We start from the raw sequence: 55,135 nt of genomic DNA, 5'->3' as shown, positions 1-55,135 counted from the left end.
TCGCGGCCCGCCTGACGGTCCGCCATTCGCTGAGGAGTTCGCTTTGAACACAATCCGCTCGATCTTCTTCGTGATCTGGCTCTATGGCGGCATGGCCGTGGTTGCCATTTCCTGCCTGCCGACCCTGCTCCTGCCGCGGCGCATCGCCATGACGGCCATCCGCTACTACGCGCAGTACATACGGGTCGGGCTGCGCCTTATCTGTGGGATCCGGGTTGAGTTGCGAGGCCGCGAGCACATCCAGCCGGGCGCTGCTCTCATCGCCGGAAAGCACCAGTCCATGCTGGACATCTTCATCCCCTTCATTCTCTTCTCCGACCCTGCAATCATCCTCAAGCGCGAACTTCTCTGGTATCCGGGGCTCGGCTGGTACGCGCTGAAAGCGAAGATGATCCCCATCGACCGGGCAGGCACCACGAGGACACTGAAAAAAATGATGCGCGAGGCCAAGGCCCGCCGCGACAAAGACCGTCAGATCGTCATCTATCCGGAAGGCACGCGCCAACCCGCCGGCGCCACGCTCGACTACAAATCAGCCGGCATCACCGCGCTCTACAGCCAGCTCGGCGTGCCGGTCGTGCCGCTGGCCACCAATTCCGGCCTGTGCTGGAAGCCGCGCGGCATGGTTCGGCGCTCAGGTCTCGTCGTCTATGAAGTCCTGCCCCCGGTCCCTGCCGGCCTTGGCCGCAAGGATATGTTCGCCCGCATGAAGGATGAGCTTGAGGCCGCCTCGGACCGTCTGCTCGATGAAGGTCTCGCCGCGCAGCGTCGCACCCGCGCTGATCTCAAACCAAGCGACCCGGTATAGGCGTCACCCCGGTTTTCGCGCAGCGAAAGACCGGGGCCTCAAACAACGATCAGGCTTCAGGCGCTGGCCCCCTCGGCTTCTGCCTTCTTGCGCAGATAGATCGAGTTTTTTGGCTTGGAGAAGACGCGCTCAACCATCGGCTCAAAGAAGTCGAGCGTCTCACTCTCGTATTCGGGATCAAACGCGGCCTGATCATATTTGTGGCAGAACTCGGCGCAGCGCTGGAAGTGCGGGTTGTCCCGGAACTGGTCGCGCATATTCTTGTCCAGACCGAGATGCTCGAAGAAGTAATAGCCCTGGAAAACACCGTGATTGGCGACCATCCAGAGGTTTTCTTCTGACACGAAGGGTTTGAGGATCGCAGCCGCCACGTCCGGGTGGTTCATGCTGCCCAGCGTATCGCCGATATCATGGAGCAGGGCGCAGACGACATATTCCTCATCCCGCCCATCGCGGTGGGCTCGGGTCGCGGTCTGCAGTGAATGCTCCAGCCGGTCGACCGGGAAGCCGCCATAGTCACCGTCGAGCAGGCGGAGATGGTCGAGAACGCGCTTGGCGAGGCCCTTGTTGAAGATACGCGAATGCTCGGAGATGATCTCCCAGTCTTCCTTCGTGCCTTCCATCATTTCGCGAAACTGGGCCTGTCCGCCCGCGCCGTGTCCGTCTGCCATGTCGTCTCTCCCTGTCTTTTCTGCGCGCAGGATACGCCTTGTACGGCGAACGTCAAAGCCTTCACGCCCCGGCAAGCTCAGACAGTCGCGGTGCTGGCTTTAATGCGGTAGAAAAGCCCTTTGCCAGCCGACGAGGTCAAACCGCATGACAAAACCGAGCGATGCCACCCTCAAAGAGGCCTGCGACACGCTGATGGCACGGGACCCGGCCTTCAAGGCGGCCTTCGCGGTGACCGGCCTGCCCGACTGGCGCTACAGCCCGCCCGGCTACCACACCATTGCCCGCATGATTGCTTTCCAGCAGATCACGACAAAGGCAGCCGCCTCCATCTGGGGGCGTGTCGAGGCGGAGCTTGGAGACATCACGCCCGCCTCCATGCTGGCCGCCAGTGAAGACACGCTGCGCGGCTGCGGTCTCTCGCGCCCGAAGATCCGGCATCTCAAATCCATTGCTGAAGCGGTCCAGACAGGCACGCTGGACCTTGAACGTGTCTACCATGCCGACATCGATGAGGCGCGCACCGAACTCCTCGCCGTCAAAGGCATCGGTCCATGGACCGCCGACCTCTTCCTTCTCTATTGCGGCCGGCTCGATGCGTTTCCGATCGCAGATGTCGGCCTGATGGAGGCCTACCGCCAGCTCAGCGGCCACGAGGACCGCTACGCCTCAAAGGCCTTCACCGAACTTGCCGAATCATGGCGGCCGTGGCGCGGCGTCGCCGCCCATCTTCTCTGGGGCTGGATCAATGCCGCGCGCGCAAAAGCCTATTCAGCAAGCGGCGGCGGGGACGCATGACCTGCAGCATTTACAACAGGACCGGGCAAAATTGCGCATTGACGCTGGCCAAAGGGCGAAACTGTCATAAACTCGTAGTCGGGAATCAGTAATTCTCCCGTCACAACCGATGGAGGCGCGTGTTCACTGACATCCAGTCAGCCGCTACAAAGGGACAGGAAGGAGGCCGCAGTGCCTGAAGTCCTGACGAACCCACCAAATGGGCGGCCCGCTCTTGTATTGAACGCCGACTTCCGGCCACTTTCCTATTATCCGCTCTCGCTCTGGCCCTGGCAGGATGTGGTAAAGGCGGTCTTCCTCGATCGCGTGGATATCATCGCCGAATACGACACCGTGGTGCGCAGCCCGAGCTTCGAGATGCGCCTGCCGTCAGTTATCGCGCTGCGCGAATTCGTCCGCCAGGACCGCTCACCCGCCTTTACCCGGTTCAACGTTTTTCTGCGCGACAGCTTCCAGTGCGTCTATTGCGGCGCTGGCAATGAGCTGACCTTTGATCACGTCGTCCCGCGATCGCGCGGTGGCCGGACCAGCTGGACAAACATCGTCGCCGCCTGCTCGCCCTGCAATCTGAAAAAGGGCGGCCGCATGCCCAAGGATGCGGGCATGGTGCCGCATCGAAAACCTGTCCGCCCCACGAACTACCAGCTTCAGGAAATCGGCCGTCGTTTCCCGCCAAACCATCTTCACGCCACCTGGATGGATTACCTTTACTGGGATGTCGAACTCGAAGCCTGACCGGGCGCGCAACCAACAAGAAAAGCCCCGCAGCTTTCAGACTGCGGGGCTTTGGTCTTTTTGCAGACACCTGATTAGTAGTTCAGGCTATCCTTTTCGAGCTTATCGATATCCTGCGCGGCATCTTCACCGGCTTCTTCGATCTGCTCTTCTTCGTATTCAGTCAGACCATCGACATCGACGTCGGGATTGCTGACCTCATTGATATCGCTGTAACGCGTGGCCGCATCGTCGCGGTTGGCCGCTTCTGGGCCGCCCATGCCGTCATCGGTGGTAGCTTCGGCCTCGACGTCGGTCTCGACATCCATTTCGACATCTTTCTCGTCTTTCAGTGCATCGACTTCATCTGAATAGAGATCGGCATCGGCTTCGGCCGCTTCCTTGTTCTCATAGTAATTGCCGCCCTGACCGAAATCCTCATTCGTCTCGGTCTTGGTCTCGACATCCAGCTCGGTTTGAGTGTCCGTCTCGGCATCCAGGGCCGGCGTATCTATTTCGACGTCAGTTCCGGTTTCCAGATCAGAGTCGGCGATCGCGTCTTCTTCGCTTTCGTAATACTCGCCGCCCATGCCATCATCCACACCAGGCTGGGTATCGAGCTCGGAATCGCCGTCCCAACTCGGGGTGGTGGCGCTCGGCGTTTCCGTCTCGAGCATGGTGTCCATCTCGGTTCCACCTTCGATCTGCACGTCCGGGACATCGGTCGTGATCTCGGCTTCGGTCTGCGCGTTCACGTCTGCGTCTGCGGCCTGCGCAATTGCAGGTGTCGCCATCAGGGCAATAGCTGCGGTAGCTGTGAGCAATGTGCGTTTCATAGCGGTTTCCTTTTCAGCATTCTGCTTGGACCTGAACAACGGACACGCTAAACCGCCGTTCCGTCCCCGAGGTTAATTCGCGTCCAGCTTTGAAAGCTGCAGCTCCAGAAGCTTGATCTCGCAGCACCAGGCCGGAAAGCGCGACGGATCCCGGAGACCGAACCACCCCCTGCAGATCGCCGCCCAGCTTTCCTGGACCGCTTCGGTCGCCTCATTCCTCATCAGCAGCAGCCGCCGCGCCGTCAGCATAAGCCGGGGCTGCCAGCGCGCAGCCAGCCGCTCACCTGGCCGGTTTATCCGGGCCCGTTTTCAACTTGTTCTATAAGGATAGTCGCGCCAGACTGGTAAAAGGTTCAAATGCGATTTGCCGCGCCCGATCTGGAAGACTTCACCATGACACTCCCCCGCCTGCGCGGGCGGAATGCGAAAATTCTGGCGACGATCGGTCCAAAAAGCTCCAGCCCGAAATCGATCCGCCTCCTCGCCGAAGCCGGCGCCGATCTCTTCCGCCTGAATTTCAGCCATGGAGATCATGAGACCCACGCCGCGACTTTCCATGCCATCAGGGCCACAGAAGCAGCGATGGGCCGACCGCTCGCAATCCTTGCAGACCTGCAGGGCCCGAAAATTCGCGTTGGCGCGTTTCCGGGCGGCGAACTGAAGCTCTCTTATGGTCAGAACTACAAGCTTATCGGCGATGAAACGACCGACCAGAAGGACACCATTCCTGTCCCCCATCCGGAAATCCTCACCGAACTGGAAGAAGGTGACGAGATCCTATGCGACGACGGCAAGGTTCTTCTCACCGTCAGCGAGGCAGGAGACCACCCACGCGTCACGCCCGCCTTTCACGCGACGCTTTCTGACCGCAAGGGCTTCACCGTTCGCGGCAAGACCCTGCCGCTGAAAGCCATGACCGACAAGGACCGCGAAGACCTCGCCTTCGCGCTCGATCTTGGCGTCGATCTGGTCGCGCTGAGCTTCGTTCAGTCCGTAGAGGATGTGAAAGAGGCGAAGGCCGCGATCGGCGCACGCGCACCGCTTATTTCCAAGATCGAAAAACCCGGCGCCCTCGATGATCTCGACGCGATCATCCGCGCTTCGGACGGCGTCATGATTGCGCGCGGCGACCTTGGCGTCGAATTCCCGCTCGAACAGGTCCCGATCATCCAGCGGCGCATCGTCCGCGAGGCGCGGGAGGTGGGCCGCCCCGTCATTGTCGCGACGCAGATGCTGGAATCGATGATCGAGAACGCCGCCCCGACACGCGCAGAGGCAGGCGATGTCGCGACCGCCATCTATCAGGGTGTCGATGCCGTCATGCTGTCCGCCGAAACCGCCGTCGGCCGCCATCCGCCCACCGCCGTCGCCATCATGGACCGGATCATAAAGGCGACAGAGGAAGCGGCCGATTATCGCGACTCTCTGCGCCAGTTCATGGGCGACCGCGATGATGAGCGCGTCATCGACATTGTCGCCCGCGCCGCCCAGTCTCTTGCCTTCGCGGTCAAGGCCGAGGCGCTCGCGCTCCGCACAGGCTCTGCCCGCCGCCTGGCACAGTTTGCCAAGCATCGCGGGCGCTATTTCATTCTCTACGGCTCAGCGGACGACGCGCGCCTTCGCCGCGCCCAGCTCCTCTGGGGCGTGCATCCCATCCATGTCAAAAACATCGAGGAAAACGACTGGCCGCGCACCCTGATGGATGCGGCAGGTCTCGAAGGCGCTGTGGCCTACGCCGCCTGGAAAGGCGGCGGCGACGACACCGCATGGGAAATGGGGATTAGGCGGTAGAGAAGAAAGTCCGCTCCAACGGAAAACGCCCGGCCATCTCTGCCCGGGCGTTTCTAATTCTTAAGCTATCAAGACCGCCTAGACGTCGAGCAGCATACGCTCTGGATCTTCCAGCGCTTCTTTCACGCGAACAAGGAATGTCACTGCTTCCTTGCCGTCGACGATGCGGTGGTCATAGGAGAGCGCCAGATACATCATCGGGCGGATCTCGACCTTGCCGTCGATAGCGACAGGGCGCTGCTCGATCCGGTGCATGCCAAGCACGCCAGACTGCGGAGGGTTGAGGATCGGCGTCGACATCAGCGAGCCATAAACCCCGCCATTGGTGACGGTGAAGGTGCCGCCCTGCATGTCCCCGATCGTCAGGTCGCCGTCGCGGGCCTTGCGGGCGAGATTGCCCAGCTCACGCTCGATCCCGGCAATCGACAGCTCGTCACAGTCACGGATGACCGGAACAACCAGGCCTTTTTCGGTGCCGACAGCCATGCCGATATCATAGTAATTCTTGTAGATGATATCGCTGCCGTCGATCTCTGCATTGACCGCTGGGATCTCCTGCAAGGCCGACACGATGGCCTTGGTGAAGAAGCCCATGAAGCCGAGCTTCACGTCATGCTTCTCGGCAAAGCTCTCTTTGTACTTCGAGCGCAGCGCCATCACGGCCGACATGTCCACATCGTTGAACGTGGTCAGCATGGCGGCTGTGTCCTGCGCCTCTTTCAGGCGGCGGGCAATCGTCTGGCGAAGACGGGTCATTTTTACGCGTTCTTCGCGTGGACCGATCTCACGCTGTGCGCTTGGCGCCTTCGGCTTGCTCTCGGCTTTCGGGGCTTGCGCAGCCTTGTTGACGAAGTCGACCGCATCAGCCTTGGTTGCGCGGCCATCACGGCCAGAGCCTGGAATGTCCTGCGGATTGACGCCGCCTTCGCTCGCCACACGGCGCACGGATGGCGAAACTGGACGATCTTCCTGACCGGAAGCCGACTGGCCTGTTTCTGCAGGCGTCTGCGTCGTGGAGGCGCCTTCTGTCACGCGCGCTTCCTTTTCCACAGTCCCGCCAGAGGCCTGACCGGACGAGGCAGACGCACTGCCGCCAGCACCGCCGCTGATCCGCGCGATCACCGATCCCGGCGTCACCGTATCGCCCGGCGACACGAGCAGTTCGGCAATCGTTCCATCAGCGGATGCGGGCACTTCGAGCGCGACCTTGTCTGTCTCGATCTCGGCGATCATTTCGTCCTTGGAGACCGTGTCGCCAACCTTTTTCAGGAACTCGCCCATGGTGCCTTCGGTGACGCTTTCACCCATTGGCGGCACGGTCACATCGGTGAGGTCACCGCCGCCGGACCCACCATCAGAGCCGCCTGCATCCTGCTGAGGTGCAGTGTCGTGCTCACCGGTCTCTTCGGCGCTTTCATCCTTGGCGGCTTCCGGCGCGCTCTTTTCAGAGGCAGGCGCAGGCGCTTCACCGCTTCCACTCCCGAGGCGGCCCAGCACGGCGCCGATCTCGACCGTATCGCCTTCATTGGCGACGATCTCGCTCAGCGTGCCATCTGCCGTAGCGGCAACTTCAACTGAAACCTTGTCGGTTTCGAGCTCGACCAGAACCTCGTCCTTGGAGACCTTGTCGCCAGCTTTTTTGAGCCATTGGCCAACTGTGGCCTCCGTCACGCTCTCTCCGAGCTGAGGGACTACGATATCAGTCATATGCTTCCGTTTCCGTTAGGGGTCATGCGGAGACGATGCTGTCTTCCACCGGCTGGTCGCCCAGCGCGGCTGCGATGAGAGCATCCTTCTCCTTGTTGTGTTGGGCAAGCAGGCCAGTTGCGGTCGCCGCCGACGGCGGACGGCCTGCATATTTCGGGCGTGGATGTTTGGCGCCGACCTGATTGCACGCCCATTCGATCTCGTCGCGCATGAAGGTCCAGCCGCCCATGTTCCGGGGCTCTTCCTGGCACCAGACCATCTCGGCCTGCGGGAAGCGCTTCAGTTCCTGCATCAGTGACTTGCGCGGCACAGGATAGAATTGCTCGACCCGCAGCAGGTAGACGTCGTCGTCTCCCCGCTCTTCACGCGCCTCGAAGAGGTCGTAATAGACCTTGCCGGAGCACATGACGACGCGGCGGATCTTGTCATCGCTGGTCAGCTTCACCTTGCCTTCGCGGCCCGGCGTCTCTGCATCGTCCCAGAGGACGCGGTGGAAGGAGGATTTCGTGTTGAAATCGTCCAGCGTAGACGTCGCCAGCTTGTGACGCAGAAGTGATTTCGGCGTCATGATGATCAGTGGCTTGCGGAAATCGCGGTGGATCTGACGGCGCAGGGCGTGGAAATAGTTCGCTGGCGTGGTGATGTTCACCACCTGCATATTGTCTTCCGCGCACATCTGCAGGAAGCGCTCAAGGCGGGCAGAGCTGTGCTCCGGCCCCTGACCTTCATAGCCATGCGGCAGCAGACAGACGAGCCCGCTCATCCGCAGCCATTTGCGTTCTGCCGATGAGATGAACTGGTCAAAGAAGACCTGCGCCCCGTTCGAGAAGTCGCCAAACTGCGCCTCCCAGAGAACGAGGCAATTGGGATCGGCCAGAGAGTAGCCATACTCATAACCAAGCACCGCTTCCTCGGAGAGAAGCGAGTCGATCACTTCATAATGGCCCTGGCCTTCAGCGATATTGTTGAGCGGCGTGTAGCGCGCCCCGCTTTGCTGGTCGACGAAGTGGCTGTGGCGCTGGGAGAAAGTCCCGCGACCGGAATCCTGCCCCGAGAGGCGGACCGGAAAGCCTTCTTCCAGCAGCGTCGCAAAGGCCAGATGTTCAGCCGTCGCCCAGTCGAGACCCTCGCCATTGTCGATCGCCTGACGGCGGGCATCGATCACGCGGCGCAGCGTCTTGTGAACGTCCACATTGCTCGGAACCGCCGTGATCGTCTCGCCGATTTCCTTCAGCTTCTTGACCGCAACGCCTGTTTTGCCGCGACGCTCATCATCTTCCGGCAGACCAAGACCCGACCACTCACCATCCAGCCAGTCGGCCTTGGTGGCTTCAAATTCTTTGCCTTGATCAAACGCCTTGTCGAGGAAGTCCTCGAAATCCTTGATCTGCTGCTTGACCACGCCCTCTTCGACAAGACCTTCGCTGACCAGGCGCTTTGTATAGATTTCGCGCGTGGATTCATGGCCTTTGATATTGGTGTACATGACCGGCTGGGTGAACATCGGCTCGTCACCCTCATTGTGGCCAAACCGGCGATAGCAGAACATGTCGATGACGACGTCCTTGCCAAATTTCTGCCGGTACTCGGTCGCCACTTTGGCGACATAGGTCACAGCCTCAGGGTCATCGCCATTCACATGAAAGATCGGCGCCTGAACCATCAGCGCGACGTCCGACGGATATGGCGATGAGCGCGAATACATCGGGCTCGTCGTGAAACCGATCTGGTTGTTGACGATGAAATGGATCGTGCCGCCCGTGCGATAGCCTGCAAGGCCAGACAGTGCGAAACATTCCGCCACCACGCCCTGGCCGGCAAAGGCCGCATCGCCATGAAGCAGGAGAGGCAGCTTGCGCGAACGATCGAGCTCGCCGGTCTCGTCGGCTTCCATTGCCTGTTTGGCGCGGGTCCGGCCAAGCACGACCGGGTTGACCGCCTCAAGGTGGGACGGGTTGGCGTTCATGGTGAGGTGAACTTCATTGCCATCGAAGACGCGGTCGGAAGACGCGCCGAGATGATATTTCACATCGCCGGACCCGAAGCCTTCAGCCGCCTGTGTCGAGCCGCCCTGAAACTCATGGAAGATCTTTTCATATGGCTTGCCCATCACGGCCGCCAGCATGTTGAGGCGTCCGCGGTGCGGCATGCCAACAACGATCTCGTTCACGCCGAGGGCGCCGCCGCGCTTGATGATCTGCTCCAGCGCAGGCACAGCTGCCTCGCCGCCATCAAGACCAAAACGCTTGGTGCCGGGATAGCGCCGATGCAGAAATCGCTCGAATGTTTCGGCTTCGATCAGCTTGGCAAGGATTGCCTTCTTGCCTTCCGGCGTAAACGCAACGCCCTTGTCCGGGCCCTCGATACGCTCCTGCAGCCAGGCTTTCTCCTCAGGCGAAGATATGTGCTGGAATTCGATCCCGATGGTCGAGCAATAGGTCCGTCGCAGGATTTCGACCATTTCCGGAATGGTCGCATAGTCGAGACCAAGATAGCCGTCGATATAGACCTTGCGGCCCATATCCGCGTCCGTGAAGCCGTAATTCTCCGGCTCCAGCTCGGGATGTTCGACATCGTTCTCGATTGCCAGCGGATCCAGATTCGCCGCCAGATGACCGCGCACCCGATAGGCGCGGATCATCATCAGCGCCCGGATGGAATCCTTGACGGCATTGGCAATATCGTCCGCGCTCGCCGCCGGTTTGCCGGCCGCGATTTTTTCCTTCAGCTTCGGCTCAAGCTGCGCCCAGTTGCCGTCAAACGCGGCAACCTGGTCGGCATCCGCCGGCTTGGGCCAGCGGTCGCGCTTCCAGCTTGCCCCGTCCGCATTACGCGTTGCGGCTTCGTCGCCGTCACCAAGCTCCGCGAAGAAATCGCGCCAGCTTTCGGGCACCGAATTGGGATCGCGCGCATACGCGGCCTGCATCTTTTCGATCCAGACCGCGCTGCCGCCATAAAGAAAGGCGGTCTCCAGCATCGCGCTGTTACCCGCGCTCCGCTTGCCCGTAACCGGGGAGCCGTCATCTGCCATGGTCTGTACCGTCCTGTTATTTTTATCGGACGGCCCGGCGGGGTCGTATCATTGGCCTCGTCTGGCCGCCATGCGGACACTTAGTGTCTGCGACTAACCTTTCAAAACTTCTACCATGGTATCGCCGAGTCGCGCAGGGCTCGGGCTCACCTTGATGCCAGCTTCTTCCATCGCTGAAATCTTGGACGGCGCATCGCCTTTGCCGCCCGAAACGATGGCGCCGGCATGGCCCATTGTGCGGCCCGGAGGCGCCGTGCGGCCAGCGATAAAGCCAACCATCGGCTTTTTGCGGCCCTTCTTGGCTTCGTCGATCAGGAATTGCGCAGCTTCTTCTTCGGCAGAGCCGCCGATTTCACCGATCATGATGATCGACTTGGTCTCGTCGTCGGCCAGGAACAGCTCCAGCACGTCGATGAAGTTGGTGCCGTTGACCGGGTCGCCGCCAATGCCGACAGCCGTCGTCTGGCCAAGCCCGGCCTGGCTGGTCTGGAACACGGCCTCATAGGTCAGCGTGCCCGAACGCGACACAACGCCGACAGAGCCCTTCTGGAAGATTTTGCCTGGCATGATGCCGATCTTGCACTGCTCTGGCGTCAGGACGCCCGGGCAGTTTGGACCGATCAGGCGGGAGTTGGACTTCTCCAGCTTCGCCTTGACGCGCACCATGTCCATGACCGGCACACCTTCGGTGATGCAGGTGATGAGCTCGATGCCGGCATCGATGGCTTCTTCGATAGCCGCCGCCGCGCCAGCTGGTGGCACATAGATGACCGATGCGTTTGCGCCGGTGGCCTCTTTGGCCTCGCCTGCGTTCGCATAGATCGGCAGCTCGGCGCCATTGTCGGCTTTCCAGCTCGTGCCAGCCTTCTTGGGGTGCGTGCCGGCAACCATCTTGGTGCCGAAATAATCAAGCGCCTGGTTGGTGTGAAACGAACCGGTATTGCCGGTCAGCCCCTGCACAATGATCTTGGTATTGGAGTCGATAAGAATGGACATGGATAGGGTCCCTGAAAACTTTGGGGCGCGCCATGAAAGGCGCGCGAGAAAACGTTAAGCTCTAGCCTTTGACCGCTTCGGTGATCTTCTTGGCTGCGTCGTCGAGATCGTCAGCCGGGATCACGTTGAGGCCTGAATTCTTGATGATGGCCTTGCCCTCATCAACATTCGTGCCTTCGAGACGAACCACCAGCGGGACCGAAAGATTGGTCTCTTTCACCGCCGCGATGACGCCTTCCGCGATGACATCACACTTCATGATGCCGCCGAAGATGTTGACCAGGATGCCTTTGACGGCCGGGTCTTTCATGATGATCTTGAAAGCAGCTGCCACCTTCTCCTTGTTGGCACCGCCGCCAACGTCACAGAAGTTCGCTGGCTCTTCGCCGTAGAGCTTGATGATGTCCATCGTCGCCATGGCAAGGCCTGCGCCGTTGACCATGCAGCCGATCGTGCCGTCGAGAGCGATATAGGCGAGGTCCCAGTCGGACGCCTCGATTTCCTTCTCGTCTTCTTCGGTCTTGTCACGCAGCTCGACAATGTCGGGATGACGGAACAGGGCGTTGCCGTCGAAAGACACCTTGGCGTCGAGAACGCGCAGATGGCCATCTTCCATGACGATCAGCGGGTTGATCTCGAGCATCGCCATGTCCTTTTCCGTGAACGCTTTATACAGCGTCGGGAAAAGCGTCATGGCGTCCTTGCGGGCATCGCCCTCAAGCTTCAGCGCGTCGGCAAGCGTTTCGCTGTCCTTGTCAGTGACACCTGCCATCGGGTCGATTGGCAGCGTCAGAATCTTTTCTGGCGTGGAATGAGCGACTTCCTCGATGTCCATGCCGCCTTCTGTCGACACGACGAAAGCAGGCTTGCCGGTTGCGCGGTCGATCAGGACAGAAAGGTAAAGCTCACGGTCGATGTCGGCGCCGTCTTCAATATAGAGGCGGTTGACCTGCTTGCCGTCCTTGTTGGTCTGCGCGGTGACAAGGTGGTTGCCGAACATCGCCTTGGCGTGATCGATCGCTTCCTGCTTGGAGAAGGCGAGGCGAACGCCGCCCTTTTCACCCGCAGCAGATTCCACAAACTTGCCCTTGCCGCGGCCGCCAGCATGGATCTGGCTCTTCACAACCCAGAGCGGGCCGGGAAGCTGGTCGACAGCCTTTTCGACCTCATCGATGGAAAGCACGGGCGCGCCGTTTGCGACGGGCGCGCCATAGGTCTTCAGAACGGCCTTGGCCTGGTATTCGTGGATGTTCATGGGGAAATTCAGCCTCTTGTAAATCGTCGGCGGGGCGGGGCATCGACAGACGCCGCCGCTCAGAAACTCGTGGCCTTATAACACTGACAGTTCATGGCGCAACCGGATGGGTCCGCTATCTGGATCAAGGCCGATCTAGTCGGTGCGGGGGTCGATTTCGCCGGTGGAAGCGGTACTTGGAAGCGCAATATTCCAAGGCTCCTGCGCATCCCGGGGAACGTCTTGCCGACGGGCGCGCCGATAGAGCATGGAAAAGGTCAGTACCGATGACATAATGGCGCTGAGAAGAAAGAGCCCGCCCTCTGTCAGAGGCAGGCGGAACGCATAGCCAGACAGCGGCGGTCCGATGACGGATCCAACTGCCCAGACAAAAAGCAGCCCCGACATCACGCGCGAAATCTGCGCGGTGTCAGACCGGTCGATCGCATGCGCGACACCGATACCATAGAAAGAGAGCGACCCTGCGCCCCAGACCGCCAGCGCGATCAGGATCCAGTTTTGAGGCAAGCCGGGAAACAGGCCCAGAACGAGCGATGCGAGGGCCGCAACCCCGCCCATCACGGCGATGACGACGCGCCGGTCGACACGGTCTGAAATCCGTCCCGCCGGCCACTGGCTGATCAGCCCGCCTGTCCAGACAGCTGCCGCAGCCATCGCTGCCGCACCCGTCGCCCCGCCTGAGGCACCGGGCAGCGCCACCCCGGCATAGAGCGGCAGAAGCGCCAGCGTCCCGCTATTGATGACGCCTGCCAGAAAGACAGAGATGACGGCCGAAGGAGCCAGGTCGAAAAGTCGCTTGAAGGCCAGCGGTTCAACGCTTGGCGAAGGCGGCTCACCGCGCCGCGTCAGGCAGATCGGGAGCAGCGACAGGCAGAGGAACATTGCGCACCAGAGGTATGGCCTGAAGTCGACCGGCGCGAGCCCCGCGACAAAGAACGGACCCGCCACCAGCGAGACCTTGGCAATCAGGTGATAGAAGCCGCTGACACTGCCCCTGTTCTTCACCGAAACCGTTGCGCCGAGCCACGCCTCGATGCTGGAGAACATCCAGGCAAAGGCCGCGCCCTGCACGATGCGCACGATGGTCCAGCTCCACGGGTCGAGCGCCAGCTGCATGATCATGACGCTCGCAGCGCAAGTGGCCGCCGCCGCCGAGAAGACCCGGATATTGCCGAACAGGATGACCGCATTGCTTGCGGTATAGGCGCCGATCATGAAGCCCAGGGCATAGGCCGCTGCAATCGCCCCGATCAGGCCGGGGCTGACGCCCAGCGTCTCAAGGCCAAGCGGGGTGACAACACTCAGGATCCCGCCGCCGAGCTGGAGAAAGGCCGCGGCCGCGATCAGGGCCCAGACATTTCGGTAATCGCTCATCGGCTGGCCGGGCTCCTTGTCCCTCTCTAAAGCGGGTCGCCTTCAGCCGGGCTTATTCCACGCCGATATCGGAGAATGCAATCTCGTTTTCACGAACGATGACACCTTGATTGTCCTTCAGCAGAAGGTTCAGCTTGCCCGCATCCCAGTCGATTTCGACAACGCCGTAATTTTCGGGCGGGAAGGCCGCGGCGACCTGGCGGCTATCCATTTCGGGGCTTTCGGTCGCAAAGGAGACGTTCAGCGACGACGCCGTCAGCTCATTGGCCCCGTAAGGCAGGACACCGGGCTCTTCATAGATAAAGCCGGTATGCCGGTCGCCCGTCAGGAAGACCACGCCGTCGGCCCCGGTGCTCTCGACAAGATCGAACAGGCGCTGACGCTCGGCCGGCAGCTTGTCCCAGCTCTCCCAGCCATGAACGGTCGGCATGACCTGGATCGATGAAACGATCAGGCGAAGGTCCGCCTCATCCTGCAGCCTGTTCTGCAGCCAGGTCCACTGCGTATTGCCCAGCATGTCCTGATAGCTGCCCTCTGGCGCAGGAATATAACGCTCCTTGCCAGCGGCATTATATTCGTCCGTCGGGGTAAGGTCGGAGCGGAAAAAGCGCGTATCCAGCACGATAACCTGTACGCGCTTGCCATCGGTCCCGAAGGTGCGGGCGTAATAGGTGCCGGGCCAGTGGCCGACATCAACATTGCCCAGCCCCCAGAACGTCTCATGGATCAGCTCTGCATACTCGCGAAAGGCAAAGTGCTTGCCGCCATCATTGGCGCCATAATCATGGTCATCCCAGGCAACCATCATCGGGAACTTCGCCCGCACGGCCTGAAACTCGGCGCGCTCGGCAAGCTCCGAAAAGCTCTCGCGCAGCTCTTCAAGCTCTGGCTGGCTGTTCACATAATCGCGCCCGTCGCGGTCGCCATAGACATTGTCGCCAATCATCAGGAAAAGATCGGCCTCTTCCTCGGCAAGCTGCGCCAGCGCCGGGCTTTCCTGCTCCTCATCATTGCACGAGGCTAGCAGGATCCGCGTCAGCGTCTGCTCCAGCGGCAGCTCCAGGCCGGCCGGGGCCTGCGGCAGGGTCGCCGGATCGATCGTCGCATAATACCGGTTCAGCGCCTCGACCGCCGATTGCGGCTCACCTTCGAAGAGGTCGGAAAAAGCCGGCTGGCCGCTCTCCGTGGCGCAGGAGACAAGCCCGAAGGCTCCAATTACGGCCAGAGAACTGAGACGCATGGACGAGACCCTTTCACTATACAAAGACGCCCGGCTGTTATGCCGGGCATCGCGTAATAGATAAAGGGCAACTCGCCTCATCAGCGAATAAGACTTGCCGGTCGCTAGCTCCACGTCCCGTGAAAGCCGAGCGGCCATGACCGGTCACCGCGCCAGATGCAGACCGGGCCATCACTGACATGTCCTGCATCGAAGACGCAGATATCCGTCGTCCCGGTCTTGAGGTTCAGAACTGGTCCGATCAACCAGCTGTCTTCTTCTGCCTCGCTTCCGGGTTTCGCCACGAACAGGAACTCCTCGACCATCCGGCCCTCACCGAATTCAAAGCTCTCCGTCTTGCCGTTCGACCAGTCATGGACGCTGACCGCCGTCATGCCGGGATGGCTTGCCGACTGACCGGTGACAAGCGCCGTCAGGCGTCGCGGTAATCCGTGCCGGCGCGGGTCAACCTGCGGGAAATCCCCATCAAGGCCCGTCTCGATCAGGCGCGCATCGCCGCTCGGCGGAATGACGATCTGTGTCAGATTGCTGGTGAAGCTCTCATCGGTGCCTTTCCAGACGCCCCTGATCTCATCGACGCCACCGCCGACCCCAAGCACTGGCTCCTTGTAGAGCGCGGCATCCAGCCGGATCGTCCCGTCGCTTTCCTCCCAGGCCGCGCCCGTATGATAGAAGGCCCGCGCCGGCCCCTGCGCCCAGCGCCGGTTCGAGAAATCATCCTTGTCGACGATGAGGAATTTGAAGCCCTCCTCGGGGCGCCACTCAAAGCCGTCCACGACAGGCGGCCGCAGCGCTTCATTGATCCAGGGTTGCACCATGATGATCAGATGCCGCTCGGTCATCGCCCAATCGTGGATGTAGGCCGCCTTGCCGATATCCAGCAGGCCGAACGAGTTCAGCCCGCCGCCCGCGCCAATCTGGTAGACGCCGACCATCGGACCATTGATGGCAAGGTTCCACACCGTCCCATCGGGCTCCCGCTTTGGATGCGCCAGAAACGGCATACCGGCCAGGTCACCGCGCCAGGCTTTCGGACCTTTCGTCTCGAGCGTCTTTGCGTCCATCGCGATCGCAGACCCTGCCTCCCAGAGCGCATAGAGCTCTCCGTCGATGACGGTGACCGACGTATTGGCGGCGTTGACGTCATCTGGCCCCGTGACGGGAAATGAAAGATCGCCTGCCGTGCCGAAGCCGGGCGCAGAGAACTTCTGCTCTGCCTGTTCGATCCGGTGCTTCACCGTCTCAACGAAACGCCCCGAATGCACCGCCTTGCCGTCCGCAATGGCGATCCGCTGGACCATGCCATCCCCGTCAAACCAGTGGCTGGCATAATCATCGCTGCCATAGAGGAAATGGGCAGGCCCATTGCGGTAAAGCGTCCCCTCAAGGCCTGCCGGCACCTTGCCATAGACAAGCCGCATCGAGGACGGCTCGAAGCCCGCCGCTGGCGCCGAAGTATATCCCAGATGCCAGTCCGGCATGTCCGACGCGCCCGGCGTTGCGGCGAAAGATGAAGGCAGACCGAACCCGAGCCCCATTACGGCGGTGCCTGCGGCGCTGGTTGCTAGAAAGTGGCGGCGGGAAAGGGTCATGGCTCTGGTCCTTGAAGGGGGCTTTTGAGGGTGGGGGCGGGCGGGCCTAGTTCAGATCGATTGTCTGAACCGCGCCCTCTTCGGTGATCTCGAATTTTGCATCATCCCAGGAGGCAGGGCCGAAGCGGCCTTTGGCATTGTTCGAGAAAGCAAATGGCTCTGTCGGCATGCCAAACGGACTGGCGTTCATGTCGCCATCATCGTCGACGTCATGGTACAGCTTGATGCCGTACTCGCCGGGCGCGAGACCCTCGAGCGTCACACTGGCGGTGGCCGCATCAACCGAAATGTTTGCGCCGTTCACGGCGTCGCCGCCGCTATATCCAGCCTCATCATAGACGCCGAGACGAATGGTGCCGGCCTGGCTCTGGATATTGTCGACCGTCACGGTCAGCGGCGCGGCCTGTGCCAGCGGGGCAATCATCAGCGCACCGAGGGCGCAGGCGATCAGGGTCTTGTGGGTCATGTCAGTCTCCATTCGTTGTCTGGTCAGAGGCGTGCCGCCTGCTGTTGGAATCGAGATGCCAGCGCCTTGGTCGGCCCGCATCGACTTGTTCACGAAGTGACGGGAATCCTTCGCCAATTGACGGGCCTGCATTTCGCGAAGCGCCAGTGACAGCCCACAAATCACTGGCGCAGCGTGGGTGTGAGGCTCAGAGGGCGAAGAAGACGTGCCATATCAGCCGACCGGGCAGCAGGGTGAACAGTCCCGCCACCAGCATGCCGCCGACGAACATGTTGGTCATGTCCTTGCGGTGGCGTTTGATGTCCCGGCGCTTTACCGCTGCGATCCCGACCGGCAAGCCAAGCAGCGTCCAGGCAGACAGCGCATGGATCGGGCTCCAGAAAGACTGGAACAGCGTCATGATGAAAAAGGAGGAGCCCGCCGTGATCGCCATGGAGATGACCCAGGCCCAGCCAAATGTCCTGTGCATCCGGAACCCCTTCGGCGCCATCATCAGATAGATGCCGATGCCGAGCGTCAGCAGCGCCGCCGCGACGTGGACCTGAATAGTAACGCCGGACTCGATCAGCGGCTTCGGATTGAACCGGAAGCGCGGGGCACGCCCAACATCGATCAGCGTCAGCGCACTCACGCCAGCATAGATCGGCAGGGCAATGGCGAACGTCCATCCTGTTCGTGACAGCTTTGGCAAGCGGGGCCGCAGGCGGGTGGCAAATGTCGTCGGGGTGGGACTGTCAGTAATGCTCATCGTCTGTCTCCAGGTCTGCATTGGTCTGGTGCGGTGTTCGTCGGAGCAGGTTTGTTTCCTGCCACCTCACAACATTGCCAGAGCACCCGGCCCTCTCGAGCCAGAATGCGTCACAGGTCTGGAATCCTTCGCGAAATGCCGTCAAAGTCATTCACGAAGCGCGGATGAAGAGGGGCCTGCAGCTTGCGCATCGCAATCGACTGGAAGAAACGCGGCCGCGAAGCCCTCCTGCTGGCGGGCATTTCGCTTTTTCTCGCTTTCGTCCGTCCCTATGGCAGCAATAGCAACGCGCCATTCCTGCTGAATTTCGGTATCTGGCTACTGTTGATCTTCTCAGGCTCCATCGTCGGAGAGCTGACGGTCGCCGCCTATTACCGCCTTCGCCCGAACGGCCCGGCATGGCTGATGATCATGATCACCTCACTTGTCACAGCCGCCGGCGTCACCTTCGTCATCTACGCGCTGACCTTCCTGACAGGCGGCTATATCCGGGTCGGCGACGGGCCGATCCACATCATCTATTTCTATGTGCTGGTGATCGCGATTGCGATGACGCTCACGGGCTACACGGTCAGCCGTGCCTTCGGGGTAGCGGGGCCTGATTTTGCGACCGAAGCAGACGACAAGGACAGCGTCAGCAAATTCCTCCACCGCCTTCCGGTCCGGTTTCACAGCGCAGATCTCTGGGCCGTCACCTCAGAGGACCATTATTGCCGCGTCTACACCTCGCTCGGCAGTGACCTCATCCTGATCCGCATCTCCGATGTCGACCGCGAACTCGCCGATGCCGACGGTCTGCGCGTCCATCGCTCCTGGTGGGTCGCCCGCAAAGGCGTCGCCCGCGCCGAGCGGACAGACGGGAAACTGAAGCTCATCCTGCACTCCGGCGAAGATGTCCCAGTCTCCCGCTCCTATCAGGCCGCGGTGAAACACGCCGGCTTCGCCAGCTAACCCTCAAACGAACGTCAAGCAGCCTCATTCCGGCCCGGAATGAAACCTATTCGTCTGTCAGCATGTTTCTTGCAGGTTGGGACCTTACATCCCGTACATAACCCCGCTGGCAGGATCGCTGGCTCATCAGACAGGACGTCGAGGAAGTAAGAATGACACAGGGCTTTTCCAAAGGGCTGATAATCGCCGGCCTCGGCCTCATCGCCGCCCTCACCCTCGTCATGGCCTTCGCGCCTGCAGGATCGATTTATCAGGGCTAAACTGACGGCGACCGTCAATCCGACACATCCGGCTGGCGTCACTCTCGACCGCAAAAGCGGTCTGAGAGCCCATCTCCCAGGATATCAACGTTCCGAACCGGTTCAGGTTTGGAGATGGACACCCAGATCGCCTGACGGCGCTCGGGCGTGACGCATCTATCGCTAGATGCGCCTAAATCTGGCGGATCTCACCAGCCTCCACCCCGCCAACCCACTTACCAACCGTCCGCCCGCCAACAACCAGCTCCGGCGCAATCTCCGCCAGTGGCACCAGCACAAAGGCCCGCTCTGTCATGCGCGGATGTGGCAGGGTGAGCCGCTCGCTTTCCAGCGAGACGCCCTCCATCCAGAGCACATCAATATCAATCAGGCGCGGGCCCCAGCGCGCGCCGGGCACCCGCCCAAGCGCGACCTCAAGGTCCTTGCAAGCAGTGAGCAGGTCGAGCGGCGCAAGACCGGTCTCCACCAACGCGCAGGCATTCACAAAATCAGGCTGGTCCTCAACGCCCCATGGCGGCGTGGCATAAAGGCTGGAGCGCGCCGTCACGCTTATCGCGCTCATCGCATCCAGCGCATCCACCGCCCGGCCGATCATCCCGGCGCTGTCGCCGAGATTGGAGCCAAAGGCCAGCGCAGACCTAGTCACGCGAAAGCTCGATCTCCACGCCGACATGATCAAGAAAATGCCGGATTGGCGCGTTGGGTTTGCGGATACAGACGCGCACTTTCGAGACCAGCGGAAACGTCTCCATCACGCCATGCCCGATCCGCTCAGCCAGCGTCTCGATCAGATTGAACGGCCCGCTGGCAGAGATGTCATGCGCAAGATCGCAAACTTTGCCGTAATCCACCGCATCACTCATTGTGTCCGATGGCGCTTCATCGCGCGCCACCAGGCATTCAATGTCGGCATAGAATTTCTGGCCGAGCCGCTTTTCTTCCGCGATAAGGCCGTGAAAGCCGTGAATGCCGAGGTTTTCGACGAAGACCCGTTCAGTGCGCCGCATGGTCTATAGTCTCCCAGAGTTCGATCGCCTGCCGATGGGCAGCAACATCATGGACCCGCAGCATATGCGCGCCCCGGCGCACCGTGTCGAGACCGATGGCGACAGACGCTGCATCCCGCTCCGCCGCAGCCTCAACACCCAGCCGCTTGCCGATAAAGGACTTGCGCGACACGCCGATCAGCACTGGCAGGCCAAGGCCCACAAGATCGCCCGTCGCCGCCAGCACCTCGAAATTCTGCTGATATGTCTTCGCAAAGCCGACACCCGGATCCAGGATGATGTGGTCACGCGAGAGGCCCTCGGCCTCACAGCGGGCAATCGCGCCCTCGAAAAAACCCAGCATGTCCGGCCCGGCCTTCAGGGCCTCATCCTTCACGCCGCGATTATAGGTCAGCACATAGGCCGCGCCCGCCTCTGCCGCCGCGCTGACGATTGCCGGATCAGACATCGCCGTCACGTCATTGACGATCACCGCGCCAGCCGCGCATGCCGCCGCTGCGACGCCCGACTTATAGGTATCGATCGAGACCGGAACCTTGCCCGGCCCCGCCAGCGCCTCGACCACCGCCACGGTCCGCGCCAGCTCATCGGCCTCGCTCACTGGCGCAGCGCCCGGCCGCGTCGACTCACCGCCTACATCCAGAATATCAGCGCCCGCCGCCACCATCGCCTCAGCATGGGCGAGCGCCGCGCCCGCCTCATCGAACTTGCCGCCATCGGAAAAGCTGTCCGGCGTCACATTGAGGATGCCCATGATTAGCGTGCGGCGGCGCGCCTCTGCCAGCAATGTCTCGCGCAGGCGCCCTCTGTCCTCGCGCGAAAGCCTCATACTTTCGGCCCACCCGGCATCACCGGCCGGTCGCGAAAGCCGCCCATGGACAGCACCCGGTCATACATGACCAGCGCCCCCGCAAGGCTTACATTGATGCAGAATTTGGTCGGGATCTTCACGACATGGTCGCAGCGCGCCAGCATCTGCGGCGACAGATCCCCCCGCTCGCGGCCGAGCACATAGGCCGCCGCTTTCGGGTGGCGAAACTCCGGCAGCTCGATCGCCTCATCGGTGAGCTCGATCCCCACCATCTGACAGCCCTTGGGCAGCGCGATGTCTTCCATCGCATTCCACTGATAGTAAGGCACGCTCTCGAATGTCTTGGACGTGTCCGCCTTGTAGGCGAGCTTCACCCGGTCCGCCGCGCCGACAGAGAACACGAAACTGGACCCGAACGCATTGGCCGTCCGCATCAGCGCGCCAAGGTTCATCGGCTTTGAGATCCCCTCAGCCCCAATCGCAAAATAACCGCGCATTGGCCTATCCCTCTCCGCCGACCGTAAACCGCCAGCCAATCAGCACCGCCAGGACCAGCACAGCCGTCACGGCCGTCGCCACCCGCGCAATCTTGATATGTCTGATCGCGGCCGGATATTCGGTGCGCAGCCATGTCGCGGCCTCACCGACGGCGTCGCCCGCGTCCAGCTTGTCCGTCCCGGCCACCGCATGCACGACCGCAAAGCGCGCCGTGCCATCTTTCAGCTCACTGAACTTTGCCTGCGCGGCCCGGCGCAGCACCAGCCCCGCCATCACGCGCATCTGCACCGCCAGCGCAAACAGGAAGGCGACCAGCACGCCTGCAATGAAAAAGCCCAGCGTCGCGCCGCTCATCTCATCGTGGCGACTTCGAACCGCCCGCCACTGGTGACCACGCCGCGCTTCATCGTCTCTGCGTTGAACACGACCTCGACCCGGCCAAGCACATCCATGCAGATCATGCCGCCATCCCCGCCCAGCAAAGTGAGGTCATCAAGCGAGCCCTCGGCTGCCTCCCGCAGGCCCTGCTTTCCATACCGCACGCGCGATGAGACATCCGCCGCCGCATTGGTGCGCAGGAAATACTCGCCCTGCCCCGTACAGCAGACCGCCACCCGCTCATCTGCCCAGAGGCCCGCGCCAATGATCGGCGTATCGCCCACCCGGCCCGGCGTCTTTCCCAAGAGGCCGCCGGTCGACGTCGCCGCCGCCAGCCGTCCATCAGTATCGAGCGCGATGACCCCGACCGTGCCATGCGCGAGCTCACCCTTTTTGACGGGGCGGCTAACCGCCGGCTTGTAATACTTCTTCGGGCTGTGGACCTTTTCCAGCTTGTGCTCGCGCGCAATCATCGCCGCACCCTTGCCTACGATCAGCACGTGCGGCGTCTTCTCCATGACGAGGCGCGCAGCCGTCACCGGTGACTTGTAGCCGCGCAGCGAGGCCACCGCCCCGGCATTGCGCGTGCGCCCATCCATGATGGCGGCGTCCAGTTCCCATTGTCCGATGGCATTGGGCGAAGACCCGCGCCCGGCAATGTGATGCCCGCACTCTTCCAGCGCCGCGACCAGCGTGTGCACCACGTCCAGCGCCTTGTCGCCGCGCGCCAGACGCTTTTCGCCCTCGCGCAACAGTTCGGCCATATGCGTCTCTGCCGCCGCATGGTCACGCTTCCTCAGCGGACCGGCTCCACCATGAAGGGCAAGCGCCCAGCTCTTTGCCATATCGTCAATGCTCCAGCAAACGCGGCATTTTCCTCGCGTAACGCTTCACAGCGCGCGGTGCCATGGATAGGTTCGGCCCGTCAATTACATGTCCCACAAGGCACTGCCAAGATACAGCAAGAGGAACACGCCCATGAAAGCCCTACTCTCGAAGACACCCGGTAAACCCGATGCCCTCGTTCTGGAAGACGTTCCCGCGCTCGAGCCCGGCAAGGGCGAGGTTGTGATCGACGTCAAAGCCGTCGGTGTGAACTATCCAGACGTGCTGATCATCCAGGACATGTACCAGTTCAAGCCAGAGCGCCCCTTCTCGCCGGGCGGCGAACTTTCCGGCATCGTCAAATCCGTCGGCGAAGGCGTCACCAAGGTAAAGGTCGGCGACCGCGTCATGGGCTCCATAGGCTGGGGCGGCATGGCCGAAGAAGCCAAGGTCGACGAAGGCCGCGTGCGCAAATTCCCGGACGCCATGTCGTTTGAAGAGGCCGCCGCCCTCCTGATGACCTACGGCACCTCATATTATGCCCTGAAAGACCGCGGCCACTGCAAGAAGGGGGAAAGCCTTCTCGTGCTCGGCGCAGCGGGCGGTGTCGGCCTCGCAGCCGTCGAACTTGGCGCAGCCATGGGCATGGACGTGATCGCGGCTGCCTCAAGCCAGGAAAAAGTCGACCTCGCCATGGAAAAGGGCGCCTCGAAAGGCCTCGTCTATCCACGCGGTCCGCTCGAACGCGCAGACCAGAAAGCCCTCTCCGACAAGATCAAGGAACTTGGCGGCGGCGGCGTGGACGTCATCTATGACGGCGTTGGCGGCGACTATGCCGAACCATGCCTGCGCGCCATGAACTGGGACGGCCGCTTCCTCGTCATCGGCTTCCCGGCCGGCATCCCGAAAATGCCGCTCAACCTCACCCTGCTCAAATCATGCAACATCATCGGTGTCTTCTGGGGCGCCGCGGTCGCCCGCGACCCGAAAGCAAACGAGCAGAACATCAAGGAAATCTTCGAGCTCTATGAAAGCGGCAAGATCAAACCGCACGTCTCCAACACCTACCCCCTCGAAAAAGGCGCCGACGCCATCACCGAACTGATGGACCGCAAGGCGAAGGGGAAGGTTGTCGTGACGATGTAGCTCTAAGGCCAACCCAAAAACAAAAGCCCGGCAACACTTTGCCGGGCTTTTTATTGTGGCGGTCTCCGACCCCCAAGACCGCTCACCCCCGCGCAGGCGGGGGTCTCAGCCAATTGAAGTGCAGAAACTGCCTCACGAGATCCCCGCCTTCGCGGGGATGAGCGGATAAAAACTACATCAGCGCATCAGCGAGGTCGCGCCAATCCGGGTTAACCTCTTCAATCAACCTTATCTTCCAGGCGCGTTCCCATTTCTTGATGCGGCGCTCTCGCTCAAAAGCAGACTCGCGTGTCTCGTGAACTTCTACCCATACAAGCATTTCGCAATTATACTTCGCCGTGAAGCCGCCAATCACGTGCTCGCGATGCTCCCATGCGCGCCGGTTTATGTCGTCCGTCATGCCGGTATAGAGCACACCGTTCGGCTTGTTCGTCATGATGTAGACGTAGAAGGCCATGACGTCTGGTTAGGACCTCTTCTCACAATCCGCCATAGATTTCACATCCGCTCATCCCCGCGCAGGCGGGGATCTCAGCTAGGTGGAGCGCAACGCATGCCTCACGAGATCCCCGACTGCGCGGGGATGAGCGGAACACTGTTAGCCCCAGAAACGCCCCAAAATCCCAACGCAGTACGCCTCGTACAAACGCACAATTATGGTTAATTTCCCCGCGGAAACAAATCTTCCGTCCGCATGGCCGGCGGGTACGGCTATCCTTAATACATGTCGCCCGAACCGTCCCAGCTTGACCGGACCTTGCAGCGCCTCTGGCAACATTTAGCCAGGCTGGCCGCCAGCTTGCTGGTCATGGTCGAGCAGTCGGGGCCGGCCACGCCGCCGCGCTGGATTCGCCCGTCACTATTGGCGGCAGAGGCGCTCACCCGCCGTCTTCTGATGCTGGAAGCACGCGCTCTTGGCCCCCTGCAGCCACTAACGGCGTGCGCCGCCCCTTCCACCCGGAAGGCAGGCGCCGCCGGCACCGCCCTCGCCCCCTCGAGGCGCGGTTTCCAGCTCACCGAGCCCATCGCCTCCTTGCGCGCCGGGTTCTGGATCGAGGGTCAGAAGAAAGGCCGCTTCGGCCCACGCCCGCAGCCCAGAATCCTTGAAATTCTGAGCGCGGATTCACCAAATATCCCGGTAGATAAAACGGATCGTTCGAATAAATTGGCCGAGCGACTCCACGCCCTTCTCGCTGTCATCGACGAACCAGTTGCCGCCGCCCGCCGCATGGCGCGAAGAATGGCCCCGCGCGCCAGCAAAACCGGCCTCATCAGGAAGCGATCGCCGCTCCGGGCCGGACCGCCGCCTGGCTCTGGCTCACGCCAATTGGCTCCCTGGCTCGCCGAAGCACTCAGTATGGTGAGCCTTGAGCTTCGCCTTCACCCGCCGCCCGCCCCTTCCGAACGCTCGTAATAAAGGCCGAAACGCACCCGTCCCGTGCGGCCAAAGGCGCTTGTCCGCTCTCTCTAGCTTTGCGCCTTCGATGCTTCGGACAGGACGTGGGCCAGTTTTTCCCTGGTCCCGGTCGCCTTCCAGCTCTTGTGCAGCCTGGCCAGCCAGTGGCCCGTCGCATAGCCCGCCTCACCATAGAGCTGCCAGGGTCTGGGCAGCAGCGGGCTGCCCATGACCTCGGCGACATGGGCCATTTCCAATGGCGAGGCAAAGTAAAGCTCGCGGCCCTGATGGCTGAGCGTCCAGACCGGATAGCCCTTTCCCATCTCCTGCGGCGGCAGCGGCGGATCATAGACAGCCGGCACGCCCCAGTTTCCGCCTTTCTGTCGCTTATGGACGAAAGGTGTGACGGGCGAAATGACCCGCTCTGGACGATATGTTCTGGTGATACGCATCGGCCCGCACCTTAGAAGGCACGGACCGTTATGTTTAGTCGTTTTGAAGAGGCCCGCCCTTAAGCGACCCGCTCGACCATCATGTGCTTGACCTTGGCAATCGCCTTGGCCGGGTTCAGACCCTTCGGGCAGACCTGCGCACAGTTCATGATTGTGTGGCAGCGATAGAGCTTGAACGGGTCTTCAAGATCGTCGAGGCGCTCACCGGTGGCTTCGTCGCGGCTGTCGATCAACCAGCGATAGGCCTGCAGCAGAGCTGCGGGGCCGAGATACTTGTCGCCATTCCACCAATAGGACGGGCAGGACGTCGTGCAGCAGGCACAGAGAATGCACTCATAAAGCCCGTTAAGCTCATTGCGCTGTTCTTCGGACTGCTTCCATTCCTTCTCAGGTTCCGGCGTATCGGTCTTGAGGAAGGGCTGCACATAGGCGTGCTGGGCGTAGAACATGGTGAGGTCCGGCACGAGATCCTTGACCACGGGCAGGTGCGGCAGCGGCGCGATCGTGATCGACGACCCGGCAATCTCATCCCAGCCCTTGGTACAGGCAATCGTATTGTGCCCGCCAATGTTCATCGAACACGACCCGCAAACGCCTTCACGGCACGAGCGGCGGAAGGCCAGGGTCGGGTCAATATTGTTCTTGATCCAGATGAGCACATCCAGAACCATCGGCCCGCACCGGTCCATGTCGACATGGTAGGTGTCCCAGGTCGGGTTGCCGCCCACCTCCGGAGAGTAGCGGTAGATCTTGAACGCCTTGGTGTTCTTGGCGCCTTCCGGCTTTGGCCACTGCTTGCCCTTCTTGGGCGCAGAACCTCTGGGTAGTGTCAGCTGAACCATATCGCTCCCCTAGTACACGCGCGCCTTGGGCTTGATGTACTCGATGTCGTTCGACATCGTGTACTCATGCACCGGGCGGTAATCGATTGTCACCTTGCCGGCATCGTCGGCCCAAGCAAGCGTGTGCTTCATCCATTCAGTATCGTCGCGGTCCGAGAAGTCCTCACGCGCATGGGCCCCGCGGCTTTCCTTGCGGTTGGCAGCAGAGTTCACGGTGACAGCGGCCTGCGCGATGAGGTTATCGAATTCCAGGGCCTCGACCAGATCGGTATTCCAGATCATGCCGCGATCCTTGACGTCCATGCCGCCGACGCGGCCATAGATGCCTGCGATCTTCTCGACGCCCTCATCAAGGACTTCGCCGGTCCGGAAGACCGCGCAGTTTTCCTGCATCGACTTCTGCATGTCCGCTCGCAGCTGCGCGACAGGCTGGTCACCCTTCGCATTGCGGACGCGGTCAAAGCGGGCGAGGTGGCTGTCGGTCTGGCTGTCGCGCACTTCCGGCTGGCTTGCGCCCGCCTCCAGCGTGGCACCACAGCGGAGACCGGCTGCCCGGCCGAAGACCACAAGGTCAATCAGCGAGTTGGAGCCAAGACGGTTGGCGCCGTGAACCGACACACAGGCCGCTTCACCAACAGCCATGAGGCCCTGAACGACGCTATCGGGATTGTCGCCCTTCTTGGTCAGCACCTCGCCATGAAAGTTCGTTGGGATGCCGCCCATATTGTAGTGGACCGTCGGCAGGACCGGGATCGGCTCTGTCGTGACATCGACACCGGAGAAGACCTTCGCGGTTTCCGAAATGCCCGGCAGGCGCTCGGCCAGCGTTTCCGGCGGCAGGTGCTCAAGGTGAAGGTGGATGTGGTCCTTGCCCTCACCGACGCCGCGGCCTTCGCGGATCTCCACCGTCATGGCGCGCGCCACGACATCGCGGGAGGCAAGGTCCTTGGCCGATGGGGCATAGCGCTCCATGAAGCGCTCGCCCTCGGAATTGGTCAGATACCCGCCTTCGCCGCGCGCGCCTTCGGTGATGAGGCAGCCTGCGCCGTAAATGCCGGTCGGATGGAACTGGATGAACTCCATGTCCTGCAGCGGCAGGCCGGCGCGAAGCACCATGGCATTGCCATCGCCCGTGCAGGTATGCGCTGACGTACAGGAGAAGAAGGCGCGGCCATAACCGCCCGTCGCGAGGATCGTCTTCTGCGCGCGGAAGCGGTGAAGCGTGCCATCGTCGAGCTTCCAGGCGGTCACACCGCGGCACGCGCCTTCATCATCCATGATGAGGTCGAGCGCGAAATACTCGATGAAGAATTCGGTCTCTTCCTTGACGCACTGGCCGTACAGCGTGTGCAGCATGGCGTGACCGGTCCGGTCGGCGGCGGCACAGGTGCGCTGAACCGGCGGGCCTTCGCCGTATTCGGTCGTGTGGCCGCCGAACGGGCGCTGATAGATCTTGCCCTGCTCATTGCGCGAGAAGGGCATGCCCCAGTGCTCAAGCTCATAAACTGCCTTTGGCGCTTCACGGCAGAGGTATTCGATGGAGTCCTGGTCGCCGAGCCAGTCGGAACCCTTGACCGTATCGTACATGTGCCAGCGCCAGTCGTCCGGGCCCATATTGCCCAGCGAGGCGGCGATCCCGCCTTGCGCGGCAACTGTGTGCGAGCGGGTCGGGAAGACCTTGGAGATACATGCCGTTTTCAGACCTGCCTGCGCCGCGCCCAGCGCAGCACGAAGGCCAGAGCCGCCAGCGCCGACAACGACGACATCATAGGTGTGATCGACAAATTTGTAGTCAGACATGAGTGACTTTCCTTCCGGTGGCAGGACGGCTTCTTAGAGGCCTGCCGAGATCCAGACTTTCAGAACCGACAGGGCTGTGGCCGCGAAGAGTCCTACGCAGACAAATGTGTTCAGGATCAGAAGGCCCTGCTTCATGCCTGCCTTGTGGATATAATCTTCAATAATGACCTGAACACCGAGGCGCATGTGAAAGAATGCCGCGCCCAGTGTCAGAATAAGGAGGATCGCATTCCAGGGCTGCGACATCCAGACGGTCGCCCCGTCATAACCGCCGCGGGTGGCCGCGATCACGGCATAGAGGAACCACGGCACAAGGAAGAACAACGCGATGGCGGACACGCGCTGCTTGATGTGATGGCCCGTGCCAGCTTTGGCAGAACCAAGGCCGCGGGCGGCCGCAGCCGGTGTTTTGAAATCGGCGCGCATGGGCAGACCCCTAGAACAGATTGGTCGCGAGCGACCAGATGATGGCGGCGGCAACAATGCCGACGGCGAAATTGACGATGGACCAGATGCTGGCCACTTTCGGATTGAAGCCCGCCTTCGGCCCGTCCCAGATCAAATGGCGCAGGCCATTGGCCCAGTGAAAAGAGACGGACACCAGCCAGAAGAAGAGAAGGATCTGTCCCACCGGGTGCAATATGACAGTCTCGACGGCGCCATATGCTTCCTCGCCGGCGGCAAGTGAAATAATCCACATACTGACCAGCAGAGCGCCAATATAGTTGCCAACGCCGCTGACGCGATGAAAGATCGATGAGGCCATCGTCCAATGCCATTTCCACACCTGGAGGTGTGGTGACATCGGGCGTGGATCAGTCCACTCTGAACCTGACATTGGGGTCTCCCGAAACATATGTCCTGTGACACCGGGTTCTAGAAGGGTGCAGCGCGGTGTCAACGCGACAAGAAAGGTCAAATGCGTATGATTCTCCGCAGTCTCGGCACAGCAATGCTGCTTTCCCTCGCGTCGGCCGCTCCCGCAGCATCGCAATCACCACCGCAGGAAGCCGCGCGCAACGCGACCCTTGAGCAGCTGGTCATTGAATATGAGGCGCTCGTCCGCGCCATCGACCCTGCAGAAGCGGCCCGTGCGCAGAACCGGTCCCCGGACCGCTGGGCCGATATCTCACCCGAGCGCGTTGCCCGCACGGCGCGCCAGGCCCGTAGCCTTCGCGGCCGCCTTCAGAGCATCGAAGACAAGTCGACGCCTGAATGGAAAATCCTCTCGCACCTTCTCGACCGGCTGATCTCCGCCGACAGATTCGATACCGCCCGCGTTCCCTTCAATGGCGATTGGGGGTTTCAGGCCGCGCCGCTGTTTGCCGCGCGCCAGCTACGCATCGAGACTGAAGCCGATGCGGAAGCCTGGGTCGCCCGGCTTGAGGATCTGCCGCGATACTTCGAGGGCCATGTCGAAAATATGCGCCGGGGCATTGAGACCGGCTGGACGGCGCACAGCGATCCCCTGGCAACGACCATGGCCCAGATCGAAGAGCAGGCCGCGCTCTCGCCAGAGAATAGCCCGCTTTATGCCCCCCTCATCGAGCTGCCTGCTTCGATAGACGCAGAGACCGCAGAAAGCCTGCGGTCACGCGGACGCGAAGCAGTCGCCGCCGCCATAGACGCCTATCGCGGCGCGCTTGAATTCTTCGAAACCGACTATGTGCCAGCTGCGCGCGAAGAGCCCGGCGTCGGGAGTTTGCCCAGCGGGCGCGCCTATTACCGCGATGCGATCCAGAACCACACGGCGGGCGCGGGCTATTCGCCTGAAGAGATCCATGAGCTGGGCCTTGGAGAAGTCGCCAGGATCCGCGCCGGCATGGACGAAATTATTGCCGAGATTGGCTATGATGGCAGCTTTGAAGACTTTCAGGCTTTCCTCAGAAGCGATCCGCAATTTTATGCCGAGACGCCGGAAGACCTGATGGAGAAGGCCGCGCGGCTCTCAAAACGCCTCGACGCGCTCCTGCCCCGCTATTTCGCCACCCTGCCGCGCCTGACCTATGGCGTCGAAGACGTCCCCGCCGATATTGCGCCCGGCTATACAACCGGCCGCTATGCGAGCGGTGATCCGGAAAAGGGCATTGCGGGGACGTATCTGGTCAATACCTACGCCCTCGACCAGCGCCCGCTTTACGAACTGCCAGCCCTTTCCGCGCACGAAGCGGTGCCCGGACATCACCTCCAGATTTCCCTCGCGCAGGAAATGGAAAATGTGCCGCGTTTCCGGCAGGACTATTACGCCACCGCCTTTGGCGAGGGCTGGGGCCTTTATGCCGAGAAGCTCGCTGGCGAGGCAGGATTTTATGAGACGCCCTATGAGCGGTTCGGCCAGCTCTCTTACGAAATGTGGCGCGCCTGTCGGCTGGTCGCCGATACCGGGCTTCACTGGTATGGCTGGTCTCGCGAAGAGGCAGAGGCCTGCTTTCTTGAAAACTCCGCGCTCTCGCCCCTCAATATCGAAACTGAAGTCACCCGCTATATTGGCTGGCCCGGACAGGCGACGGCCTACAAGGTAGGTGAGCTGAAAATCCTGGAGCTGCGCGAGATTGCCCGCGAGGCACTGGGCGAGGACTTCGACATCCGCACCTTCCACGACGCCGTCCTTGGCGCAGGTTCCCTGCCGCTTGATGCGCTGGAGGCGCGCATAGCGGACTGGATCGACACACAGCTTGAATAGGCGCCCAGTCCGGCAGTTCGGTGCCGGGGCGCCTTGACAGGAAACTACGACAGGCAGGCCTTAAGCCTGCTTGCGCATGAGGCCGGGCCGCGCCACATGGGCGAGCCATGTATCGCTTCTTCGAACGCCGTCTGAACCCTTTTCCGCAAAGCCTCGATGGCTTGCCGCCCGACCGGTTTCTGGCGTTCGTCTGGCATTATGTCCGCGGTGCGGTCCCGTGGCTTGTTGCCATGTCAATCTTTACCGCGATCATCGCCGTCGGAGAGGTCGCCCTTTTTGGCTTTCTTGGCGGGATCGTCGACTGGCTGGCAGAGGCGGACCGCGAGGGCTTTGTCCAGCGTGAAGCCGGCACATTAATGATGATGGGCGCGGTGCTGCTGATCGGCCTTCCGCTCGCAACGCTGATCCAGGGGCTGATCGTTTATCAGGGCCTGATGAGCAATGTCCCGATGAGCGCGCGCTGGCGCATGCACCGCCAGATGCTGGGCCAATCCATGGGCTTTTTCGGCAATGAGTTCGCAGGCCGTGTCGCCACGAAAGTGATGCAGACCGCCTTGTCGGTGCGCGAGACCGTGATGAAGGTCCTCGACGTTTTCGTCTTTGTGATCGTCTATTTCGTGTCTGCGCTGGCCCTCGTCGCGAGCGCGGACTGGCGCCTCACCCTGCCGCTTATCCTGTGGGCGGCGGTCTATGGCGTCATCATGTTTTTATATGTTCCCCGGCTCGGCAAGGTCGCACAGGATCAGGCCGATGCGCGCTCCATCATGACGGGCCGCATCGTCGACTCGTACACGAATATCCAGACCGTGAAGCTGTTCGCCCATTCCGGCCTTGAGGAAGACTATGCCAAGGGCAGCATGTCAGGCTTTCTCGGCACCGTGTACCGCCAGATGCGGCTGGTCACGAGCCTCAATGCCATTGTCTATCTCAACAATTCGCTCCTGGTTTTCCTGATTACGGCAGGCGGGCTCTATCTCTGGCTGGGCGAGCTTGTGAGCGCGGGCGCTGTGGCCGCTGCCGTCGGTCTGGCGCTGCGTATCAAATCCATGTCGCAATGGATCATGTGGGAGGTCGCGGCCCTCTTCGAGAATATCGGCGTGGTCTATGATGGCATGTCGATGCTGAAAAAGCCGGTCGCCGTGGAAGACCGCGAGGGGGCAACAGCGCTCCCACCCGTCAGCGGCGCTGTGCGCTTTGAGGATGTGACCTTCCACTATGGCAAGGGCAGCGGTGTCATTGAAGGCCTCAACCTCGACATTGCGGCTGGCGAAAAGATCGGCCTTGTCGGGCGCTCGGGCGCAGGCAAGACGACGCTCACCAATCTTCTCCTGCGCTTCTATGATGCCGAAACCGGACGCCTCCTCATCGATGGCCATGACATCGCCGGCGTCACGCAGGACTCGCTTCGCTCACAGATCGGTGTGGTGACGCAGGATACATCGCTCCTGCATCGCTCGATCCGCGAGAACATTGCCTATGGCCGCCCTGGCGCAAGCGATGCCGAGATTCTTGCCGCCGCCCGCCGGGCCGAAGCGCTGGGCTTCATCGAGACGCTTGAAGATGCCCAAGGCCGTCTCGGGCTCGACGCGCATGTCGGCGAACGCGGCGTGAAACTGTCCGGCGGCCAGCGCCAGCGCATCGCCATCGCGCGCATCTTCCTCAAGGACGCCCCTATCCTGATCCTGGACGAGGCGACCTCTGCGCTGGACTCCGAGGTTGAGGGCGCCATTCAGGACAGCCTGTTTGAACTGATGCAGGGCAAGACCGTATTTGCCATCGCCCACCGGCTTTCCACCATCGCCGCCATGGACCGCCTGATCGTGCTGGACCGCGGCGTAATTGTCGAACAGGGCACGCATGAAGCGCTCGTCGCAGACGGCGGGCTTTACGCAGACCTCTGGTCGCGCCAGTCCGGCGGTTTCCTTGTCGAACCCGAGCCCGCCCCCGAACCTTCCGAAGAGACTGTCTGATGAAGCTGACCATACTTGAAACCGGCTTGCCGCCTGAGGCCATGCGCGATGACTGGCCACGCTATCCGGCCATGTTCGAAGACCTGATTTCCCCTCACCTGCCGGGCCTGACCTGTGAAAGCGTGGCCATAAGTCAGGGCGAACCTTTCCCGGACCTTGAGAGCGTTGACGCGCTTCTTGTCACCGGCTCTGCGGCCGGCGTTTACGAGACCCATGACTGGATGGCGCCGCTGCTCAATTACATCCAGCTCGCGGCGGCAAAGGGCGTGCCGCAGATCGGCGTCTGTTTCGGTCATCAGGCCGTCGCCAAGGCGCTCGGCGCAAAGGTCGACAAATCTGACAAGGGCTGGGGGCTTGGCCGCCACGTCTATGATGTCTGCGAGCATCCAGGCTGGATGGGCGATTTCACCGGCGACACCTTTTCGCTCGGCGTCAGCCATCAGGACCAGGTGCAAAGCCTGCCGCCCGGCGCAAGCGTCGTGGCGCGGTCGGACTTCACCCCCTATGCGGTGCTCGATTATGGCCGCGTCCCGGCCATCAGCTTTCAGGGCCACCCGGAATTCAGCGCGGGCTTCTGCTGCGCGCTCTACAATGTGAGGCGCAATGCCGCTTTCAGTGCAGACCGCGTCGACGAAGCATGCGAAAGCCTGGAGACATCGGTCGACAATGACCGGGTCGCCGACTGGATGGCGCGCTTCCTGAAAGCGAACGTGCAGAGCAAATAAAGCTCGGCAAGGCTGGAAAAGCGTCATCTTTTCATGCCATCACAGGTAGCAGATAGTTCAAGGAGACATGGGCCCATGATGCCGAAGCCGCGTGCAGACATCACTGCCAATTCGATCGAGTTCGAAACCCTGCCCCTCGTGAAGCCCACGGGCTTTCGCGAATATGATGCGCGCTGGTGGTTCGGCATTCCGAGCAGCGACAAGGCCCCGGACCTCAATCTGCTGGGCGCCGAAGCCCTCGGCCTTGGCATGGCGACCCTTTTCCATGAGCTCGGCGTTCAGCCAAAAGTTGTGACAGGTCATGACTTCCGCTCGATCTCCCTGCCGATCAAGAATGCGCTGAAGCTTGGCCTCGTCGCAGGCGGCTGCGAGGTTCTGGATGTCGGCCTCGCGCTCAGCCCCATGGTCTACTGGGCCCAGTTCGAGCTTGATGCCGATTGCTGCGCCATGGTTACCGCCAGCCATAATGAGAATGGCTGGACCGGCGTGAAGATGGGCGCAAACAAGCCGCTCACCTTTGGCCCTGACGAAATGGGCCGCCTGAAAGAGATCGTGCTCAGCGGCAACTTCCAGCCGCGCGCTGGCGGCGGCGCTTTCCGGGTCGATGGCCTGCGCGAGAAATATATCGCATCGGTCTCCGAAGGCGTTTCGCTTAAGCGGAAACTAAGGGTGATCGCTGCGTGCGGGAATGGCACAGCGGGTGCGTTCGCGCCGGATGCGCTGCGCGCGATGGGCGCCGACGTCATCGAGATGGACTGCAATCTCGACAACACCTTCCCGAAATACAATCCGAACCCCGAAGACTCCAAGATGCTCCACGAAATGGCGAAGGCCGTGAAGGAGCATGGCGCCGACGTCGCGCTTGGTTTTGATGGCGACGGCGACCGCTGCGGCGTGGTCGACAATACTGGCGAGGAAATCTTTGCCGACAAGATCGGCCTGATGCTGGCGCGCGACCTTTCAAAGGTGCATCCGGGCGCAAAATTCGTGGTCGATGTGAAGTCGACCGGCCTCTACAAGACCGACCCGGTCCTCAAAGAGAACGGCTCGACCGTCGATTATTACAAGACCGGCCATTCCTACATCAAACGCCGCACAACAGAGCTTGGCGCGCTGGCAGGCTTTGAGAAGTCCGGCCACTTTTTCTTCCGCCCCCCAATCGGGCTTGGTTATGATGATGGCATCGTCGCCGCTGGCGCGATCCTGCAGATGCTCGACCGCAACCCGGACAAGACGATGGCCGACCTCAAGGATGAGCTTGGCATTGCCTATACCTCGCTCACCATGTCGCCGCATTGCGATGATGAGCTGAAATATCAGGTCATCGACAAGATGGTCGCCGAATATGAAAGCATGGCGGGCAAGGAAATTCTCGGCCGCAAAGTCGTCGATGTGAACACCGTCAATGGCGCCCGCGTGACGTTGGACGATGGGTCGTGGGTGCTGGTACGCGCCTCATCGAACAAGCCTGAACTGGTTGTCGTGGTCGAGAGCCTTCAGTCGGCCGATGACATGCGCGATCTCTTCCACAAGGAGGTCAAACCCCGCCTCGGCAAGCACAAGGACGTCGGGGAATACAATCAGGAAATCTGAGGCGTTCGGCGTTGATCCTTTCCTCTCTTATACTTTTCGATCATGCGGCGCTTCCAATCATCATAATCAACGGTCTCTAATTTCTTTTGGATTTGAAAGTAGCGCTCATAATGAGCGTTATAATCTCGCGGAAAAGCATCGCCTCCTGAGACCAAGTCGTGAACGATATCTGCTAGGATATCAATCAACTTGGCTTTGAACTGGGATGTGAGGGCGTTCTCTGCATGAATTGCCTGTATCATTCTAGGATTGATATCGTCGCCTGCGGCGTTCAGAGCCCTGACCCATTGACCGTGAGCGAGCTTGTTTCTCATTTCAATAATTGGTTTGAGGTGAGTATCGACCGATGACGTTATCCTGTCGTATCTCGCGCGAGTATCGGCGTTCACATGAGGCTCTTCAACATTGCGCCTGGCGCTGTTGATATACCGATTTTGAAAACCCGTTTTGATTACGGTGAGCCATTGGTCGTATTGAGTTCCGCTTTGTACCAACGCTCTATCCGCCTCCGACAACCCGCCGGGCTCATAGACGAGTTTATTTAGGCGACACTCTGCCCAGGCCCCCGTCAAAAGAAGGACTGTCTTTAGGTGAACATCCGCCGTCGCATCATTCGTGGCCGACAAAGCTTGTTTCATCGATAGGCGTGTGTGCGTGAGAGCGGTTTCAATAGCCCTGAGGTTTTTTACGTGTGCGCGGTAAAGCTGATGAGAAGTTTGCGGCATATGACCCCCGGTCACCAAAAGGTAGCAAGTTGAACCTACCTTTTGGTGACCGGGAATCGAACCCAGCTAGGCTCCTATCGTGAGATAGGCGTGTTTCCATTACACCATCACCCGCGATCAAGATGAAGTCGAAATCGAGAAAGTCAATCTTCAGAATCCCCATTCCACTTGACGTTCTGGCATAAAAATCGCACCCCTCGCCGCAACTTCTGAAGACCTTTTGAGTACAGGATCCAAGCCATGCGCGTAGCGATGATCGGGACAGGCTATGTTGGCCTTGTGAGCGGGGCATGTTTTGCCGACTTCGGCCATGTCGTGACCTGCGTCGACAAGGATGCAAGCAAGATCGAACGCCTGAAAAAGGGTGAGATTCCAATTTATGAGCCGGGACTCGATGATCTGGTCGGCCAGAACGTCGAAGCTGGCCGCCTGACCTTCACGACAGAAGCGAAAGATGCGATCGCAGAGGCCGATGCGGTTTTCATCGCCGTTGGCACGCCGTCGCGCCGCGGCGATGGCCATGCAGACCTCTCCTATGTCTATGCCGCCGCCAAGGAAATCGCCGGCCTCATGGAAGGCTTTACGGTTGTCGTAACCAAATCGACCGTTCCGGTCGGCACGGGAGACGAGGTTGAAGCCATCATCCGTGAGACCAATCCGGACGCCGATTTCGCGGTTGTATCGAACCCTGAATTCCTGCGCGAAGGCGCCGCCATCAAGGACTTCAAGATCCCTGACCGCGTTGTGGTTGGCACTGACAGTGAACGCGCCCGCGAACGGATGCGGGAGCTTTACCGCCCGCTCTTCCTTAATGAGACGCCGATCCTGTTCACCAGCCGGCGGACTTCAGAGCTGATCAAATATGCGGCGAACGCTTTCCTCGCCGTGAAGATCACCTTCATCAACGAGATGGCCGACCTCTGCGAAGCGGTGGGCGCGAATGTGCAGGAAGTGTCTCGCGGGATCGGCCTTGATGGCCGGATCGGACGTAAATTCCTCAATGCAGGCCCCGGCTATGGCGGCTCCTGCTTTCCGAAAGATACGCTCGCCCTCACCAAGACGGCAAATGACTACAAGACGCCGGTCCGCATCGTCGACACCGTGGTCGAGGTCAACGCCGCCCGCAAGAAGGCGATGGCGGACAAGATCATCAAGGCGATGGACGGCGACGTCAAAGGCAAGACGATTGGTGTCCTGGGCCTCGCCTTCAAGCAGAATACCGATGACATGCGCGATGCGCCGTCGCTCGATATTATCCCGGCCCTCATCGAGGCGGGCGCGCATGTGAAGGCATATGACCCTGAAGCCATGCACGAAGCCAAAAAGCTGATGAGCGGGCTCGACTATGCCGAGAACGCCTATGGCGCCATCGAGGGCGCGGACGCCATGGTTATCATCACCGAATGGGACCAGTTCCGCGCGCTGGATTTTGACCGCGTGAAAGAGAGCCTAAAAGGCAATGTCATCGTCGACCTGCGCAATATCTATTCGCCGGAAGATATGGAGAAGCGCGGCTTCGATTATACAAGTGTGGGACGACCTTAGATGCATCTGGCTAACCGCGTTCTCGTCACCGGCGGGGCCGGTTTCATCGGCTCGTATCTTTGTGAGCGGCTGCTCGATGAGGGCGCCGAAGTGCTCTGTGTCGACAATTTCTTCACGGGCACACGGTCCAATGTGGCCCACCTACTTGGCAATCCGCGCTTTGAGCTGATGCGCCATGATGTGACGTTTCCGCTCTTCGTCGAGATCGACCAGATTTACAATATGGCCTGCCCGGCAAGCCCCATCCATTACCAGTTCGACCCGGTGCAGACGACCAAGACATCGGTTCACGGCGCCATCAACATGCTCGGTCTCGCCAAGCGGACACGGGCGCGGATCCTCCAGGCCTCGACCTCTGAAATCTATGGCGACCCTGAAATCCATCCGCAGGAAGAAAGCTATTGGGGCAATGTGAACCCGATTGGCCCGCGCAGCTGCTATGACGAAGGCAAACGCTGCGCCGAGACGCTGTGCTTCGACTATCACCGCCAGCACGGGGTTGAGATCAAGGTCGCGCGGATCTTCAACACTTATGGCCCGCGCATGCACCCCAATGATGGGCGCGTCGTGTCCAATTTCCTCATGCAGGCGCTGCGCGGCGAAGACATCACCATCTATGGCGATGGCAGCCAGACCCGCAGCTTCTGCTATGTCGACGATCTGGTGGATGGGCTGATCGGCCTGATGAATACGGGGCCGGAGGTCACAGGCCCGATCAATCTCGGCAATCCGGGCGAGTTCACCATCAAGCAGCTGGCCGAACTTGTCATCGAGATGACGGGCGCGAAATCACAGCTTGTCCAGAAACCGCTGCCGCAGGACGATCCCCGCAAGCGCAAGCCGGATATCACCCGCGCAAGGGACACGCTCGGCTGGGAGCCGGAGGTGAAACTCCGCGATGGCCTCGAAAAGACGATCGCCTATTTCAGGCAGCTTCACCAGGCCGCCTAGCCGGATGGCCTCATCATTGCTAAAGCCCCTGCAGACCCGCAGGAGGCTGCCATGAAATTCTTTGTCGACACCGCTGACACCGGCGAAATCAAGTCGCTCGCAGAGGCGGGCCTGATCGATGGCGTGACAACCAACCCGTCGCTGATCGCGAAATCCGCCCGCAAGATGTCGGATGTGATCGCAGAGATATGCGACCTGACATCCGGCCATGTCAGCGCCGAAGTCGTCGCCACAGATTTCGACACGATGCTGAGCGAAGGCCGCAAGCTGCAGGCGATTGCCGAGAATGTCGCCGTGAAACTGCCGCTGACCATGGACGGCCTCAAGGCCTGCCGGACCCTGAGCGATGCAGGCACGGCGGTAAACGTCACGCTCTGCTTTTCGGCCAATCAGGCCCTGCTCGCGGCCAAAGCAGGCGCAACCTATATCTCGCCCTTCATTGGCCGGCTGGACGATATGAATATCGACGGCATGGAAGTGATCGAAGACATTCGGACCATTTATGACAATTATGGCTTCGAGACCGAAATCCTTGCCGCATCGATCCGCAACGCCAATCACGTGAAACTGTCGGCGCTGGCCGGCGCGGATGTCGCAACCCTGCCGCCAAATGTGTTGCGCGGACTTGCCGATCATCCGCTGACCGACAAGGGGCTTGCCGCCTTTCTGGCTGACGCGAAGAAGGCCGGCATCGAAATTTGACGCGGCCCCAGGCTTTTCATTCCCGGGGCGCTCGGAAACCGCCGCGCCCGAAACATCAGACCCAAGAGGTGATTTTTGACTGATACCCGATTTGACGTGGTTGGCCTTGGCAACGCGATCGTCGACGTCTTTGCCAGCGTGGAAGACTCCTTCCTCGAAGAGCATGACATCCGCAAGAATGGCATGACGCTTATCGATGAAGATCGCGCAGACGCGCTGGTCCAGGCCGCGCCGGAAGGCCCGCAACTGTCAGGCGGCTCAGGCGCCAATACGATTGTCGGCATTTCAAGCTTTGGCGGCCGCGCCGGCTATATCGGCAAGGTCGCGAAGGACCCGCTCGGCGATGTCTTTCGCAAGGACATGAATGAGAGCGGCATTCCCTTCGAAACGCATGCGCTTGAGGATGGCCCGGCCACCGCGCGCTGTGTCGTCTTCGTGACGCCAGATGGCGCGCGCAGCATGAATACCTTCCTTGGCGCGTCAGTGCTTTTCTCACCGACCGATATCCAGGAAGACATGGTTCGCGACGCAGCGATCCTTTATCTGGAAGGCTATCTCTTCGATCAGGAAGCCGCCAAGGCCGCCTTCGTACATGCCTCCGAGATTGCCAAGGCCGCAGGCCGCAAGGTTGCCCTGACCCTCTCTGATGGCTTCTGCGTCGAGCGCCATCGCGATAGCTTCCTCCACCTCATCAAGAACCATATCGATCTTGTCTTTGCCAATGAGGACGAGGCGCTGTCGCTCTATCAGACCGAAGATTTCGATGAGGCCGTCGCCCGCATGCGTGAGGATACGGGTCTTGCGGCGATCACAAGGTCCGAAAAAGGGTCTGTGGTGATCGGGCCTGATGGCGTCGTTGCTGTCGCTGCTGAACCCGTTTCAAAGGTCGTCGATACGACCGGTGCCGGCGACCAGTATGCGGCAGGCTTTCTCTTCGGTGTCAGCCGTGAGCTGCCGCTTGAGACATGTGCTCGCCTTGGCCACATCGCGGCGGCGGAAGTGATCTCTCATTACGGGCCGCGTCCGGAAACGCCCTACGCTGAGCTCGCCCGCAAAGCAGGCATCAGCATCTAACGGCCTGCCGCTCGGCCGTGTCGTGAACATCAAGGCTAATTTTATCTAAACCTATTGAAGGCCCTATGTCCGGCAAGATCCGGCATAGGGCTTTTTTTATGGGCACAGCAGACAATCTTGAGCGAGAGCTGCCGTACCTCCGCCGCTATACCCGCGCCGTTACCGGGAGCAGCATGCAGGGTGACGCGCTTGTCGAGACTGCGCTTGCGCCCTTCCGCAAATCCGGCGCTGAGGCGGTTGACCGCGTCGGCTTGTTCCGGCGCGTCGAAGAAATGATCAACGCCGCGTTTCCCGAGAAGACGGCTACTGTCGGCATGGACCCCGCCTCCAGGTCGAGGCGCGCCTTGCTGCTGACCGTGATGGAAGGGTTCCCTGTTTCGGATGCGGCTACCATCATGGCGTGCGATGCTGCAGAGGTCAGCGAGCTTGTCCGCGCCGCCGAAAACGACCTGCCTGAAGCGCTCGCAACCACGGTGTTTGTTATTGAGGATGAGCCGCTTGTCGCCGCCCACATAACACAGATCGCTAGCGACCTCGGGCACACAGTGCTCGGCCAGGCCGTTACGCGGGATCAGGCGGTCGAGCGGTGCCTCGCCCTCAAACCGAAACTGCTGCTCGCAGATATCCAGCTCGCGGACGGCTCTTCTGGTGCGGATGCCGCCGCCATCATTACCGAAACCCTGAATATCCCGGTCGTGTTCATCACCGCCTATCCGCAGCTGCTTCTCGCCAGCCGCGACGGGGAGCCTGCTTACCTCATTCCAAAGCCCTTTCGCAATGAAATGGTGAAGGCCGTCATAGGCCAAGCCCTTTTACAGAAGGCGGCGGTCTGTGCGGAAAGAAAATAGCCGGCACTGATCAGGTGCCGGCTTTAAAGTGGGGGGGTCGAAGATGAAGAATAAATGCTTCTCATACCCTATGCGCAGCGCTGCTGGATCGTTCCAATAAAGCTGGGTGCCCCGCCGCCAGTGGACTGCATCAGCTCCGGCTTCGCGGCGGCGGCAAATCAGTCTATCGCCGGTTTTCATGAAATGGCGTGAGCTTGAAGATGACTGGTGTCCCGTGGCGCGGACCCTCTCCCTTGTCGGAGACCGGTGGACCCTGCTCATCCTGCGGGACTGCCTGCTTGGTCATGCGCGCTTTGATGAGTTTGCCCAATCGACCGGCGCGACCAGGCATATCCTCGCATCCAGGCTGAAGCGCCTCGTCTCGGCGGGGCTTCTCGACCGCAAGCTCTATCAGGAGCGGCCAAACAGGTACGAATACCTCCTCACCGAGCGCGGTCTCGAGCTTGCGCCTGCGCTCGAAACCTTTCGCGACTGGGGCCGCACCCACCTGCCTGTTCGCCGTAGCGTCCAGGCCGGACCTAAAGAATGAATTTCGAGAGGTCCGTGTTGCCCGCGAGATCGGATAGCTGGGCATCGACATAGTCAGCGGTAATCGTCACCGTCTCGCCGCCCCTGTCATTTGCCGTAAAGCTTATCTCATCAAGCAGGCGCTCGAGAACCGTCTGAAGGCGGCGCGCCCCGATATTCTCGACCGTGTCGTTCACGCGAACGGCGACATCTGCCAGCGCATCGATAGCAGCGTCTTCGAACTGGAGATCTACGCCTTCTGCCTTCATCAGCGCCTGATGCTGGCGAATGAGAGAGGCTTCAGGCTCCACCAGAATGCGGCGCATGTCAGCGCGGCTTAAGGGTTTCAGCTCAACCCGGATCGGCAGGCGGCCCTGAAGTTCTGGCAGCATGTCAGAGGGTTTCGAAACGTGGAAGGCGCCCGAGGCAATGAAGAGGATGTGGTCTGTGCGGACCGGGCCACGCTTGGTGGAGACGGTTGTGCCTTCGATCAGGGGCAGAAGGTCGCGCTGCACGCCTTCGCGGGAGACGTCAGCGCCGCTGCGATTGCTGCCACCGGCGACCTTGTCGATCTCATCGAGGAAGACGATGCCATCGGATTCAACAAGGCGGATCGCTTCGCGCGTGACGCTTTCCTCATCGATCAGCTTGTCGGCCTCTTCCCCGATCAGGGGCTTGTAAGCGTCGCGAACAGTGGTGCGAACGCGCTTTGTGCGCCCGCCCATAGCTTTGCCGAGGAGGTCGGTGAGGTTCACCATCCCCATCGAGCCGCCGCCGCCCGGAATATCCATCATCGGCATGCCAGAGCCGGTGTCCTGAAGCTCGATATCGATGTCGCGGTCGTCCAGCTCACCGTCGCGCAATTTGCGGCGGAAGGTTTCGCGCGTCGAGGCCTGGGCCTCTTCGCCAACGAGGGAGTCCAGAAGCCGCTTTTCAGCGGCTTCCCGGGCCTGCTCATCAACCAGCTTCCGGCGCTGTGTCTTCACCATGCCTACAGCGGATTCGACCAGATCGCGGATGATCTGTTCAACATCGCGGCCGACATAACCTACCTCAGTGAATTTGGTCGCCTCAACCTTGAGGAAGGGCGCATTGGCAAGCTTGGCAAGACGGCGCGAAACCTCTGTCTTGCCGACGCCGGTCGGGCCGATCATCAGGATGTTCTTTGGCGTGATCTCATCGCGCAGGTCTTCCGGGGCCTGCTTGCGGCGCCAGCGATTGCGCAGGGCCAGAGCGACGGCGCGTTTGGCGTCTCCCTGCCCGACAATGTGGCGGTCCAGTTCGGCGACGATTTCCCTGGGGGTCAAGATTTCCATCAGTCTTTCAGGTCCAGTTTCTCAATCGAGAAGTTTGAATTTGTGTAGACGCAGATGTCCGCGGCGATTTCCATCGCCTGGCGGCCAAGCGTCTCGGCATCTTTTTCATAGGCATAGAGCGCGCGGGCAGCAGACAGCGCATAATTACCGCCAGAGCCGACAGCGACGACATTGTGCTCAGGCTCAAGCACGTCGCCTGCGCCCGTGATGACCAGCGTCACGTCACGGTCAGCCACAATCAGCAGGGCTTCCAGTTTCTGCAGGTATTTCTCTGTGCGCCAGTCCTTGGCGAGCTCGACGGCGGCGCGCTGAAGCTGGTTGGGAAACCGCTCAAGTTTCTGCTCAAGCCGCTCGAAAAGGGTGAAGGCATCGGCTGTGGCGCCCGCGAACCCGGCCAGGATATCGCCCTTGCCGAGGCGGCGGACCTTTCGCGCATTGCCCTTCATGACGGTTTGACCCATCGACACCTGGCCATCGCTCAGGATGACGACGTGGTCTTCGGTGCGCACGGCCAGGATAGTTGTCCCGTGCCAGGGCGCTGAACGCTGTGTATCTTGATCTGTCACGCTGGCTGATGTGGCGCAGAGGGGGCCACTTCGCAAGAGGCCGTCCGCTGTATCAGGCCGCCGCAGGTTGGCGGTTGCGCCTGACCATTTCGATGAATTTGTCGAGGCTGACCGGTGGGCTGAAGAAATAGCCCTGATACTGATCACAGCCACGCCGACGCAGGAATTGCTGCTGGTCTTCTGTTTCAACGCCTTCTGCCACAGTCTCCATGCCGAGCGCTTCGGCCATGCCGAGGATCATTTCGACAATGGCCGGGGCCTGTTTGTCCGTGTGGAGGTTACAAATAAACTGCCGGTCGATCTTGAACACGTCGAAGGGAAGACGGCCGAGCATGGCAAGGTTGGAATGGCCGGTGCCGAAATCATCGATGGCAAGACGCACGCCCATGGACTTCAGCGGCGCGACCACATCGCGAAGGCGCTCAGGATCAGTCACCGCGACGCTTTCGGTGATCTCCAGCTGCAACAGGCGCGGCAGCAGCCCAGCGGTGGTCATCGAGTCAATCAGCATGGTGCCAAGATCGTCATTCTCGAACTGGCGCGGCGAAACATTCACGGCCACAGAGATATCGCGATAGCCGAGATCGGCCCATTTCGCAGCGCCCATACAGGCCTTGCGCGTGATCTGCTCACCAATCTCACAAATCAGGCCGCAGCTTTCGGCCACCGGAATGAAGACGCCCGGCGACACGATCCGGCCGCTTTCAAGCTGCCAGCGCGCCAGAGCCTCCGCGCCGACAATCTTGCCGGTGGCAAGGTCGACCTTGGGCTGAAAGACCGGGGTAAATGCGTTCTGTTCGACAGCGGTGCGAACTTCAGACTCCAGACGTTTGCGCGCGGCGCTCTGGCGATCCAGTTTCGGCGAATAGAATTGAAGGTCTGCGCCTTCCTTTCGGCGCGCCTGTACCAGGGCCGTATAGGCCCGTTTGCGGATGTCCTGCGGTGTCTGGCCATCCTCCGGTATCATCGCGATGCCGGCGAAAGCCGCAAAAGTGACCTTCTTGCCACCAATGGCATAGGGCTCTTTCAGGCGGGTGATGAGAAGCTTGGCGAATTTGTTGATTTCGTTTCGCGAGCCGATCTGATCGACAAGAACGCCAAAGTCATCTGAGGCCAGCGCAAAGGCAGGCCACCTGTCATCCGGCATGCTGTAAGCGGTCAGCTGGTCCTTCAAGAGGCCAGAGATGCGGCGCGAAATGGCTGTCTGCAGCTCCAGCGCGAAGGCGGTGTCCTGATCACCATTATGGTGCATCGGTTCGATATCGATCTGGATATAGGCCGACGGGAATTCGAACGAGGACCGCGAGATGAACTGTGTCAGTTGCCGGGTCAGTTCGGCGACATTGCCAAGCCCCGTGCGCTCATCCTTGTAGGCAGCGCTCATCAGACGATCGTTTTCGCGGTGAAGACTCTGGATCTGCCGCAACAGTGCGGCTCGAAGGCTCCTGAACTCCGTGAAGAGGATCGGCCGGTCGTCTTCGGGCAGGCTTTGCTTCAACGTGGCCTGACTGACCAAACCGGCGATCTGGGCCGTCTGCTGGGCGACGAGCTGACCGAAGAAGTTGGTGACAAGATAGGCGACTACCGAGATCAGAAGGATGACGCCAATCACGAGAGGCAGCGGAAGCGCGAGCGTGCCTGGAATCGTGCGCAGCATGACAAGTTCACCAACAACGCTGCCACCCGACGCGATAGGATAGCGCCGGCCTGATGCGAGAACGTCGTCCGACACGGTACCGGCAATCAGCGTGCCGTCTGGAGAAAAAGCCGCGGCCCTGCCCTGTGCAAGACGCTCAAGCATCGAATCAACATCCGCGCGGCTTCCATAAACGATCTCGAAATAAAGCCCGTCAGCCACACGGCCGGCAATGACGTCAGACTTTTCCGATGCAGAAATTTCAGCAGCTGCGAGAAACAGCACCGACACAGCGCTGGCCACAATGAATGCGATCACTGCCGCCGCGGTGGGAAGCGCGTTTGCAAAGCTGGTCCTTGAAAGAAACCGCCCGAATCCTGATGTCTTCGCCAGCGTGGACCCCATAATCAACGAGACTCTATTCGCAATTTAAAATCACCCTCCACGATAAACTTTAGAATTCCGTGAACAAATCCAGTGTAGCCCTCCACGAATAAACACCCTATCTCAGGCGACGATGACCAAGAACCGCACTTCAACGATTACCCGCAAGACGCGAGAGACCGACATTACTGTGACGGTCGACCTCGATGGCACAGGCAAGGCCGACGTGAGCACAGGGGTCGGATTTTTCGACCACATGCTGGATTCCTTTGCGCGCCACAGCTTCATTGATCTCAAGGTGAAGGCAGACGGCGATCTACATATCGACGCTCACCATACGGTTGAGGACACTGGAATCGTAATCGGCCAAGCAATCAAGGATGCGCTTGGCGATTTTGGCGGCATTACCCGGTTCGGCCACGCCTACATCCCGATGGATGAAACGCTGAGCCGCGCGTCCATTGACCTCTGCAAACGCCCTTACCTTATCTGGAAAGTTGATTTCCGCCGCGACAAGATCGGAGATATGGATACAGAACTCCTCAAGGAGTTCTTCCACGCCCTCGCCGGGAATGGCGGGATGTGTCTTCACGTCGAGAATCTCTATGGCGAAAACAATCACCACATCGCCGAAAGTTGCTTCAAGGCCACGGCCCGCGCCCTGCGTACAGCGGTCTCTCTCGATCCGCGCCTTGGCGGCAAGGCCGCAAGTACCAAGGGCAGCCTCTAGCCACCTTCCCCAGAGGCGGGTCCGCCTCTGATATGGGTGCTCCAGGCCTCATCGGTCTCAAATTCCCATGGCGGGCGGATACCGCTGCGCAGGCGGCTTCGTTCGCGCAGCGCCTCAGCCGGAAGCGTGTCATCGACCGCACCAGCGCCCTGCAGGACATGGACGGCATAGCCTGGAATCCATCGGCGGATATCCCACCAGTCTATCTCGCTTGAAATCTCCGGACTGAGTTTGACGAGCCCGGTGAAGCAGCTCTCTTCCAGCGTTGAATAATATTGAGGCCTTGCCGCAAGGCTGTTGGCATAGTCGATCAGCCCCTCGAACAGGCGGCGGATGACAGCGTCGTCTTCCGTGACGTCATAGAAATACATTTTGTAGGGCTCGTCCCGGGCCAGTCGCTTCCAGACCAGATCACGCTCTGTCCCGACAACGAGATATGACTGAAAATGGCGGAAGAAGCCTGCCACTGGGTCGAAATTATTCCAGTCCACACGGCGGGCCTCAACCGAGACGGCAATGCGGCGCCCATCGCTGAAACGAAAGCTCATGAATATGTGGACTGTAAACGGCGTATCGCCGAATGGCTGGACGATGAATTGCGCGCCCTCAAGCTCATCGAGCGAAAACGTCTCTCTGGTCCAGCGCACGTCAACGGGGTCGTTAACATAATGGATAGCATCGCGAAAATTGTGAAAGGTGACCTCATTACCGCGGACATCCGCATAGACTTTGCGCTCATGCAAAGGCACCCAGTCGCGGTCGACCGGCTCCTTTGAGTAATAGGCGACAAAAAAGACGAGCAGCACGGCGAGGACGCCAAACTGCCTGCGCCGCTGGCTGCCTCCGGGCCAGAACCAGAGGGTCAGGAGCACGGGAAATGCAGCCAGACCCAGCGGCTTCTTCAACAGATCGGGCAGGCCAGGCCAGTAATAGAGACCCCCGGCGACAACCACCGAAGCTGCCACGATTGCAAGACCCATAAGAATTTCGCCGCCCCAACGCAGTCGGGGCGCGGGGCGGCGAAGCAGGGACAGTAGCCCGTCAGTCATTCGGGCTATTCCTTCAGATTTCTAGTTGCGATAGTCCAGCGGCGGCTCGCGGTCGCCGAGCAGGGACTTGTACTCATAGTCCGGCCCGCGCTTTTCTTCGAACTCTTCCTTGGCCGCTTCGACCATTTCCGGGTTCTGATAAAGCTCGATCGCCGCCGCGGTCAGTGTCTTGGCGGCAAGCTCTGTGCCCTTTTCACCGATCGACATGCCGCTGGCCGCAACCGCCTGCCAGCTGTGGGCCGACGTGCCGGGCACCCAGGTGGCCGTGCGCAGACCGACGGTCGGCGCCGCAAAGGAGACGTCACCGACATCGGTGGAGCCATAACCGAGTGAGACCTCATAGGGCTGGATCTCTTCTTCCGAGCCGAGCTCATTGCGCGGATTGTCGAAGGTGGAGGCGATGCTCTCGGCGAACTGCTGTTCTTCAGCAGTATAGGTAATGCCGCCAAGCTCACGCAGCTTGGAGTCCATCATCTTTGCCAGCGTCTCGTTGACCAAGAGCGGATTGTTGCCGTGGATGATTTCCCACTCGACTTCCGTGCCCGTGCCCGTAGCAGCGCCGCGGGCGGTATCTTCCAGGCGCGACCAGAGGGCTTCGACGCCGACAGGTTCAGGATGGCGGACATAATAAAAGACCTCGGCGAAATCGGGCACCACGTTCGGGGCTTCGCCGCCGGAGGTGATGACATAGTGCATGCGCGCATCCTGCGGCATGTGCTCATGCATCATGTTTGCCATCATGTTCATCGCTTCGACCCCGTCGAGCGCAGAGCGTCCACGCTCCGGTGCGCCGGCGGCATGCGCTGAAATCCCGCTGAAGCGGAATTTGGCCGACCGGTTCGCCAGCGTGGTGGAGGCGGCGGCCGAGTTGCGATCCGACGGATGCCAGTGGAAGGCGATGTCGACATCATCGAAAAGGCCTGCGCGAACCATGTAAACCTTGCCGCTGCCACCTTCTTCAGCAGGCGTGCCATAGAGACGCACAGTGCCTTCGGTGCCCGTGTCTTCCAGCCAGTGCCGGATCGCCACGGCCGCAGAGACCGATCCCGCGCCAAAGAGGTTGTGGCCGCAGGCCTGACCGGCATGCTTGTTCTCGACAGGCTCACGCACAGGCGTTGCGCCCTGGTTGATGCCCGGAAGCGCATCCATCTCTGCGAGGATCGCGATCACCGGACCCCCAGAGCCGTATTCTGCGATGAAGGCGGTCGGGATATCGGCAACGCCGGCCTCAATAGTGAAGCCTTCCATCTCCAGCTGATCCTGCAGAAGCTGCGAGGATTGGGTTTCCTGATAGCCGACCTCGGCCCAGTCCCACAGGCTTTGCGCGATCTCTTCGGTCATCCCCGAACGGGCCTCGACCAGCTCAGAGGCCGCTTCGGTGGACGGATCACTGGCGGCGGGCAGAGCGAGGCTGGCCGTGGCAAAGCCGAGGGCGATGAGGGAGGGAATGAGGCGCATGAAAAAGGTCTCCGATCTTGAATACGAGCGGACCTTGCGACAGGCATCCGCATCAATCAAGCCAAGGCCACTTTTCCTATCGCCCCAGCGCAGCTAAGAGCGCAGGCGATGACTGATCTTGTTCTCATTGATTACGGCTCCGGCAATCTGCATTCGGCCGAACGCGCATTGAATGCGGCAGCCCAGAGTTGTGCGCGGTCTGTAAAAGTGACCGTGACAGATGACCCAGGCCGGGTGCGGGCGGCAGACCGGATTGTGCTGCCGGGTGTCGGGCATTTTGCCGATTGCGCCCGTGGCTTGCGGGCAGAAACCGGACTGGTTGAGGCGCTTACCGAGGCCGCGATTGGCCGGTCGGTGCCATTTCTGGGTATCTGCGTCGGGATGCAGCTGCTCGCAACGCGCGGTCTCGAAGACGGGGCAACACCGGGGCTCGACTGGATCAGCGGCGATGTCGACCGGATCAATCCTGGCGAGGGCCTGAAAGTGCCGCATATGGGCTGGAACGGTCTTGAGATCAGGCAGCCCCATCCGGTGCTGGAAGGCCTCGGCGAGGACCCCCACGTTTATTTCACCCATTCCTACAGTTTCAGGGCCGCTGACCCGGCCTCTGTGCTGGCAGCCACCGAATATGGCGAAACCCTCACGGCGATGATCGGCCGGGACAATCTGGTCGCGACCCAGTTTCACCCTGAAAAAAGCCAGCGCGTCGGCCTGAAACTGCTATCCAACTTCCTTGAGTGGAGCCCCGAATGACCAATGCTTTCGAGCTCTGGCCTGCCATCGACCTGAAGGACGGGACGTGCGTGCGTCTGCTGCGCGGCGACATGGACAAGGCGACCGCCTTCAACACCGACCCGGCCGATCAGGCGATGCGGTTCAAGAAGATGGGCTTCGACCGGCTGCACGTCGTTGATCTCAATGGTGCTTTCGCGGGCGACAGCGCCAATGGTGACGCAGTGCGGGCCATCCTGGCTGCGACCGATATGCCGGTACAGCTCGGCGGCGGCATCCGCACGCGCGCGCAGATCGACGCCTGGCTGGACGCTGGCCTCAGCCGGGTGATCCTGGGTACAGCCGCGCTGCGCGATCCTGACCTCGTCAAAACCGCTGCAAAAGCCTTCGAAAACCAGATCGTCGTCGGCATCGATGCACGCGATGGCCGCGTCGCCGTCGAGGGCTGGGCCGAAACATCGGACATGAAAGCGGTAGAGCTCGCAAAGCAGTTCGAAGGCTGCGGCGTGGCGGCCCTGATCGTGACGGACATTTCCCGCGATGGCACCAAGACCGGCATCAATGTCGATTTCACCGCTGAAATGGCTGACGCGGTTTCAATTCCGGTGATCGCGTCAGGCGGCCTCGCCCGCGTTGAGGACATTTCCGCCCTCCGCGAGGCAAAGGGTAGGCGCGCTATTGCCGGGACGATCCTCGGCCGTGCACTTTATGATGGCGATATCGATCCCGCAGACGCCATCAAGGCGGCAGGGGCTGAATAAATGCTCAAATCGCGCATCATACCCTGCCTCGATGTGAAGGATGGACGCACCGTGAAAGGTGTGAACTTCATCGATCTGCGCGATGCGGGCGATCCGGTCGCACTGGCCAAGGCCTATGATGCGGCGGGCGCCGATGAGCTCTGCTTCCTCGACATAACGGCGAGCCATGAAGGGCGTGGCACCATGCTGGACGTTGTCCGGCGGACCGCAGAGCAGTGCTTTATGCCGCTCACCGTTGGCGGCGGCGTTCGCAGCGGCGAAGATCTTGTCCAGCTGCTCCGCTCTGGCGCCGATAAAGTGGCGATCAATTCTGCGGCGGTTGCCAATCCCGGCGTGATCGCGGAATGCGCCGCACGTGCCGGGCGACAGGCCGTCGTTGTGGCGATCGATGCGCGCCAGACCGGCGATCATTGGGAAATCTTCACCCATGGCGGGCGTCGGCCCACCGGCATTGATGCGGTCGAGTTTGCCAAAGAAGCCGAAAAACGCGGCGCAGGCGAAATCCTGCTGACCTCTATGGACCGCGACGGCACCAAATCGGGCTATGATATTGCCCTGTTGAAAGCGGTGACGTCGGCTGTATCACTTCCGGTTATCGCGTCTGGCGGTGCAGGCTCTGCCGAGCATTTGCCGCCGGCCATTCTGGAAGGTGGCGCAACCGCCGTGCTTGCGGCCTCTATCTTTCATTTTGGCGAAGTCAGCCTGGCTGAAGCGCGCCAAGCCCTCTCTGCTGCCGGTGCGCCGGTACGCCCTCTTTAACGCAACTGGACCAAACGACATGTCGAAGACCGATCTCGGCTCCGCCCAACGCCTGAACGAGCTTGTGGCCCTTCTGGCCGCAACGGTGGACAGCCGTGTCGATGGAAATCCGGAGCGAAGCTACACGGCGAGACTTCTCCAGTCCGGGCCAATCCGCTGCGGAAAGAAAATCGCAGAAGAAGGCGCCGAAGTTGCCCTCGCCATCGCCGCGCAGGGGCGCAAGGAAGTCGCGTCCGAAACCGCTGATCTCATCTTCCACCTGCTGGTTGGCCTGCGGGCAAAGGGGGTTTCACTGGATATGGTTGCGGACGCTCTTGCTGAACGGCGCGGAGTTTCTGGCCTCGCGGAGAAAGCTTCCCGCACGCCGAAGGACTAGCGTTTCCGCAGGAAAACGTAGAACGCCCCTGCGCCGCCATGTTTGGGGTGCGCGGTCGCATATCCGGAAATGACCGGCCGGGCTTCTGGCATTTCGATCCAGCGCAGGAAGTTCTGGCGCAGAACCCCCCCGCTTTCCTTGCCCTTACCCGTAATCACGATCACGCATCGGCTACCGCGGGCCTGCTCTCGGACAAGGAAAGCCGGGAGCGCGGTCCAGGCGGAGGCCTGGGTGTGACCGTGCAGGTCGAAGCGGGCAGAGATCGATACTTTGCCACGGCGCACCGCCTTGTCGGTGCTTCGATCGAGCGGTGTGCTGGGGGTGTTCAGGCGGTGTCGGGACGGTGTTTTTTCGGGCGTGCCGAGCGTCTGTTCGGTAGCGGGCCCGCTTTCGGGTGAGCGAGAAAGCGATGGCGCGCGGGATCTCGGCGCCGATTTCTGCGCATGGAGCGGGCGAATAGAGCGGCGAACCTGTTCCCAGGCTTTCTTCTCATCAGGTCTGAGAGGGCGGTCGCTCATTGAGCCGATCTAGGGGGCTGCGGGCCCTCGGCCAAGGTCTGCAAAGGCATCAATGCCCGGAATCTGGTCTGCCACGGCACGCGGAAGCAGGACCCAGAGGCGTCCCGGCGCATTCATCGTGCCTGCGCGCTCGCCCGCCTCCTTGCCTGTGCCGAAATAAATGTCACCGCGCACAGGGCCGTTCACCGCGCCGCCCGTATCCTGCGCGACCAGGAGCCCTGACCAGTCGCCGCCAAGTCCTGGCGCTGTCGTCTGGATGAACATCGGAACGCCCATAGGATTGTGGTCGCGGTCGATCGCGACAGAGCCGAGCGGGGTTAGCGGAACCCCCATCGCGCCTTTCGGTCCGGTGTCGCCGTCTTCAGGTTCTTCGAGCGTGAAGAAGATATAGCGCGGATTGGCATTCATCGCCGCGCGCACCTGTTCTGGCGTCGCGCGGTCCATCCAGGCGCGGATCCCCTGCATCGAGGCCTCGCCCCGCGAAATCCAGCCGCGCTCGAGGAGCCAGTTCGCGGTCGATCCAAACCGGTGGCCATTATGGCTGGCATAGACGGCCTTCAGGACTGAGCCGTCCGGAAAGACGAGTTTGCCGGAGCCCTGGATCTGCAGAAAAAAGACATCGGCTGGATGAGCGTAGGCCAGCGGCTCCACCCCGGCAGCAGTGATCGCGGCGCGGTCGGGATAGGGCCTGCGCGACCCGTTTGGAAGGCGCTGGAAAATGCCGACGCCGCTTTCGCGCTCAAGATCACGCGGATAGGCGGGGACAGGTTCGGTGAAGGGTGGCTCTGGCGTGGTGCGCGCCTCATAGACGGGCTCGAAATAGCCCGTGAACCGCGATTCGCCATTAGGCGAATTAATCTCAACAGGGCGGAAAAGTGCCTGCATGACGGTGCGGGCGCTTGCCTCATCCTGAACGACCTCAAGGGCGGCGCAAGCTGGAAGCCAGTCCATCGTCTGGCCGGCCCAAGGCGCAACGGATGATACGGGCGCATCAGCTGCGCCTTCGCGAAAAACCCTGCAGCTTTTCTTCAGCGCCATGACGCCCGGATAGATTTCGGCCTCTGACCAACCGGGGAGCGTTGCAAATGCAGCAGGCGCTGGCGCAGCCTGAACGCCGGAACCGGGCTCGCCGGGGGTCTCGTTTTCAGGCGGGCGCTCGGCCGGGCGCCGTGAAGCGGGTGTCGGCTGGGGGTGGCCCATCGCGACATCGGTATGGGCGGCATGGCGCGTGCGCGTTTCCCGGTCAGTCCCGCCTTCTGGAGAGGTTGCGCAGGCAGCGGTCAGGGAGGCCGCCATTATCAGGCCGATCAGTCTTTTCATGGCCGCAAGAATTGACTGGTTTTGCCAATGTCGACAACCGCAAAGTCTCAGCGTTACTGAAGACCCGCTCGCAAGATCACGGCGTGTCGACGTCGTCGAGGAGCCAGTTGGGATCATCGGTGCCGGTGTCGCGCATGAAGGTCCAGAATTCTTCTGAGGTCCGGGTCATGTCACCAACGCCAAGCTCTGCCTGAAAGCGGACGGTCACGCGCGCAGTGCCCGTATCATCGAGGTCCGCGGCGTCGATCTCGCTCTTTTTCAGGCGAAGAAGCTGCGGCGCTTCGGCGTTTGTTTTCTCACGCTCGGCAATTGCAGCGTCCCATGCCTCATAGACATCGGTGTCGAGCCATTTGCCGAGTGTGTCGCGGTCGCCATCGGCAAATGCTTTCGCGAGCATTTCGTAAGCTGAGCGCGCCCCGGCCAGAAATTCCTTGGGATCAAAGCTCGGATCGGCGCCGTGAATTGCCTCAAGCCCACTGGCAGCCGGGCCCGTGAAAGCCGGGCGCAGACCTGCCGGGTTCTCTCTCGGCGGCGCCGTCGGTTTCGCTGTCGTCGCTGGCTGCTGGTTCCGCTGGCGCCCTTCGGGCGGGCCGGCGTCGCTACCAAGCGTCGTGTAAAGCCGCCAACCGACAAAGACGGCGATTGCGGCAAGAAGGAGAAGTTCGATCATCGAAGAGGACATTTCGTCTCCGTGGAGGGGTATTACAAGGTGTCATATAGTCAGCTTTTTCCCTGTGCCACCCGTTGTTGCGCAAGCAGAGGCCCCATGATAGGCGCGAAACCCAGTTTTCAGAGGATTTCCCTGTAATGTCAGATACGACAGATACCGCTGCACAACCGCAACAGCCAGCCGGTCCGAGCCTTCGCGTCCTGAACCAGTACATCAAGGACCTTTCGTTCGAAAACCCGGGTGCGCGCGTCAACGAGCAGCCAAATGTCGACCTTGGCATTGATGTGCAGGCAAATGCCCAGAATCGCGACGAAGGCGTGTTTGAGGTTATTCTCAAGCTGAACGCCCGCGCGGGAACGAAAGAAACAGCCCTGTTTCTGGTCGAGCTTGAATATGCCGGCCTGTTCCAGGTGAACGGGGCTTCGCCGACGGACACCGAAGCGATGCTGCTGATCGAGTGCCCGCGTCTGCTCTTCCCTTTTGCGCGTCGTCTGGTGGCAGACCTAACCCAGGAAGGCGGCTTTCCTCCGCTGCGGATCGACCCTGTCGACTTCACGGCTCTCTACCGCCAGCAGCGCGCCCGCGCGCAGCAGGAAACCAATGGCGTGTCGCAAACCAGCGTCGAGACGGGTGCGGCCCCAGCGCCTGCTGGTGAGCCTGAGAAGAAAGACCCCGAGAGCTGATCTCGGGGCGACCCACCTAGCTTAGATAGCGGGCCCAGATCGGATTATCGCCGAGTGTGGCGACAAATGCCGCATGGGCCGCTTCTTCGGCCCCTGTGAGTGACCGGTCCAGCGGCTCTGGCCGCACGCGCGCCCGTCTGAAGCTCGCTTCGCCATCCATGTCCTGGCTGTTGGAGAAGTCGAAGGCGCGGGCCCGCCCGCCCTTCAGCTCCAGATAAACTTCGGCGAGGAGCTGGCTGTCGAGCAAGGCCCCGTGGAGGGTGCGCGCTTCCAGCCCGATACTGTAGCGCTTGCAGAGCGCATCGAGCGATGCGGGCGCGCCCGGATGGCGCTTTTTCGCGATGTCCAGCGTATCGACCCATTGGGCAAGCGGGATTTCCGGCCGGCCGCAACGGATGAGTTCTGCGTTCAGGAAGCCGCGGTCGAAAGCGGCATTATGCGCGACGACCGGCGAGTCCCCGAT

The 55,135-nt window shown here is 61.0% G+C and carries 58 protein-coding genes and 1 tRNA gene (2 of these 59 only partly in view); 24 read left to right on the top strand and 35 right to left on the bottom strand.

All coding sequences use genetic code 11. The annotated features are described in order from the left end of the window. Together F550_RS0112370 and F550_RS0112365 are read left to right on the top strand one after the other, a co-directional pair. Positions 1-47 carry the 3' end of a cell division protein FtsX gene (locus F550_RS0112370; protein ID WP_018148879.1) on the top strand. 826 nt of this gene lie to the left of the window's left edge, so only the last 47 of its 873 coding nucleotides appear in the window; its start codon lies off the left edge, out of view; the stop codon is at positions 45-47. Further along, positions 44-808 carry a lysophospholipid acyltransferase family protein gene (locus F550_RS0112365; protein WP_018148878.1) on the top strand — a complete coding sequence of 255 codons (765 nt, stop codon included), beginning with the start codon at positions 44-46 and terminating at the stop codon, positions 806-808. The genes F550_RS0112370 and F550_RS0112365 overlap by 4 nt, the downstream gene beginning before the upstream one ends. A gap of 56 nt (positions 809-864) precedes the next feature. Here the strand turns inward: F550_RS0112365 and F550_RS0112360 are convergent, their stop codons facing one another. Further along, on the bottom strand, positions 865-1,479 hold the full coding sequence (locus F550_RS0112360) for an HD domain-containing protein (RefSeq protein WP_018148877.1): 615 nt from the start codon (positions 1,477-1,479) through the stop codon (positions 865-867). 145 nt (positions 1,480-1,624) lie between these two features. Here F550_RS0112360 and F550_RS0112355 point away from each other — a divergent pair, with 145 nt between their 5' ends. Together F550_RS0112355 and F550_RS0112350 are read left to right on the top strand one after the other, a co-directional pair. Continuing rightward, positions 1,625-2,275 carry a DNA-3-methyladenine glycosylase family protein gene (locus F550_RS0112355; protein ID WP_018148876.1) on the top strand — a complete coding sequence of 217 codons (651 nt, stop codon included), beginning with the start codon at positions 1,625-1,627 and terminating at the stop codon, positions 2,273-2,275. A gap of 171 nt (positions 2,276-2,446) precedes the next feature. Continuing rightward, the gene (locus tag F550_RS0112350) at positions 2,447-3,010 is read left to right on the top strand and encodes an HNH endonuclease (protein ID WP_018148875.1); all 564 of its coding nucleotides are present in this window, start codon (positions 2,447-2,449) and stop codon (positions 3,008-3,010) included. Between the two features lie 74 nt (positions 3,011-3,084). Here the strand turns inward: F550_RS0112350 and F550_RS0112345 are convergent, their stop codons facing one another. Together F550_RS0112345 and F550_RS19210 are read right to left on the bottom strand one after the other, a co-directional pair. Continuing rightward, a complete protein-coding gene (locus tag F550_RS0112345) occupies positions 3,085-3,825 on the bottom strand; it encodes a hypothetical protein (RefSeq protein WP_018148874.1) in 741 nt (246 codons plus the stop codon). Between the two features lie 72 nt (positions 3,826-3,897). Continuing rightward, positions 3,898-4,074 (bottom strand): hypothetical protein, encoded by a 177-nt coding sequence (locus F550_RS19210; RefSeq protein WP_018148873.1) that lies wholly within the window; start codon positions 4,072-4,074, stop codon positions 3,898-3,900. A 108-nt stretch (positions 4,075-4,182) separates the two neighbouring features. On the opposite strand from F550_RS19210, the gene pyk reads away from it, so the two are divergent. Next, positions 4,183-5,616, top strand: a complete 1,434-nt coding sequence (pyk, locus tag F550_RS0112335) for a pyruvate kinase (RefSeq protein WP_018148872.1) — start codon at positions 4,183-4,185, stop codon at positions 5,614-5,616. Between the two features lie 78 nt (positions 5,617-5,694). Here the strand turns inward: pyk and odhB are convergent, their stop codons facing one another. From odhB to F550_RS0112290, 9 genes are all read right to left on the bottom strand, one after another. Beyond that, entirely contained in the window at positions 5,695-7,323 is a 1,629-nt protein-coding gene (gene odhB, locus F550_RS0112330; RefSeq protein ID WP_018148871.1) for a 2-oxoglutarate dehydrogenase complex dihydrolipoyllysine-residue succinyltransferase, read from the bottom strand. Positions 7,324-7,345: 22 nt separating this feature from the next. Next, on the bottom strand, positions 7,346-10,354 hold the full coding sequence (locus F550_RS0112325; RefSeq protein ID WP_018148870.1) for a 2-oxoglutarate dehydrogenase E1 component: 3,009 nt from the start codon (positions 10,352-10,354) through the stop codon (positions 7,346-7,348). A gap of 93 nt (positions 10,355-10,447) precedes the next feature. Then, positions 10,448-11,350, bottom strand: a complete 903-nt coding sequence (sucD, locus tag F550_RS0112320) for a succinate--CoA ligase subunit alpha (protein ID WP_018148869.1) — start codon at positions 11,348-11,350, stop codon at positions 10,448-10,450. A gap of 61 nt (positions 11,351-11,411) precedes the next feature. Next, positions 11,412-12,605 (bottom strand): ADP-forming succinate--CoA ligase subunit beta, encoded by a 1,194-nt coding sequence (sucC, locus tag F550_RS0112315; protein ID WP_018148868.1) that lies wholly within the window; start codon positions 12,603-12,605, stop codon positions 11,412-11,414. Between the two features lie 135 nt (positions 12,606-12,740). Next, entirely contained in the window at positions 12,741-13,979 is a 1,239-nt protein-coding gene (locus F550_RS0112310; protein WP_018148867.1) for an MFS transporter, read from the bottom strand. A 52-nt stretch (positions 13,980-14,031) separates the two neighbouring features. Beyond that, the gene (locus F550_RS0112305) at positions 14,032-15,219 is read right to left on the bottom strand and encodes an alkaline phosphatase D family protein (protein WP_018148866.1); all 1,188 of its coding nucleotides are present in this window, start codon (positions 15,217-15,219) and stop codon (positions 14,032-14,034) included. Positions 15,220-15,323: 104 nt separating this feature from the next. Beyond that, complete coding sequence (locus F550_RS0112300; RefSeq protein WP_018148865.1) at positions 15,324-16,811, bottom strand: carotenoid oxygenase family protein; 1,488 nt, start codon at positions 16,809-16,811, stop codon at positions 15,324-15,326. Between the two features lie 46 nt (positions 16,812-16,857). Further along, positions 16,858-17,277, bottom strand: a complete 420-nt coding sequence (locus F550_RS0112295) for a DUF2141 domain-containing protein (RefSeq protein WP_169332269.1) — start codon at positions 17,275-17,277, stop codon at positions 16,858-16,860. A 187-nt stretch (positions 17,278-17,464) separates the two neighbouring features. Then, positions 17,465-18,025 (bottom strand): DUF2306 domain-containing protein, encoded by a 561-nt coding sequence (locus F550_RS0112290; RefSeq protein WP_083911044.1) that lies wholly within the window; start codon positions 18,023-18,025, stop codon positions 17,465-17,467. A gap of 183 nt (positions 18,026-18,208) precedes the next feature. On the opposite strand from F550_RS0112290, the gene F550_RS18635 reads away from it, so the two are divergent. After that, positions 18,209-18,976 (top strand): LytTR family DNA-binding domain-containing protein, encoded by a 768-nt coding sequence (locus F550_RS18635; RefSeq protein WP_018148862.1) that lies wholly within the window; start codon positions 18,209-18,211, stop codon positions 18,974-18,976. A 432-nt stretch (positions 18,977-19,408) separates the two neighbouring features. On the opposite strand, the gene folK is transcribed toward F550_RS18635, so the two are convergent. From folK to F550_RS0112250, 6 genes are read right to left on the bottom strand one after another with little or no spacing between them, the layout of a single operon-like run. Next, positions 19,409-19,882 (bottom strand): 2-amino-4-hydroxy-6-hydroxymethyldihydropteridine diphosphokinase, encoded by a 474-nt coding sequence (gene folK / locus F550_RS0112275; protein ID WP_018148860.1) that lies wholly within the window; start codon positions 19,880-19,882, stop codon positions 19,409-19,411. Further along, positions 19,875-20,243, bottom strand: coding sequence for a dihydroneopterin aldolase (folB, locus tag F550_RS0112270; protein WP_018148859.1), 369 nt, complete (start codon positions 20,241-20,243; stop codon positions 19,875-19,877). The genes folK and folB overlap by 8 nt, the downstream gene beginning before the upstream one ends. After that, positions 20,230-21,072 (bottom strand): dihydropteroate synthase, encoded by an 843-nt coding sequence (gene folP / locus F550_RS0112265; RefSeq protein ID WP_018148858.1) that lies wholly within the window; start codon positions 21,070-21,072, stop codon positions 20,230-20,232. The genes folB and folP overlap by 14 nt, the downstream gene beginning before the upstream one ends. Next, positions 21,069-21,551: an RNA methyltransferase gene (locus F550_RS0112260; RefSeq protein ID WP_018148857.1), complete on the bottom strand. Its 483-nt coding sequence runs from the start codon at positions 21,549-21,551 to the stop codon at positions 21,069-21,071. The genes folP and F550_RS0112260 overlap by 4 nt, the downstream gene beginning before the upstream one ends. A 4-nt stretch (positions 21,552-21,555) precedes the next feature. Then, on the bottom strand, positions 21,556-21,906 hold the full coding sequence (locus tag F550_RS0112255) for a hypothetical protein (protein WP_018148856.1): 351 nt from the start codon (positions 21,904-21,906) through the stop codon (positions 21,556-21,558). Then, complete coding sequence (locus tag F550_RS0112250; RefSeq protein WP_018148855.1) at positions 21,903-22,775, bottom strand: isoaspartyl peptidase/L-asparaginase family protein; 873 nt, start codon at positions 22,773-22,775, stop codon at positions 21,903-21,905. Before F550_RS0112250 ends, F550_RS0112255 begins: the two co-directional genes overlap by 4 nt. 133 nt (positions 22,776-22,908) lie before the next feature. On the opposite strand from F550_RS0112250, the gene F550_RS0112245 reads away from it, so the two are divergent. Beyond that, complete coding sequence (locus tag F550_RS0112245) at positions 22,909-23,901, top strand: NADPH:quinone oxidoreductase family protein (protein WP_018148854.1); 993 nt, start codon at positions 22,909-22,911, stop codon at positions 23,899-23,901. Positions 23,902-24,073: 172 nt separating this feature from the next. Here F550_RS0112245 and F550_RS0112240 read toward each other — a convergent pair whose 3' ends face one another. After that, positions 24,074-24,358, bottom strand: a complete 285-nt coding sequence (locus F550_RS0112240; RefSeq protein WP_018148853.1) for a GIY-YIG nuclease family protein — start codon at positions 24,356-24,358, stop codon at positions 24,074-24,076. Between the two features lie 267 nt (positions 24,359-24,625). Between F550_RS0112240 and F550_RS0112235 the strand changes: the two genes are divergently transcribed. Continuing rightward, entirely contained in the window at positions 24,626-25,315 is a 690-nt protein-coding gene (locus F550_RS0112235) for a hypothetical protein (RefSeq protein ID WP_156807932.1), read from the top strand. A gap of 53 nt (positions 25,316-25,368) precedes the next feature. On the opposite strand, the gene F550_RS0112230 is transcribed toward F550_RS0112235, so the two are convergent. Genes F550_RS0112230 through sdhC form a run of 5 tightly spaced genes read right to left on the bottom strand, consistent with a single transcriptional unit; the run spans position 25,369 to position 29,229 of the window. After that, on the bottom strand, positions 25,369-25,749 hold the full coding sequence (locus F550_RS0112230) for a hypothetical protein (protein WP_018148851.1): 381 nt from the start codon (positions 25,747-25,749) through the stop codon (positions 25,369-25,371). 59 nt (positions 25,750-25,808) lie between these two features. Beyond that, positions 25,809-26,591 carry a succinate dehydrogenase iron-sulfur subunit gene (locus F550_RS0112225; RefSeq protein ID WP_018148850.1) on the bottom strand — a complete coding sequence of 261 codons (783 nt, stop codon included), beginning with the start codon at positions 26,589-26,591 and terminating at the stop codon, positions 25,809-25,811. Positions 26,592-26,600: 9 nt separating this feature from the next. After that, positions 26,601-28,391 (bottom strand): succinate dehydrogenase flavoprotein subunit, encoded by a 1,791-nt coding sequence (gene sdhA / locus F550_RS0112220; RefSeq protein ID WP_018148849.1) that lies wholly within the window; start codon positions 28,389-28,391, stop codon positions 26,601-26,603. A 33-nt stretch (positions 28,392-28,424) separates the two neighbouring features. Further along, a complete protein-coding gene (sdhD, locus tag F550_RS0112215) occupies positions 28,425-28,817 on the bottom strand; it encodes a succinate dehydrogenase, hydrophobic membrane anchor protein (RefSeq protein ID WP_018148848.1) in 393 nt (130 codons plus the stop codon). A 10-nt stretch (positions 28,818-28,827) separates the two neighbouring features. Further along, positions 28,828-29,229 (bottom strand): succinate dehydrogenase, cytochrome b556 subunit, encoded by a 402-nt coding sequence (gene sdhC, locus F550_RS0112210; protein ID WP_026180751.1) that lies wholly within the window; start codon positions 29,227-29,229, stop codon positions 28,828-28,830. Positions 29,230-29,310: 81 nt separating this feature from the next. Between sdhC and F550_RS0112205 the strand changes: the two genes are divergently transcribed. The 4 genes from F550_RS0112205 to F550_RS0112190 all read left to right on the top strand — a co-directional run bounded on the left by F550_RS0112205 (position 29,311) and on the right by F550_RS0112190 (position 35,362). Then, positions 29,311-31,074 carry a DUF885 domain-containing protein gene (locus F550_RS0112205; protein WP_018148846.1) on the top strand — a complete coding sequence of 588 codons (1,764 nt, stop codon included), beginning with the start codon at positions 29,311-29,313 and terminating at the stop codon, positions 31,072-31,074. 107 nt (positions 31,075-31,181) lie between these two features. Next, a complete protein-coding gene (locus tag F550_RS0112200) occupies positions 31,182-33,044 on the top strand; it encodes an ABC transporter ATP-binding protein (protein WP_018148845.1) in 1,863 nt (620 codons plus the stop codon). After that, positions 33,044-33,769: a type 1 glutamine amidotransferase gene (locus F550_RS0112195; RefSeq protein ID WP_018148844.1), complete on the top strand. Its 726-nt coding sequence runs from the start codon at positions 33,044-33,046 to the stop codon at positions 33,767-33,769. The genes F550_RS0112200 and F550_RS0112195 overlap by 1 nt, the downstream gene beginning before the upstream one ends. 78 nt (positions 33,770-33,847) lie before the next feature. Then, positions 33,848-35,362, top strand: coding sequence for a phosphomannomutase/phosphoglucomutase (locus tag F550_RS0112190; RefSeq protein WP_026180750.1), 1,515 nt, complete (start codon positions 33,848-33,850; stop codon positions 35,360-35,362). On the opposite strand, the gene F550_RS0112185 is transcribed toward F550_RS0112190, so the two are convergent. Further along, on the bottom strand, positions 35,350-36,087 hold the full coding sequence (locus F550_RS0112185) for a hypothetical protein (RefSeq protein WP_156807931.1): 738 nt from the start codon (positions 36,085-36,087) through the stop codon (positions 35,350-35,352). The genes F550_RS0112190 and F550_RS0112185 overlap by 13 nt on opposite strands. 42 nt (positions 36,088-36,129) lie before the next feature. After that, positions 36,130-36,201 (bottom strand) — tRNA-OTHER (locus tag F550_RS19205). Between the two features lie 126 nt (positions 36,202-36,327). On the opposite strand from F550_RS19205, the gene F550_RS0112180 reads away from it, so the two are divergent. The 6 genes from F550_RS0112180 (at position 36,328) to F550_RS0112150 (ending at position 41,736) form a co-directional block, all read left to right on the top strand. Beyond that, positions 36,328-37,632 (top strand): UDP-glucose dehydrogenase family protein, encoded by a 1,305-nt coding sequence (locus F550_RS0112180; protein ID WP_018148841.1) that lies wholly within the window; start codon positions 36,328-36,330, stop codon positions 37,630-37,632. Next, complete coding sequence (locus F550_RS0112175) at positions 37,633-38,583, top strand: UDP-glucuronic acid decarboxylase family protein (protein ID WP_018148840.1); 951 nt, start codon at positions 37,633-37,635, stop codon at positions 38,581-38,583. A 51-nt stretch (positions 38,584-38,634) separates the two neighbouring features. Next, positions 38,635-39,285: a fructose-6-phosphate aldolase gene (fsa, locus tag F550_RS0112170; protein ID WP_018148839.1), complete on the top strand. Its 651-nt coding sequence runs from the start codon at positions 38,635-38,637 to the stop codon at positions 39,283-39,285. Between the two features lie 75 nt (positions 39,286-39,360). After that, positions 39,361-40,359: an adenosine kinase gene (locus F550_RS0112165; protein ID WP_018148838.1), complete on the top strand. Its 999-nt coding sequence runs from the start codon at positions 39,361-39,363 to the stop codon at positions 40,357-40,359. 98 nt (positions 40,360-40,457) lie between these two features. Next, the gene (locus F550_RS0112160; protein ID WP_026180749.1) at positions 40,458-41,207 is read left to right on the top strand and encodes a PhyR family response regulator anti-anti-sigma factor; all 750 of its coding nucleotides are present in this window, start codon (positions 40,458-40,460) and stop codon (positions 41,205-41,207) included. A gap of 178 nt (positions 41,208-41,385) precedes the next feature. After that, positions 41,386-41,736 carry a winged helix-turn-helix transcriptional regulator gene (locus F550_RS0112150; protein ID WP_018148835.1) on the top strand — a complete coding sequence of 117 codons (351 nt, stop codon included), beginning with the start codon at positions 41,386-41,388 and terminating at the stop codon, positions 41,734-41,736. Here the strand turns inward: F550_RS0112150 and hslU are convergent. From hslU to F550_RS18630, 3 genes are read right to left on the bottom strand one after another with little or no spacing between them, the layout of a single operon-like run. Then, the gene (gene hslU, locus F550_RS0112145; RefSeq protein WP_018148834.1) at positions 41,726-43,030 is read right to left on the bottom strand and encodes an ATP-dependent protease ATPase subunit HslU; all 1,305 of its coding nucleotides are present in this window, start codon (positions 43,028-43,030) and stop codon (positions 41,726-41,728) included. The two genes, F550_RS0112150 and hslU, sit on opposite strands and share 11 nt — an antisense overlap. After that, positions 43,030-43,596, bottom strand: a complete 567-nt coding sequence (hslV, locus tag F550_RS0112140) for an ATP-dependent protease subunit HslV (protein ID WP_026180748.1) — start codon at positions 43,594-43,596, stop codon at positions 43,030-43,032. Before hslV ends, hslU begins: the two co-directional genes overlap by 1 nt. 52 nt (positions 43,597-43,648) lie before the next feature. Next, the gene (locus F550_RS18630; protein ID WP_169332268.1) at positions 43,649-45,550 is read right to left on the bottom strand and encodes a putative bifunctional diguanylate cyclase/phosphodiesterase; all 1,902 of its coding nucleotides are present in this window, start codon (positions 45,548-45,550) and stop codon (positions 43,649-43,651) included. Positions 45,551-45,749: 199 nt separating this feature from the next. Here F550_RS18630 and hisB point away from each other — a divergent pair, with 199 nt between their 5' ends. Then, a complete protein-coding gene (hisB, locus tag F550_RS0112130; protein ID WP_018148831.1) occupies positions 45,750-46,346 on the top strand; it encodes an imidazoleglycerol-phosphate dehydratase HisB in 597 nt (198 codons plus the stop codon). On the opposite strand, the gene F550_RS0112125 is transcribed toward hisB, so the two are convergent. Both F550_RS0112125 and F550_RS0112120 read right to left on the bottom strand, forming a co-directional pair. Further along, a complete protein-coding gene (locus F550_RS0112125) occupies positions 46,343-47,395 on the bottom strand; it encodes a lipoprotein N-acyltransferase Lnb domain-containing protein (protein ID WP_083910982.1) in 1,053 nt (350 codons plus the stop codon). The two genes, hisB and F550_RS0112125, sit on opposite strands and share 4 nt — an antisense overlap. Positions 47,396-47,416: 21 nt before the next feature. Continuing rightward, positions 47,417-48,853, bottom strand: a complete 1,437-nt coding sequence (locus F550_RS0112120) for an amidohydrolase (protein WP_026180746.1) — start codon at positions 48,851-48,853, stop codon at positions 47,417-47,419. A gap of 108 nt (positions 48,854-48,961) precedes the next feature. On the opposite strand from F550_RS0112120, the gene hisH reads away from it, so the two are divergent. From hisH to hisE, 4 genes are read left to right on the top strand one after another with little or no spacing between them, the layout of a single operon-like run. Next, the gene (gene hisH, locus F550_RS0112115; protein ID WP_018148828.1) at positions 48,962-49,606 is read left to right on the top strand and encodes an imidazole glycerol phosphate synthase subunit HisH; all 645 of its coding nucleotides are present in this window, start codon (positions 48,962-48,964) and stop codon (positions 49,604-49,606) included. After that, complete coding sequence (gene hisA, locus F550_RS0112110) at positions 49,603-50,346, top strand: 1-(5-phosphoribosyl)-5-[(5-phosphoribosylamino)methylideneamino]imidazole-4-carboxamide isomerase (RefSeq protein ID WP_018148827.1); 744 nt, start codon at positions 49,603-49,605, stop codon at positions 50,344-50,346. The genes hisH and hisA overlap by 4 nt, the downstream gene beginning before the upstream one ends. After that, positions 50,347-51,105 (top strand): imidazole glycerol phosphate synthase subunit HisF, encoded by a 759-nt coding sequence (gene hisF / locus F550_RS17740; RefSeq protein ID WP_018148826.1) that lies wholly within the window; start codon positions 50,347-50,349, stop codon positions 51,103-51,105. It begins immediately after the preceding gene. 19 nt (positions 51,106-51,124) lie between these two features. Further along, positions 51,125-51,481 (top strand): phosphoribosyl-ATP diphosphatase, encoded by a 357-nt coding sequence (gene hisE / locus F550_RS0112095; protein WP_018148825.1) that lies wholly within the window; start codon positions 51,125-51,127, stop codon positions 51,479-51,481. Here hisE and F550_RS18625 read toward each other — a convergent pair. The 3 genes from F550_RS18625 to F550_RS0112080 form a co-directional block, all read right to left on the bottom strand. Further along, entirely contained in the window at positions 51,478-51,999 is a 522-nt protein-coding gene (locus tag F550_RS18625) for a Smr/MutS family protein (RefSeq protein WP_018148824.1), read from the bottom strand. The genes hisE and F550_RS18625 overlap by 4 nt on opposite strands. A 9-nt stretch (positions 52,000-52,008) precedes the next feature. Next, positions 52,009-53,319: a murein transglycosylase A gene (gene mltA, locus F550_RS0112085; protein ID WP_018148823.1), complete on the bottom strand. Its 1,311-nt coding sequence runs from the start codon at positions 53,317-53,319 to the stop codon at positions 52,009-52,011. Between the two features lie 76 nt (positions 53,320-53,395). After that, on the bottom strand, positions 53,396-54,001 hold the full coding sequence (locus tag F550_RS0112080; protein WP_018148822.1) for a Tim44/TimA family putative adaptor protein: 606 nt from the start codon (positions 53,999-54,001) through the stop codon (positions 53,396-53,398). 125 nt (positions 54,002-54,126) lie between these two features. Here F550_RS0112080 and secB point away from each other — a divergent pair, with 125 nt between their 5' ends. After that, positions 54,127-54,672, top strand: a complete 546-nt coding sequence (gene secB / locus F550_RS0112075) for a protein-export chaperone SecB (protein ID WP_018148821.1) — start codon at positions 54,127-54,129, stop codon at positions 54,670-54,672. Between the two features lie 16 nt (positions 54,673-54,688). Here secB and dnaQ read toward each other — a convergent pair whose 3' ends face one another. Continuing rightward, positions 54,689-55,135, bottom strand: the 3' portion of a protein-coding gene (dnaQ, locus tag F550_RS0112070) for a DNA polymerase III subunit epsilon (RefSeq protein WP_018148820.1). 258 nt of this gene lie beyond the right edge of the window; 447 of the gene's 705 nt are visible here — the last part of the coding sequence; its start codon lies off the right edge, out of view; the stop codon is at positions 54,689-54,691.

Origin of the sequence: Henriciella marina DSM 19595 (assembly GCF_000376805.1) — a bacterium.
In the GTDB taxonomy this organism is placed as follows: Bacteria; Pseudomonadota; Alphaproteobacteria; order Caulobacterales; family Hyphomonadaceae; genus Henriciella; species Henriciella marina.
Note: the sequence above shows the minus strand (reverse complement) of the source record. Positions and strands in the feature narration are given on the sequence as shown.

Bases quoted from the DNA above. Each gene is read 5' to 3' on its own strand.
- F550_RS0112360 (WP_018148877.1), bottom strand. From the start codon at position 1,479: ATGGCAGACGGACACGGCGCGGGCGGACAGGCCCAGTTTCGCGAAATG.
- F550_RS0112355 (WP_018148876.1), top strand. From the start codon at position 1,625: ATGACAAAACCGAGCGATGCCACCCTCAAAGAGGCCTGCGACACGCTG.
- F550_RS0112345 (WP_018148874.1), bottom strand. From the start codon at position 3,825: ATGAAACGCACATTGCTCACAGCTACCGCAGCTATTGCCCTGATGGCG.
- F550_RS19210 (WP_018148873.1), bottom strand. From the start codon at position 4,074: ATGCTGACGGCGCGGCGGCTGCTGCTGATGAGGAATGAGGCGACCGAA.
- pyk (WP_018148872.1), top strand. From the start codon at position 4,183: ATGCGATTTGCCGCGCCCGATCTGGAAGACTTCACCATGACACTCCCC.
- odhB (WP_018148871.1), bottom strand. From the start codon at position 7,323: ATGACTGATATCGTAGTCCCTCAGCTCGGAGAGAGCGTGACGGAGGCC.
- F550_RS0112325 (WP_018148870.1), bottom strand. From the start codon at position 10,354: ATGGCAGATGACGGCTCCCCGGTTACGGGCAAGCGGAGCGCGGGTAAC.
- sucD (WP_018148869.1), bottom strand. From the start codon at position 11,350: ATGTCCATTCTTATCGACTCCAATACCAAGATCATTGTGCAGGGGCTG.
- sucC (WP_018148868.1), bottom strand. From the start codon at position 12,605: ATGAACATCCACGAATACCAGGCCAAGGCCGTTCTGAAGACCTATGGC.
- F550_RS0112310 (WP_018148867.1), bottom strand. From the start codon at position 13,979: ATGAGCGATTACCGAAATGTCTGGGCCCTGATCGCGGCCGCGGCCTTT.
- F550_RS0112305 (WP_018148866.1), bottom strand. From the start codon at position 15,219: ATGCGTCTCAGTTCTCTGGCCGTAATTGGAGCCTTCGGGCTTGTCTCC.
- F550_RS0112300 (WP_018148865.1), bottom strand. From the start codon at position 16,811: ATGACCCTTTCCCGCCGCCACTTTCTAGCAACCAGCGCCGCAGGCACC.
- F550_RS0112295 (WP_169332269.1), bottom strand. From the start codon at position 17,277: ATGACCCACAAGACCCTGATCGCCTGCGCCCTCGGTGCGCTGATGATT.
- F550_RS0112290 (WP_083911044.1), bottom strand. From the start codon at position 18,025: ATGAGCATTACTGACAGTCCCACCCCGACGACATTTGCCACCCGCCTG.
- folB (WP_018148859.1), bottom strand. From the start codon at position 20,243: ATGCGGCGCACTGAACGGGTCTTCGTCGAAAACCTCGGCATTCACGGC.
- folP (WP_018148858.1), bottom strand. From the start codon at position 21,072: ATGAGGCTTTCGCGCGAGGACAGAGGGCGCCTGCGCGAGACATTGCTG.
- F550_RS0112260 (WP_018148857.1), bottom strand. From the start codon at position 21,551: ATGCGCGGTTATTTTGCGATTGGGGCTGAGGGGATCTCAAAGCCGATG.
- F550_RS0112255 (WP_018148856.1), bottom strand. From the start codon at position 21,906: ATGAGCGGCGCGACGCTGGGCTTTTTCATTGCAGGCGTGCTGGTCGCC.
- F550_RS0112250 (WP_018148855.1), bottom strand. From the start codon at position 22,775: ATGGCAAAGAGCTGGGCGCTTGCCCTTCATGGTGGAGCCGGTCCGCTG.
- F550_RS0112245 (WP_018148854.1), top strand. From the start codon at position 22,909: ATGAAAGCCCTACTCTCGAAGACACCCGGTAAACCCGATGCCCTCGTT.
- F550_RS0112240 (WP_018148853.1), bottom strand. From the start codon at position 24,358: ATGGCCTTCTACGTCTACATCATGACGAACAAGCCGAACGGTGTGCTC.
- F550_RS0112235 (WP_156807932.1), top strand. From the start codon at position 24,626: ATGTCGCCCGAACCGTCCCAGCTTGACCGGACCTTGCAGCGCCTCTGG.
- F550_RS0112230 (WP_018148851.1), bottom strand. From the start codon at position 25,749: ATGCGTATCACCAGAACATATCGTCCAGAGCGGGTCATTTCGCCCGTC.
- F550_RS0112225 (WP_018148850.1), bottom strand. From the start codon at position 26,591: ATGGTTCAGCTGACACTACCCAGAGGTTCTGCGCCCAAGAAGGGCAAG.
- sdhA (WP_018148849.1), bottom strand. From the start codon at position 28,391: ATGTCTGACTACAAATTTGTCGATCACACCTATGATGTCGTCGTTGTC.
- sdhD (WP_018148848.1), bottom strand. From the start codon at position 28,817: ATGCGCGCCGATTTCAAAACACCGGCTGCGGCCGCCCGCGGCCTTGGT.
- sdhC (WP_026180751.1), bottom strand. From the start codon at position 29,229: ATGTCAGGTTCAGAGTGGACTGATCCACGCCCGATGTCACCACACCTC.
- F550_RS0112205 (WP_018148846.1), top strand. From the start codon at position 29,311: ATGCGTATGATTCTCCGCAGTCTCGGCACAGCAATGCTGCTTTCCCTC.
- F550_RS0112200 (WP_018148845.1), top strand. From the start codon at position 31,182: ATGTATCGCTTCTTCGAACGCCGTCTGAACCCTTTTCCGCAAAGCCTC.
- F550_RS0112195 (WP_018148844.1), top strand. From the start codon at position 33,044: ATGAAGCTGACCATACTTGAAACCGGCTTGCCGCCTGAGGCCATGCGC.
- F550_RS0112190 (WP_026180750.1), top strand. From the start codon at position 33,848: ATGCCGAAGCCGCGTGCAGACATCACTGCCAATTCGATCGAGTTCGAA.
- F550_RS0112185 (WP_156807931.1), bottom strand. From the start codon at position 36,087: ATGCCGCAAACTTCTCATCAGCTTTACCGCGCACACGTAAAAAACCTC.
- F550_RS0112180 (WP_018148841.1), top strand. From the start codon at position 36,328: ATGCGCGTAGCGATGATCGGGACAGGCTATGTTGGCCTTGTGAGCGGG.
- F550_RS0112175 (WP_018148840.1), top strand. From the start codon at position 37,633: ATGCATCTGGCTAACCGCGTTCTCGTCACCGGCGGGGCCGGTTTCATC.
- fsa (WP_018148839.1), top strand. From the start codon at position 38,635: ATGAAATTCTTTGTCGACACCGCTGACACCGGCGAAATCAAGTCGCTC.
- F550_RS0112160 (WP_026180749.1), top strand. From the start codon at position 40,458: ATGGGCACAGCAGACAATCTTGAGCGAGAGCTGCCGTACCTCCGCCGC.
- F550_RS0112150 (WP_018148835.1), top strand. From the start codon at position 41,386: ATGAAATGGCGTGAGCTTGAAGATGACTGGTGTCCCGTGGCGCGGACC.
- hslU (WP_018148834.1), bottom strand. From the start codon at position 43,030: ATGGAAATCTTGACCCCCAGGGAAATCGTCGCCGAACTGGACCGCCAC.
- hisB (WP_018148831.1), top strand. From the start codon at position 45,750: ATGACCAAGAACCGCACTTCAACGATTACCCGCAAGACGCGAGAGACC.
- F550_RS0112125 (WP_083910982.1), bottom strand. From the start codon at position 47,395: ATGACTGACGGGCTACTGTCCCTGCTTCGCCGCCCCGCGCCCCGACTG.
- F550_RS0112120 (WP_026180746.1), bottom strand. From the start codon at position 48,853: ATGCGCCTCATTCCCTCCCTCATCGCCCTCGGCTTTGCCACGGCCAGC.
- hisH (WP_018148828.1), top strand. From the start codon at position 48,962: ATGACTGATCTTGTTCTCATTGATTACGGCTCCGGCAATCTGCATTCG.
- hisA (WP_018148827.1), top strand. From the start codon at position 49,603: ATGACCAATGCTTTCGAGCTCTGGCCTGCCATCGACCTGAAGGACGGG.
- hisF (WP_018148826.1), top strand. From the start codon at position 50,347: ATGCTCAAATCGCGCATCATACCCTGCCTCGATGTGAAGGATGGACGC.
- hisE (WP_018148825.1), top strand. From the start codon at position 51,125: ATGTCGAAGACCGATCTCGGCTCCGCCCAACGCCTGAACGAGCTTGTG.
- F550_RS18625 (WP_018148824.1), bottom strand. From the start codon at position 51,999: ATGAGCGACCGCCCTCTCAGACCTGATGAGAAGAAAGCCTGGGAACAG.
- mltA (WP_018148823.1), bottom strand. From the start codon at position 53,319: ATGAAAAGACTGATCGGCCTGATAATGGCGGCCTCCCTGACCGCTGCC.
- F550_RS0112080 (WP_018148822.1), bottom strand. From the start codon at position 54,001: ATGTCCTCTTCGATGATCGAACTTCTCCTTCTTGCCGCAATCGCCGTC.
- secB (WP_018148821.1), top strand. From the start codon at position 54,127: ATGTCAGATACGACAGATACCGCTGCACAACCGCAACAGCCAGCCGGT.